We start from the raw sequence: 55,578 nt of genomic DNA, 5'->3' as shown, positions 1-55,578 counted from the left end.
GTGCGGGTTGCACAGCAGGATCGCGGTCGCACCGTCGTCGAACGCCCCGCGGATCCCGTCGAGGTCGAGCTCCCACCCCGTGCCCGTGTCGCGCAGCGGCACCCGCAGCACCTCCGCACCGGCCTCCTCCACGAGGTCGTAGAACGGCGGGTACACGGGCGGGGTGACGACGACCCGCTCCCCCGGCTGCGTCACGCGGCGCAGGATCTCCACGATGCCCATGCTCACGTCGGCCGTGCTGCGAGTGCGAGCGGGATCCACCGCCCAGTCGTAACGGCGGCGCGCGAAGCCCGCGAACGCCTCGGCCAGCGGCGTCTTCGAGGCGATGTACCCCGTGTCGCCACGCTCGACCGCACGGTGCAGGGCCGCGGTGATCGCGGGGGCGAGGGGGAAGTCGGTCTCGGCGACGAAGAGCGGAAGCACATCGGCGGGGTACTCGCGCCACTTCTCGCTGCTGCGCTCACGGAGCTCCGCCAGGGACAGGGCCTGAACATGCAACATTCGATCTCCCGAGTTCTCGTCCCCGCCTCACCGCGGAGTCAGCGAAGCGGGCGCGTCTCCGCGCCCGCTCCGTCGTGCATCACTGTGTCTTCAGCGTCAGATCGCGAATCCCAGCGCGCGCATCATGTCGCGCCCGTCGTCCGTGATCCGCTCCGGACCCCACGGCGGCATCCACACCCAGTTGATGCGGAACCGGTCCACGACGTTGTCGAGAGCCTGCGCGGTCTGGTCTTCGAGGACGTCGGTCAGCGGGCAGCCCGCGCTGGTCAACGTCATGTGGATGACGAGAGCATCGTTCTCGTCATCCCAGGCGAGGTCGTAGATGAGGCCGAGGTCGACGACGTTGATCCCGAGCTCCGGGTCCATGACGTCCTTGAGCGCCTCGGTGACCGCGTCGTACTTCTCATCCGTGAGGGTCGCTGTCATACGGCTCAGCCTACGCCTCGATCGGGGCGGAAGGGTCGAGGAACCGGTCGTAGCCCTCGTTCTCCAGCCGGTCGGCGAGCTCGGGCCCGCCCTCTTCGACGATCTTGCCCGCGACGACGACGTGCACGAAGTCGGGGCGGATGTACCGCAGGATCCGGGTGTAGTGCGTGATCAGGAGCACGCCGAGTCCCGTGGACTCCTTGGCACGGTTCACGCCCTCGGACACGATCTTCAGCGCGTCGACGTCGAGACCCGAGTCGGTCTCGTCGAGCACGGCGAACTTCGGCTTGAGCACCTCGAGCTGCAGGATCTCGTGGCGCTTCTTCTCGCCGCCGGAGAAGCCCTCGTTGACGTTGCGCTGCGCGAACTTCGGGTCCATGCGCAGGTTCGCCATGGACTCCTTGACGTCCTTGGTCCACTGGCGGATCGAGGGCGCCTCGCCGTCGAGCGCGGTCTTCGCCGTGCGCAGGAAGTTCGTCACGGTGACGCCGGGGATCTCCACCGGGTACTGCATCGCGAGGAAGAGCCCGGCGCGGGCGCGCTCGTCGACGCTCATCGCCAGCACGTCCTCACCGTCGAACGTGATCGAGCCGGAGGTCACCGTGTACTTCGGGTGACCGGCGATCGTGTAGGCCAGGGTCGACTTGCCCGAGCCGTTGGGGCCCATGATGGCGTGGGTCTCACCGGTGTTCATGGTGAGGGTGATTCCATTGAGGATCGGGGTGGTCCCCGCCTCGGTCTCGACCGTCACGTGCAGGTCGCGGATCTCGAGAACAGACATTCTTCAGACTTCCTTCGTCACAGCAGGATCGATGAGCACGTCGTCGCCGTCGATCTCGACGACATAGACCGGGACGGGCTCGTAAGCGGGGAGGTTCTGGGGCTTGCCGGTGATCAGGGAGAAGGCCGAGCCGTGAGCCCAGCACTCCACCGTGTCGCCTTCCACGAAGCCCTCGGACAGCGAGATGTCGCCGTGCGTGCAGGTGTCGCCGATGGCGTGGATCACGCCATCGCCGTCCTTGATCACCGTGATGGGCACGCCGCCCGGCTCGACGCGGAGCGGGGTGTCCTGCTCCAGGTCGGAGACCGCGCAGACGCGCTCGGCGGTCACGCGTCCACCTCGGCGAGCTCGGCCTCGATGGCGGCGAGCAGCTCCGCCTCGAGCGTCGGGATACCGAGGCGCAGCACGATGTCGGTGAGGAAGCCGAGCACGACGAGACGCCGCGCCTCCTCCTCCGGGATGCCGCGGGCCTGCAGGTAGAAGAGCTGCTCGTCGTCGAAGCGACCGGTCGCACTCGCGTGGCCCGCGCCGACGATGTCGCCCGTCTCGATCTCGAGGTTCGGGATCGAGTCGGCGCGCGCCCCCTCGGTGAGCACCAGGTTGCGGTTCGCCTCGTACGAGTCGGTGCCCGTGGCGTCGGCGCCGATCAGCACGTCGCCGATCCACACACTGTGCGCGCTCGCGCCCTGGAGGGCACCCTTGTAGAGCACGTCGCCCGTGGTGTGCGGACCCTTGTGGTGCAGGTAGACCTGGCTCTCCAGGTGCTGCCCGGCGTCCGCGTACGACAGCCCGTAGAGGTAGCCCTCGGAACCCGCGCCCGCGAGCTCCACGCTCGGGTTCACGCGCACGAGGCCGCCGCCGAAGCTCACCACGAAATGCTTGAGCGTGGCGTCGGAGCCGACGCGGGCCTGGTGCGCGGCCGCGTGCACCGCGTCGTCCTCCCATTGCTGCACCGTGACCACGGTGAGCTTCGCGCCATCGCGGACGATGATCTCCACGTTCTGCGCGTACTGCGCGGAACCCTTGTGCTGCAGCACCACGGTCGCGACGCTGTGCTCCAGCGCCTCGATCACGATGTGGGCGTCGGCGCGGCGGTCGGCACCCGTACCCGTGACGGAGATGAAGATCGGCTCGGCGACCTCCTCCTCACGCGGGATGCGCACGTGCACCGCCTCGCTCGCACCCTGCCAGGCGACGGCGGCCGTGATGTCCTCGGGGAGGAAGACCTCGCCGCGCGGAGCGGCGCCGATGGCGAGCGGTCCTGCCACGTACTGCCCGCCGGAGCTGAAGGCGTACGCGACGCCGTCGTTCGCCTCTGCCGTCTGGAACAGCGGCGTCAGCTGCGCGACCGGCGTGTGCTTCCAGTTGACCTCACGGCCGCTGGGGGCGCCGAAGTCGTCCGGGTCGTACGAGTGCGGGCGCTCGGAGCGCGTCTGCACCGGGACGAATCCGGCGTCGGCGACCTGGGCGGCCGGGTCGATGTGCGCGTTCGTGTGCTGCGCCTCCGTGGGCGCTGTCGTCGAGGCCGCCATTTAGCCGACCGATCCTTCCATGCCCATCTCGATGAGCTTGTTCAGTTCCATCGCGTACTCCATCGGCAGCTCGCGCGCGATCGGCTCGATGAAGCCGCGCACGATCATCGCCATCGCCTCGTCCTCGGGCATGCCGCGGGACTGGAGGTAGAAGAGCTGCTCCTCGCTGACCTTCGAGACCGTGGCCTCGTGGCCGAGCTGCACGTCGTCGACGCGGATGTCGATCGCCGGGTAGGTGTCGGAGCGCGACTTCGTGTCCACGAGCAGCGCGTCGCAACGGACGGTGTTCGCCGAGTGGTGGGCGTTGGCGTCGACGCGGACCTCACCGCGGTAGCCGGCGCGACCGCCGCCGCGGGCGATCGACTTCGAGACGATCGACGACTGCGTGTACGGCGCCATGTGGATCATCTTGGCCCCCGCGTCCTGGTGCTGACCGGGACCGGCGAAGGCGACCGAGAGGGTCTCGCCCTTGGCGTGCTCGCCCATCAGGTAGATCGACGGGTACTTCATCGTCACCTTGGAGCCGATGTTGCCGTCGACCCACTCCATGGTCGCACCCTCGTGTGCCACGGCGCGCTTGGTGACCAGGTTGTAGACGTTGTTCGACCAGTTCTGGATCGTCGTGTAGCGCACGCGGGCGTTCTTCTTCACGATGATCTCGACCACGGCCGAGTGCAGCGAGTCGGACTTGTAGATCGGAGCCGTGCAGCCCTCGATGTAGTGGACGTAGCTGTCCTCGTCGGCGATGATCAGGGTCCGCTCGAACTGACCCATGTTCTCGGTGTTGATGCGGAAGTACGCCTGCAGCGGGATCTCTACGTGCACGCCCTTCGGGACGTAGACGAACGAGCCGCCCGACCACACGGCGGTGTTGAGTGCGGCGAACTTGTTGTCGCCCGCCGGGATGACCGTGCCGAAGTACTCCTCGAAGAACTCGGGGTGCTCACGCAGCGCCGTGTCGGTGTCCATGAAGATGACGCCCTGGGCCTCGAGGTCCTCGCGGATCTGGTGGTACACGACCTCGGATTCGTACTGCGCGGCGACGCCGGCCACGAGGCGCTGGCGCTCTGCCTCGGGGATGCCCAGGCGCTCGTACGTCTCGCGGATCTCCTCGGGGAGGTCCTCCCAGCTCTGCGCCTGCTTCTCGGTGGAGCGGACGAAGTACTTGATGTTGTCGAAGTCGATGTCGCTGAGGTCGGCGCCCCACGTCGGCATCGGCTTGCGACCGAAGAGCTGATACCCCTTCAGACGGGTCTTCAGCATCCACTCGGGCTCGTTCTTGAGGGCAGAGATCCCGCGGACCACCTCTTCGGAGATGCCGCGTTTCGCCACGGCACCCGCGGCGTCCTCATCGTGCCAGCCGAACTCGTACACCCCCAGACCGTCAAGCTCCGGGCGGTCGATCAGCACATCCGACATGCAACACTCTCCTCACAGGTCCCAAACGGTGTCATCCGCCCCGACACACCTGATCCCCGTCGAGTCTGCGGGAGCGGGTGCCGTTGGTGGGCCCTCATCATCGGCGCTTCCATCGCGCCTAAACTGTTGACGATGCTTCAGCGCGGTCAGCGCTCATCGCAACAATCCGATTCTACAGGTTCCGCCTGGCGGACGGGCCGCGCGCCACGTCGCCGACGAGCCGGAGGACTCATGCCCGAGACGACCATCACCACCCCTCCGACGACTCGGACGACCCCCGTTCCGCGATCCCGCGGGTGGGCGAAGGCGCTGACCGTCTTCGCGTGGCTCTCGTTCGTCAGCGAGACGATCATCATCGGCACCGGCGGCGCGGTGCGTCTGACCGGCTCCGGCCTCGGCTGTTCCGACTGGCCGCTGTGCACGCCCGAGTCGCTCGTGCCCATCCTCGAAGTGCAGGGGGTGCACGGCATCATCGAGTTCGGCAACCGCCTGATGACGGGCGTCGTCGGCATCATCGCGCTCACCGTCGTGCTGCTCGTCCTGTACACGGTGAACGGGCGTCGCGCGGTCACGAAGGCGCTGTGGTTCGCGCTCGGCGGCATCGTCGCGGCCGGCATCGCCTTCGCGATCGCCTTCCCCTTCCACTTCCCCGCCTCGCCGATCGCTTCCGGCGTGCTGCTGCTCGCCGTCATCGCGGCCGCCGTCCACTCCGTCCGCACCACGGCCACGCGTCGCGACCTCGTGCTCCTGGCGTGGCTCGTGCTGATCGGTGTGGTGGCTCAGGCCCTCGTCGGAGGCATCACGGTCCTGACCGGGCTGAACCCCTTCATCGTGGGCTTCCACTACACCTCGTCGTTGCTTCTCGTATGCGTCACGGCCGCGTTCCTCGTGCGCCTCAAGACCGCACCGGGGCCCCGCGAACGCGCCGTGCCGAGCTGGTTCGCGATCGTCACGCATGTGACAGGACTCGCGCTCGCGGTGACGATCCTGTTCGGCGTCCTCACCACCGGCTCCGGGCCGCACTCGGGTGATGCGGACGTGCTGCGCCACGGCTTCGACGCGACCATCCTCGCGCACGTGCACTCCTGGCCCGGCTACGTGCTGGCCGCCCTGGTGCTGTTCCTCACGATCACCGCCTGGGCACTCCGCCTGGAGCCCCGCCGCTGGCTGCTCGTGCTCGTGCTCGCGATCCTGGTGCAGGTCGGCGTCGGGGTGTGGCAGGCGCGCGAGGGGCTGCCGCCGATCCTGGTCGGCATCCACATGGTGCTCGCCTCGCTGTCGGCCGCGACGTACACCGTGGTCGTGCTGCACCTGAAGCGCCCGGTGCGGACGGACGTCGCGGCCGAGGAACCCGCCCCGGCGCTCACCGGGCGCTGAGCCGCACAGACGATCCATAGCGTGCGCACCGGGGCCTCATCAGGGCATCGGTCAGCCTGGTCGGCATGCACAGAACACTGACCAGAAGCATCGGATTCTGGATTCTCCTCATCGTGTCCCTCGCCGCGATCGGCGTCGGCGGATGGCTCATCGCCGGCCAGATCGGCACCATGACGAGCACCCTGCTCGATGGCACGGCCACGGGGGTGGAGGTCTACGTCGGCCAGTCGCTCGTGGTGGTCGGAGCCGCGGTGCTCGGCGCCGGCCTGATCGGCCTGCTCCTCGCCCTCGGCCTCGTGGCGGCGCGGGCACTCGTCCCGGCCGTGCCCGTCGCGCTCGACGCCGGAATGGATGAGCCGTCCCCCAACGAGGTCATCGCCGCGACCGGGTCCGCGACCGATCAGGATGCGACGGCGACCACGGACGCCGCCAACACGCCGGCGGACGACGCGTCAGCGTCCGCGGCGTCGGAGGACGCTGCGGATCAGAACGGCAGCAGCGGGTCGACCGCGACGGCCACGAAGATCAGCGTCAAGTAGGTGATCGAGGCGTGGAAGACTCGCATCGGCCGCGCCTCGGTCCCCCGCACCGCCTGGTTGTACAGGCGGTGCGACTCGTAGATGAACCAGCCGCCGAAGACCAGCGCGGACACCGTGTAGACGAGACCCATGTTCGCGATCGGCACCAGCAGCAGCGAGCACGCGACGGTCGCCCACGCGTAGAGGATCACCTGGAGGCCGACCTGCGAGGCGTTGCGCGTGACGCCGAGCATCGGGACGTCGACGTCCTCGTAGTCGTCCTTGTACTTCATCGACAGCGGCCAGTAGTGCGGCGGCGTCCACAGGAAGACCAGCAGGAACAGGATGAACGCCGGCCAGTCGAGAGAGCCCGTGACGGCCGACCAGCCGATGAGCACGGGGAAGCAGCCCGCGATGCCGCCCCAGATGATGTTCTGCTCGGTGCGGCGCTTGAGGATCATCGTGTAGATCACGACGTAGAAGAAGATGGCCGAGGCCGAGAGCACTGCGGTGAGCCAGTTGGTGGTGAACCAGAGCCAGACGGTGGACACGATCGCGAGAGTCCAGGAGAAGATCAGCGCGCCGCGCGGGCTCACCTCGCCCGTGACCAGCGGACGGTTCTCCGTGCGGTGCATGTGCGCGTCGATGTCGCGGTCGAGATACATGTTGAAGGCCCCGGCCGAGCCGGCGCTCATGGATCCGCCGATGACGGTCGCGAGGACCAGCCAGAGGTTCGGGAGACCGCCCTGGGCGAGGAACATCACCGGGACGGTCGAGACGAGGAGGAGTTCGAGGACTCGGGGCTTCGTCAGCGTCACGTAAGCGCTCACCGTGCGACCGATGGACGACTTCCGTACGGTCTGATCAGACATCGTCGAGATCTCGATCGCCTCCTCCGCGCGCGTTACGGGACAACCTCTCCAGTGTATGACACGCGATGACGCCTTCCGTGCCCCCCGGCCACCGATCGGATCCACCGTCACCGCTATGCTGAAGGCACTCGCGCGCCCGATGCTGCGCACACCCCCACCCGTCCTCGAGGCGGTGCGGAATGCGCCAGGGAAGTTGCGGATGCGCCAAGGAATACGGGCGCCCTCGAAACTGTCGGAAAGGGCATGAACGTGTCGGAATTGCAGTGGGACGAGATCGATCGACGCGCGGTGGACACCGCCCGGATCCTGGCGGCCGATGCGGTCGAGAAGGTCGGCAACGGCCACCCCGGCACGGCGATGAGCCTGGCTCCCGCGGCGTATCTGCTGTACCAGCGCGTCCTGCGGCACGACCCCGCCGACACCGACTGGCTCGGCCGCGACCGGTTCATCCTCTCCGTCGGACACTCGTCCCTCACGCAGTACGTGCAGCTCTACCTCGGCGGCTTCGGCCTGGAGCTCGATGACCTCAAGGCGCTGCGCACGTGGGGATCGAAGACCCCCGGCCACCCCGAGTACGGACACACGAAGGGCGTGGAGATCACGACGGGTCCGCTCGGGCAGGGCCTCGCCTCCGCCGTGGGCTTCGCGTACGCCGCCCGCTACGAGCGTGGGCTGTTCGATCCGGAGGCCGCGGCGGGCACGAGCCCGTTCGACCACTTCGTCTACGTGATCGCCGGTGACGGCGACCTGCAGGAGGGCGTGACCAGCGAGGCCTCGTCGCTCGCGGGCCACCAGCAGCTGGGCAACCTCATCGCGATCTACGACTCCAACCAGATCTCCATCGAGGACGACACCAACGTCGCGTTCACGGAGGATGTCGCCGCCCGCTACGCCTCCTACGGCTGGCACGTGCAGACGGTCGACTGGAAGAAGACGGGCGAGTACGTCGAAGACGTCGCCGAGCTCTACGCCGCCATCGAGGCCGCGAAGGGCGAGTCCGACAAGCCCTCGCTCATCATCCTCAAGACCATCATCGGCTGGCCCTCGCCCGGCAAGCAGAACACCGGCAAGATCCACGGCTCCGCCCTGGGTGCGGACGAGCTCGCCGCGACCAAGAAGGTCCTCGGGTTCGACCCGGAGCAGACGTTCGTGGTGGCCGACGACGTGATCGCCCACACGCGCGGCCTGGCCGAGCGCGCGGCCGAGGAGCGCGCCGCCTGGCAGAAGTCGTTCGACGCCTGGGCCGAGGCGAACCCGGAGCGCAAGGCGCTGCTCGACCGCGTCGAGGCCCGCGAGCTCCCCGCCGACATCGCCGACGCGCTGCCCGTGTTCGAGGCCGGCAAGGACGTCTCGACCCGCGCCGCGTCCGGCCAGGTCATCAACGCCCTCGCCGCACAGCTGCCCGAGCTCTGGGGCGGGTCCGCCGACCTCGCCGAGTCCAACCTCACCACGATCAAGGACGCGGCGTCGTTCATCCCCGAGGAGTGGTCGACGCACGAGTGGTCGGGCACCCCCTACGGCCGCGTGCTGCACTTCGGCATCCGCGAGCACGCGATGGGCGCGATCGTGAACGGCATCGTGCTGCACGGGCCGACGCGCGCGTTCGGCGGCACCTTCCTCATCTTCAGCGACTACATGCGACCCTCGGTGCGTCTGGCCGCTCTGATGAACGTGCCGAGCATCTTCGTCTGGACGCACGACTCCGTCGCCCTCGGTGAGGACGGACCCACCCACCAGCCCATCGAGCAGCTCGCCACGCTGCGCGCGATCCCGAACCTCGCCGTCGTGCGCCCCGCCGACGCGAACGAGACCGCCGCCGTCTGGCTGGAGATCCTCCGCCGCCACGAGGGCCCCGCCGGCATCGCCCTGACGCGACAGAACATCCCGGTGTTCGAGCGCGGCGAGGGCGAGGCCTCCGGCGACACGTTCGCCTCCGCCGCTCAGGCCGTCAAGGGTGCGTACGTGCTCGCCGAGGCCCCGAACGGCACGCCCGACGTCATCATCGTCGCCACCGGATCCGAGGTGCAGCTCGCGGTGAACGCCCGCGCGGCCCTCGCCGAGGAGGGCGTGAACGTGCGCGTCGTCTCGGCCCCGTCGCTCGAGTGGTTCGCGGAGCAGGACGAGGCGTACCGCGAGAGCGTGCTGCCGTCGTCGGTCACGGCGCGGGTGTCGGTCGAGGCCGGCTCCGTGCTCACGTGGCGCGGCATCGTCGGCGACCGCGGTCGTTCGGTCGGCATCGACCACTTCGGCGCCTCCGCCGACTACAAGACCCTCTTCGAGAAGTTCGGCATCACCACCGAGGCCGTCGTCGCGGCCGCCCGCGAGACCATCAAGGAGAACGCATGAGCACCCCCACCGCACAGCTCGCCGAGGCCGGCGTCAGCATCTGGCTCGACGACCTCTCGCGCACCCGCATCTCCTCCGGCAACCTCGCGGAGCTGATCTCGTCGCGCAACGTCGTCGGCGTCACCACGAACCCGACGATCTTCGCCAACGCGATCACCGACAAGAACGACACGTCGTACGACGCGCAGGTCACCGAGCTCGCCGCGTCCGGCGCCTCGGCGGAGGAGGCCGTGTTCGCGGCCACCACGCAGGATGTGGGTGCCGCGCTCGACATCTTCCGCCCGGTGTGGGAGCAGTCCGGTCACGTGGACGGCCGCGTGTCCATCGAGGTCTCCCCCGACCTCGCGCATGACACCGACGGCACCGTCGCGCAGGCGAAGGAGCTGTGGGCGAAGATCGACCGCCCGAACCTGCTCGTGAAGATCCCGGCGACCAAGGCCGGCCTCCCGGCGATCACCGAGGCGATCGCGCACGGCATCAGCGTCAACGTGACCCTGATCTTCAGCCTGGAGCGGTACGCCGAGGTCATCGACGCCTACCTGACGGGCCTGGAGCGCGCGAAGGACGCCGGTGTCGACCTGTCGACCGTCCACTCCGTCGCGTCGTTCTTCGTCTCCCGCGTGGACACCGAGACCGACAAGCGCCTCACCGCGATCGGGACCGACGCCGCCGAGGCCCTCAAGAGCAAGGCCGGCCTGGCCAACGCCCGCCTGGCCTACGAGCTGTTCGAGCAGAGCTTCGAGACCGACCGGGCGAAGGCCCTCCTCGCGGCGGGGGCGAACGCCCAGCGTCCGCTGTGGGCGTCGACCGGCGTGAAGGACCCTGCGCTGCCCGACACCCTCTACGTCACCGAGCTCGTCGCCCCCGGCGTCGTCAACACCATGCCGGAGAAGACCCTCGAGGCCACCTTCGACCACGGCGTCGTCACCGGCGACACCATCACCGGCGGCTACGACGAGGCCCGTCAGGTCTTCGCCGGGCTGGAAGAGGTCGGCATCGACTTCACCGACGTCACCCAGGTGCTCGAGGACGAGGGCGTCGCCAAGTTCATCGATTCGTGGCACGACCTGCTCACCCAGGTCGCCGAGGCACTGGAGGCACAGCGATGACCTTCGCGATCCACGCCTCGGGCGCCGCGCGCGCCGCGATCGAGGAGACCGTCCCGAGCCTCGTCCACGACCTGGTCGCCTCGCGCATCACGAGCGGCGACACCACGCTGTGGGGTCCGGCGGCCGAGGCCGAGGCCTCGATCCGGCTCGGGTGGGTCGAGGCGGTCTCCGTCTCCCGGCCGCTCGTCGCCGAGATCGTCGCCCTGCGCGAGGAGCTCGCCGCGAAGGGAGTCACGCGCGTCGTGCTCGCCGGCATGGGCGGGTCGTCGCTCGCGCCCGAGGTGATCGCACAGACCTCGGGGGTCCCCCTCACGATCCTCGACTCCACGGCGCCCGGCCAGGTGCTGGCCGCGCTCGACGAGGGCCTCGCCGAGACCGTGCTCGTGGTGTCGTCGAAGTCCGGGTCCACGGTCGAGACCGACTCGCAGCGTCGCACGTTCGAGGCGGCGTTCCGCGACCTCGGCATCGACCCGACCGAGCGCATCGTCGTCGTCACCGACCCGGGCTCGCCGCTCGACGCCTCCGCGCGCGAAGCCGGGTACCGCGTGTTCAACGCCGACCCGAACGTGGGCGGCCGCTACTCCGCGCTGACCGCGTTCGGCCTGGTGCCGTCCGGCCTCGCGGGCGTCGATATCGACGAGCTGCTGAACGAGGCCGAGGCCTCGCTGCTCGAGGTCGCCGTCGACTCCGCCGAGAACCCGGCCCTGCGCCTGGGCGCGGCCATCGCCGCGACCACCCCGCGCCGCGACAAGCTGGGTCTGATCACGGACGGCACCCACATCAAGGGCCTGCCCGACTGGATCGAGCAGCTCATCGCCGAGTCCACGGGCAAGGAGGGAACCGGCATCCTCCCGGTCGTGCTGCTCCCCGTCTCCCCCGAGCTCGACCCCGTGCCCGCCGACCTGCAGATCGTGCGACTGGTCGACGACGCGAACGAGTTCCACCTGCACGAGCGCCACGAAGGTGAGATCCTCGTCAGCGGCACGCTCGGCGCGCAGTTCATCGTCTGGGAGTACGCCACCGCCATCGCCGGGCACCTGCTCGGCATCAACCCGTTCGACCAGCCCGACGTCGAGTCGGCGAAGGTGGCCGCGCGCGGCCTCCTCGACGCCCGGCCCGAGCCCACCGCCCCCGCGTTCGTGGAGAACGGCGTCGAGGTGCGCGTGTCGGACCCGGCTCTCGCGGCCTCCGGCACGGTCGAGGGCGTGCTCGACGCGCTGTGGGCGCAGCTGCCCGCCGACGGCTACGTGTCGATCCAGGCGTACGTCAACCGTCTCGAGGTGCCGCAGCTGCAGGGCCTGCGCGAGCTGGTCGCCGCCGACTCCGGTCGTCCGACCACGTTCGGCTGGGGCCCGCGCTTCCTGCACTCGACCGGCCAGTACCACAAGGGCGGCCCGGCGCAGGGGGTGTTCCTGCAGATCCTGGAGCGCACCGACGTCGACCTCGAGATCCCCGATCGGCCGTTCACGTTCGGTCAGCTCATCCAGGCGCAGGCCGCCGGCGACGCGGGCGTGCTCGCGGAGCACGGGCGTCCCGTCGTCTCGCTGACGATCACGGAGTCGTCCGACGACGTGCTCACCCTCTTCGAAGCCGCACAGAAGTAACAGCAGGAGAAGCCCCCACCGATGACTGTTCCCCTCTCGCGCGGGCACAACCCGCTGCGCGACCCCGACGATCGCCGGCTCAACCGGATCGCGGGGCCCAGCGCCCTCGTGATCTTCGGCGTCACGGGAGACCTGTCGCGCAAGAAACTCATGCCCGCGGTGTACGACCTCGCCAACCGCGGCCTGCTGCCCCCCGGGTTCGCTCTGGTCGGGTTCGCCCGACGCGACTGGGAGGACCAGGACTTCGCGCAGGTCGTGTACGACGCGGTGAAGGAGCACGCCAGGACGCCGTTCCGCGAGGAGACCTGGGCGCAGCTGTTGCAGGGCATCCGCTTCGTGTCCGGCGAGTTCGACAACCCGGACTCCTTCCGCAAGCTCAGGGAGACCGTCGAGCGTCTCGACGTGGAACGCGGCACGATGGGCAACCACGCGTTCTACCTGTCGATCCCGCCGAAGGACTTCCCGCTGGTGGCGAAGCAGCTCAAGGACTCCGGGCTCGTCGGGCAGGACGCCGACGACGATGAGCGGTGGCGGCGTGTGGTCATCGAGAAGCCGTTCGGGCACGACCTCGAGTCGGCCCGCGCGCTGAACGCGGCGCTGGAGGTCGCGTTCCCCGCCGACTCGATCTTCCGCATCGACCACTACCTCGGCAAGGAGACGGTCCAGAACATCCTGGCGCTGCGCTTCGCCAATGAGCTGTACGAGCCGATCTGGAACCGCAACTACGTGGACCACGTGCAGATCACGATGGCCGAGGACATCGGCGTCGGGGGACGCGCGGGGTACTACGACGGCATCGGGGCGGCCCGTGACGTGATCCAGAACCACCTCCTGCAGTTGCTGGCGCTCACCGCGATGGAGGAGCCGATCAGCCTGTCGGCGGAGCATCTGCGCGCCGAGAAGGAGAAGGTGCTCGCCGCCGTGCACGTGCCGGAGGACCTGTCGCTCGCGACGGCCCGCGGGCAGTACGCCGGTGGCTGGCAGGGCGGCGAGAAGGTGACCGGCTTCCTCGACGAGGAGGGCATGAACCCCGAGTCCACGACCGAGACCTACGCGGCCATCAAGCTGGAGATCGACACGCGACGCTGGGCGGGCGTGCCGTTCTACCTGCGCACCGGCAAGCGCCTCGGCCGTCGCGTGACCGAGATCGCCGTCGTGTTCAACCGGGCACCGCAGCACCTCTTCGGCCGGGGCAACGCCTCCGAGCTCGGACAGAACGCGCTCGTCATCCGCGTGCAGCCCGATGAGGGTGTCACGATCCGGTTCGGCTCGAAGGTCCCCGGCACAGGCTCGAACGTGCGCGACGTCACGATGGACTTCGGCTACGGCCACGCCTTCACGGAGGCGAGCCCGGAGGCGTACGAGCGGCTCATCCTGGACGTGCTGCTCGGAGACCCGCCGCTCTTCCCGCGGCACGAGGAGGTCGAGCTCTCCTGGAAGATCCTCGACCCGGTGGAGAAGTACTGGGCGGCCCAAGGCGGCCCGGTGGAGCAGTACGCTCCGGGATCGTGGGGCCCGGCGTCCGCCGACGACCTGCTGGCCCGCGACGGACGAGTCTGGAGACGCCCGTGATCATCGACCTTCCCGACACGACCGTCAGCCAGGTCGCGAAGCAGCTCGTCAAGGTGCGCGAGGAGGGCGGCGCGGTCGCCCTCGGACGCGTGCTGACGCTCGTCATCTCCGCGCGCAACGGAGTCGCGGAGGCCGCGATCGACGCGGCCAACGACGCCTCGCGTGAGCACCCGATGCGCGTGATCGTGCTCACGACCGGAGACGGCGAGTCCCGCCTGGACGCACAGATCCGTGTGGGCGGAGACGCCGGAGCCAGCGAGGTCGTGGTGCTGCACGCCTACGGCGACGCCGCCAGCAACGAGGAGAGCCTGATCACCGGGCTCCTGCTCCCCGACGCCCCCGTCGTGGCGTGGTGGCCGGAGGAGGCTCCGGCGTCGCCGTCGTCCTCCCCGCTCGGCCGCATCGCGCAGCGCCGGATCACCGACGCCGCGACCTCGCCCGATGTGCGCGACCGGCTCGCGCTGCTCGGCCGCACGCACGCGCCCGGCGACACCGACCTCGCGTGGACGCGGCTCACGCACTGGCGCGAGCAGCTGGCCGCCGTGCTGGATCAGCCGCCGTACGAGACCATCACCGCCGTCAAGGTGCGCGGGGCCGCCGCCTCCCCCTCCACGGCTCTGCTCGCCGCGTGGCTGCAGATGGCGCTGGACGTGCCGGTGCGGTGGTCGTACGAGAGCCCGGAGGAGTGGCAGGAGGGCATCAAGTCCGTGCGTCTGACGCGTGAGTCCGGTGACATCCTGCTGGAGCGTCCCTCGCCCGGCATCGCCGTGCTCACGCAGCCGGACCAGCCCAACCACGACCTCCACCTGCCGCGGCGTACGCTGCGCGAGTGCCTCGCCGAGGAGCTGCGCAGATTGGATCCAGATCTCCTGTACGGTCGAGTCATCACGGATGGCTGGGAGAAGCTCGGTCCGCCCGAGACGGGAGAGTGACACCGATGTCGGAATCGTCCGCAGAGAAGCGGGTCGTGGTCGAGGCCACCCCGACAGCCCTCGCCCTCCGGGTCGCCGATCGTTTCCTCACCCGCGTCAAGGCGCGCACCAGGAACGGTCGCGTCGCCCACATCGCCCTCACCGGCGGTTCCATGGGCGGGGCCGTGCTCCGTGCGGTCGCCGACAACCCGCGCGCGGCGGACATCGACTGGTCGCTCGTGCACTTCTGGTGGGGCGACGAGCGCTTCGTTCCCCGCGACGACTCGGACCGCAACGCGCTCCAGTCCCGCAACGCCCTGCTCGACCACATCCCGGTGCCCGAGGAGAACATCCACGAGGCCGCGGCGTCCGACAGCGGTCTGAACCTCGACGAGGCCGCTGCCGCGTACGCGGCGGAACTCGCCCGGTTCGGCACGGACGACCACCCCTGGCCGTCCTTCGCGGTGTGCTTCCTGGGCGTCGGTCCCGACGGCCACATCGCCTCGCTGTTCCCGGATCGCGAGGAAGTGACGGTCACGGACGCCGCCGCGCTGCCGGTGCGCGATTCCCCCAAACCCCCGCCGGAGCGGATCACGCTCACGCGTCCGGTCCTGAACTCGTCCAAGCGGGTCTGGCTCGTGCTGACGGGAGCGGACAAGGCCTCCGCGCTGGGCCTCGCACTGGCGGGCGCGAGCTACACGAGCGTGCCGGCGGCCGGTGCCAAGGGGCGCAAGCGCACGGTGTACTTCGTCGACGAGGCCGCAGCGTCCGAGGTGTCGCCCGACCTCATCGATCAGACCTACTGAGCCGGTCCTCCGGCCGCGGTCGCGCGCCCGCTCGTCCTCGGGGACGGGCGGGCGTCTGCGTGCGTCGCGTCGAACCGAGAACGAGGCTACGGGGCGTCGGGGCGCGTGCGCGCCTCGGGGTCGTCGCCAGAGCGCGGCGCTTCAGCGGCGGACGTCTCCTCGACGGCAGACGCCGCGTCGCGCATCGGTGACGGCGGTGCGGCGGCTGCGGCATCGTCCGCGTGCGTCGGAGCCGAGCTGCCCCGGGTGATGCCGAGCTCCTGGCTGTCGCTGAGCACCTGCGGGTGGTAGCGCGCGAGGCCCACGACACCCCACACGGCGATGCCCCCGGCGATCGCGAAGATGATGAGCACCCACCACGGCGCGGCGGCCGCCTCGCCCAGCACGACCATGCCGATGAGCACCGCCACGAGCGGGTCGACGACCGTGAGTCCGGCGATCACGAGGTCGGGGGGTCCCGAGCTGTAGGCGGTCTGCACGAAGTACGCGCCCACGGCCGCGGCCGACACCAGGGCAAGCACGCAGACGGCGGTGATCCATTCGAACTGGCCCGCCTCGATGCGCTTGATGACGACCTTCGCGAGCGTCGCCACGAAGCCGTACAGGATGCCGGCCCCGATCACGTAGAACAGCGCGCGCATGCGGTGACGCAGGATCAGCCAGCACGCACCGAGCACGATGATGACGACGAGCAGGAGGGCGAGGATCACGAACAGTTCGCGGTCGGTGACGTCCTGCTCCGTCGCGAAGATCGCCGCGAAGAACACGAACAGGAAGATGCCGCCGACGCACGCCACGATCGCCGTGAGCGACTGCCTGGTCGGGGAATGCCCGGAGATCCGCGCGTTGAGGAGCGTCGTGATGACCAGGGCGATCGCGCCGAGCGGCTGCACGACGATCAGTGGCGCCTGCACGAGGGCTGCGAGCTGGCAGACGATCGCGAGGCCGAGCATCAGCGTGCCGATGATCCAGGACGGGCGCGTGAGCAGACCCTTGATCTGGGCGAACGTGAGCCCGGAGGTGCCGGTGGAGCCGCTCAGCCGCTCGACCTTCTCCACCCCGCGGTGCTGGTACTGCGCGCCGAGCGACATGAAGACGGCACCGGCCAGGGCGAGAGGGATGCCGAGAAGGATCCCCGGGTTCTGGAAGGCACCGACGAGCTGGTCGCCGACGTCTTCGGCCATCCCCATCCACACCCCTGCGCTCACACTACGACCCTACCCGGAGAGTCTCGCGGACTAGGGTTGTGACGTGGCCGTACTTCCGATTCGCATCATGGGCGATCCCGTCCTCCACTCCCCCGCATCCCCCGTCGAGCAGATCACCGAGGAGGTGCGCACGCTCGTCTCCGACATGTTCGAGACGATGGACGCCGCTCCCGGCGTCGGGCTGGCCGCCCCGCAGGTCGGGGTGCCGTTGCGCATCTACACGTACAACTACGTCGACGACGAGGACCGCCCCTGGCGAGGCGTGCTGATCAATCCCGTGCTGTGGATGACGCCCCCCGAGCCGGGCGCACCCGACCCCGATCTCGAGGCGGAGGGATGCCTGTCGTTCCCCGGCGAGCGGTTCCCGCTCCGCCGGTCCGATCGCGTGCGCGTGACGGCGATCGACCTCGACGGCGCGCCGGTGACGCTCGAAGTGGATGGGTGGCGTGCTCGCATCATGCAGCACGAGTTCGACCACCTCGACGGAGTGCTCTACATCGATCGACTGTCGGACGCCGACTGGAAGACCACGCAGAAGATCGCCCGCAAGCGCGGATGGGGTCGCCCCGGTGCGAGCTGGCTGCCCGGGGTGGACGACCTCGAGGGCTGAGCGCTTTCAGCCCACGCACAGCATCCGTCGAGTTGCGTCACAGACTTCGGGCACTATAGCGTGTTCGCGGCGGGGATATATCAGCATGCCCCGCACCACGCTTTGGAGGGGAAACATGATGAAGATGCGCACTCGTCGCGCGCTCGTGCTCGCAGGATCGATCGCGGCGGCCTCGCTCGCCCTGAGCGGCTGCAGCGCGATCAACAGCATCCTGGGCAGTGGCTCCGGTGACGCGAACCGCGACGAGGAGACCGGCCAGGTGACGGAGAGCGCCAACATCGACGTCTTCTCCGTGAAGCTCGGCGACTGCATGCTCGAGACCGGCTCGGGGATGCTCACCGACGCGAACGTCGTGCCGTGCACCGAGCCGCACGACGAAGAGGTCTTCCACGAGATCACGATGGACGACGGCGACTACTCGGAGGACGCCATCGGCGCCGCGTCCGAGGGGTGCATCGGCGACGCGTTCACCTCGTTCGTCGGCATCGGCTACCAGGAGTCGGCCCTCGACGTGACCACGCTCACGCCGAGCCAGGACTCGTGGGAGCAGGCGAACGACCGCGTGATCCAGTGCCTGATCGTCGACCCCGCCGGGCAGGTCGAGGGCTCCCTGGCCGGCGCCGCGCGCTGACGATCAGTCCACCACCGCATCGGCGGCCGGGAGCGATCCGCTCCCGGCCGCCTTCTGCGTCGAGCCGCCTCCGGGGCGGTGACGGAGCATGCCGACGACACTGACGAGCACCGCGATCGCGAGCGAGATCGTGATCTGCCAGAGGGTGTCCGGCTGGAGGAACATCGCCAGGCACAGAGCGACGATCACCGCCACGACGACGTAGCTGAGCACCGGAAAGCCCCACATGCGCAGGGGCACCTGCACACCTCGGCGCATCGCCGCCCGCCGCAGCCGGATCTGCGACACGGCGATCACGAGCCAGACGAAGAGGGCGATCGCCCCCGACGAGTTCAGCAGGAACAGGAAGACCGTGTCGGGATACAGGTAGTTCAGCCCGACGGTGATGAACCCCACGACCGTCGCGGCCAGCACGGCGTACCGGGGCGAGCCGTTCCGCGCCGTGCGGCCGAGCAGCGCGGGGGCGTCCCCCCGCCGAGCCAGCGAGTAGAGCATGCGGCTCGCCGTGTAGAGGCCCGAGTTCAGGCACGACAGCACCGCCACCAGCACCACGACGTCCATGATCACCGCCGCCACCGGGATGCCGATCGCATCGAGAACCGCGACGAACGGGCTCTTCGCGATCGAGGCGTCGTTCCAGGGCAGCAACAGCACGATCAGGGAGATCGACCCGACGTAGAAGACGATGATCCGCCACACCACGGAATTGACCGCCTTGCGGACGGCCACGGTGGGGTTGGTCGATTCCCCGGCGGCGATCGTCGCGATCTCCGAGCCGAAGTACGAGAACACCACGACGAGGATGCTCGAGAACGCGGCGAGCACGCCGTTCGGGAAGAACCCGCCGTGGGCCACGAGATTGTCGAGCCCCGGTGGGGGGAACCCGGGGAACGCGCCGAGCGCCGCCAGCACCCCGATCACGAGGAACGCGGCGATCGCGACGACCTTGACCCCGGCGAACCAGAACTCGAACTCGCCGTACGACGCGACGGACGCCAGGTTCGTGAGGGTGAGCACCACCATGAGCGCCAGAGCGAATCCCCACTGCGGGACTCCGGGCATCCACCGGTGGAGGATCAACGCGCCGGCGGTCGCCTCGACGCCGAGGACCACGATCCAGAACCACGCGTAGAGCCAGCCGATGCTGAAGCCCGCCCATCGACCGATCGCGCGGTCCGCGTACGTGGAGAAGGAGCCGCTGTCGGGGTTCATCACCGACATCTCCCCCAGCATGCGCATCACCAGCACGACGATCACCCCGGCGGTCGCATAGGCGATGATCGCGGCGGGTCCTGCGGCGTGGATCACCGCCCCCGAACCCACGAACAGCCCGGCGCCGATGACGCCCGCGATCGCGATCATGGACATGTGGCGCGACTTGAGCCCTGAGCGCAGTTCGCGGGGGTCGGATGTCGTCATCGATCTCTCCTTCGACCGCGAACGAGGTCAGCGGTGCGACGAGAGTAACATTTTACTGTGGACAGACCGATACTCTGCAGAGTGGTCTCGTCCGCAAGGACGCGCGTCTCGGGAGACCAGAAGAGCCCCCTCCGCAGAGGGGGCTCTTCTCGTTGGCTCCCCGGCTTGGACTCGAACCAAGAACCTGCCGGTTAACAGCCGGCTGCTCTGCCAATTGAGCTACCGAGGAATGTGCTCCGCTGTGCGGGCAACTCGACAAGCTTAGCAAACTCCGAAGGCCGTTCGTGACACCGACGGCCCTTCGGCGGACGCCGGGCGTGTCGCCATCAGCCGCGGGAATCGGTCTCCGCGTTGGGCACCCAGAGCAGGTCCTTCCCCACCCCTCTCGCCACCACGTGGCCGCCGCGCAGCATGAGCGTCTCGGCGTTGAGCTCGCGGATGAAATCGGCGTCGTTCGTCACCAGCAGCGCCGCCATGCCCTCCTCGGTGCGTCGCCGCGTGATCGCGTCGAACACCACCGGGCGCACCTCGAGGTCGAGGTTGGCCAGCACCTCGTCCGCGATCAGGACCCGCGGCTCGAGCACGAACGACCGGGCGATCGCGACGCGCTGCCGCATGCCCGCGCTCAACTCGTACGGGAACTTCGACGCCGTCCCCAGGGGCAGGTGCAGCTCGTCCAACAGCGTCGCGACACGGATCGACAGCGCCTTGGTGTTGACGCGGCGCTCGCGGATCAGGATCGGCTCGGCGATGACCTCGTTGACCGTGAGCCGCGGCGGCAGATCCGCGCCCGCACCCTGCGGCACGAATCCCGTGCGGTATGTGAGGATGCGGTGCTTGCGACCGGGACGGCGGATGTCGATGCCGCAGACCTGGGCGCTGCCGCCCACCACGCGCACGGAGGGGTCGGTGGACCCGGCGAGAGCGGCGACGAGCGTCGACTTCCCCGACCCCGTGGGTCCGGCGACGCAGATGAGCCCGCCGGGCGCCAGGGTGAACGTGACCCCGTCCACCGCGCGGTTCGGTGTGCCGTGACCGATGCGGTCGATCACCAGATCGGAGCACTCGATCGCGGACGTGGAGACGGGCCTGCGGGACATGTCTTCCATCCTGCCCGCTGCACCGCGCCCCGCCCCGTTACGACTCGGCCGAGAAGCGCTGACGCTCCACATCGATGTCACGGAGACGGACCCGCAGAGCCCGCCCGCCGTCGGAGTCCGCCGGGACGCGCTGCACCGCACCCAGGAGCTCCTGCTTCTCCCGCTCGAGCTGCCGCACCACCAGCCGCCGCGCGAGATCCGTCGCGGAGGCGACCGCCCCCGCCTCGTCGCGCGCCGGGAACGGCGTCATCAGCAGCTCGCCGCCGAGCGACCGGTACGGCTCCCGCACCGCATTGACCGCATCGGTCACCCACCCCGGTCTGCTGCGGTCCGGAGCTGCCGCGATCGCCTCGCGCACCGCGTCGAGCCCCGGCGTGCGGAACGGCTGCGACAGGGCACGGTCGAGCAGCACCGCGTCGATCTGGTGCCCGTACTGCAGCGCACCCATGAGGGCGTCGCGCTCCACGGCCACATCGGCGGTGCGGGGCAGGCTCGCCAGCGTGACCGCGGCCACCGCAGGGGCACCCGAGGTGGCGTCGGGGGTCGAGGTCTCGCGCCTCGGCGCACCGGTCGCCGCGCCCCGAGCCGCCCGCTCGACCTCGCCGTGCACCTCGGTCGGGTCCATGCCCAGACGGCGTGCCAGTACACGCTCGTACCCCGGGCGCAGCAGACGGTCCCGGATCTCCGCCACGATCGGCGCCGCGGCCCGGAGCGCACCCACGCGGCCCTCCACGGTCGAGAGGTCGAAGCCGGCGAGCTTGCGGTCGATCGCGAACTCGAACATCGGCTGCTTGGCGTCCATGAGCCCGCGCACGGCCGCATCGCCGCGCTGCAGGCGGAGGTCGCACGGGTCGAGCCCGTCCGGAGCCACGGCCACGAAGGTCTGCGCGTTGAAGCGGTCGTCCTCCGTGAACGCCCGCAGCGCGGCCTTCTGCCCCGCCTCGTCGCCGTCGAACGTGAACACGACCTCGCCGGAGGCGTTGTCGTCGCCCATGACACGGCGCAGGACCTTGATGTGCTCGGTGCCGAATGCGGTTCCACACGTCGCGATCGCGGTCGTGAGACCGGCGAGGTGGCACGCCATCACGTCGGTGTAGCCCTCGACGACAACGACGCGCCGGGGGTCGCCGCGGGCGATGTCGCGCTTGGCGAGGTCGAGCCCGTACAGCACCTGCGCCTTCTTGTAGATCGGGGTCTCGGGGGTGTTCAGGTACTTGGGGCCCTGGTCGTCGTCGAAGAGCTTGCGCGCGCCGAACCCGATCGTCTGTCCCGACACGTCGCGGATCGGCCACACCAGTCGCCCGCGGAACCGGTCGTACACACCGCGCTGCCCGGTCGACACGAGTCCCGCGGCGCTGAGCTCGTCGCGCGTGAAGCCCTGCGCCGACAGCGCTTTGAGCATCCCGTCCCACCCGCGCGGCGCGAAGCCCACCCCGAAGTGCGCGGCTGCTCCGGCGTCGAAGCCCCGCTCGCCGAGGAACCGACGCGCGGCTTCGGCGTCGGGGGTCAGCAGCTGGGCGCGGAAGAACTCCGCCGCCGCCGTGTTCGCCGCGTACAGGCGGCTGCGGCCACTGGTCTCCGGGGCCGCTCCCCCGTCTTCGTAGTGCAGAATGTAGCCGATGCGGCCCGCCAAGCGCTCGACCGCCTCCGTGAAGCTCACGTGGTCCATCGCCCGGAGGAACGAGTACACGTCGCCCGACTCCCCGCAGCCGAAGCAGTGGTAGTAGCCGACCTGCTGGCGGACGTGAAAGCTGGGGCTCTTCTCGTCGTGGAACGGGCACAGCCCCTTGAGGGATCCGACCCCCGCCGACTTCAGCGCCACGCGCTCGCCCACGATGTCGGCGATGTTCGTGCGGGCCTTCACCTCGTCGACGTCGGCCTGCCGGATCCGCGGCATCAGTGCGCCCCTTCGGCGACGGGACGCCGCGTGACGGGGGTGCGCGTGCCGGGTCGCGCGTGACGCGGGGTCCAGATGCCGACCTCCGCCGGGTCGATCTCCCCGACGAGCCGGTTGTGCCAGTCCACCGCGCTCTGGTCGGTCAGGCTCGCGATCTGATCCACCACGACCCTCGCCCGCTCCGCGTCGCTCTCGGCGGCGACGAAGTCGGCGGCGAACGCGGGCTCCAGCACGTCGGCCCCGGCCGACCACAGCGCATCGGTCGACCACAGGGCATCGGCGAGGCGCTTGAGCACCCGCCGCTGCTCCTTATACACGCCCTTTCGTGCGTCGATCGTGACGATGGCCTGACCCATGATGCCCTTGAGCACGGCGATCTCGACCTCGATCACGCGCGGCACGATGACGTGCGCGTTGTAGCGGACCAGCGGTGCCGTGCCGTAGGCCTCGCGCGTCGCGGACACGGCCGCACGGGCGAAGCGCCCGATCAGGTCGCTGGTGAGGTTCTTCAGCCGTGCGAGCGACTGCCGCGAGCGGTCGAACGACGCGAGCCACATCGGCTGCGATGCCAGACGGTAGAGGGCGTCGGCGAGCTCGTCGCGCGTGAAGTCGTAGCCCACCCACTGCTGGATGCGGCTGAGCAGCGCCTCATGGGCCGCAGGGTCGGCGAGCTGCGCCACGTCGACGTAGCCGTTGACGATCGCATCCTCGAAGTCGTGCACCGAGTAGGCGATGTCGTCGGAGAGATCCATGATCTCGGCTTCGATGCACCGCAGGCGGCCGGGCGCCCCCTCGCGCATCCAGCGGAACACCGCCTCGTCCTCCGGGTACACACCGAACTTGAGCCGGCCGCCCGGGTCGGGCACGGGGCTGTCCACCGTCCAGGGGTACTTGCAGGTCGCGTCGAGGCTGGCCCTGGTCAGGTTCAAGCCGACCGAGTGCTCGTCCGCGTCGAGCACCTTGGCCTCGAGGCGCGTGAGGATGCGCAGCGACTGCGCATTGCCCTCGAAGCCGCCGATCGGCTCCGCCCACTCGTTCAGCGCCCGCTCGCCGTTGTGACCGAACGGCGGGTGGCCGAGGTCGTGGCTCAGGCAGGCGGTGTCCACCACGTCGGCGGAGACGCCGAGCGCCGCGGCGAGCTCGCGACCCACCTGCGCCACCTCGAGCGAATGCGTCAGGCGGTTGCGCGCGAAGTCGGCCGTGCTCGCCGGGCTGAGCACCTGCGTCTTGGCGGCGAGACGGCGCAGCGCGGCCGAGTGGAGCACGCGGGCCCTGTCGCGCGCGAAGTCGTCGCGCTCGGAGCGGTGCGTCTCGGCGAAGAAGCGCTCGGCGTCGCGCGGGTGGTAGCCGTCGGCGCGACCGCCGACCGAGGGGTCATCCGCCACTGTTCTCGATCTCCGCTCCACGCATCATCTCCGAGGCGCTGGAGGCCAGCTCGCGCGACTCCAGCCACTTCTCCGGCAGCGCCGTCTTCTTCGGGTGACCGGCGCGCCCGCGCTGCCCCTCGGCGTCGGCTCCAGGGTACGGTGCCGACCGGTCGAGGCGACCCAGCAGCTCGTCGATCTCGGCGAGGCTCGACGCCGTCGCCAGGCCCGTGCGGATGTCGCCGCCGACGGGGTAGCCCTTGAAGTACCACGACACGTGCTTGCGCACGTCGCGGCACCCGCGGTCCTCGTCCTCGAAGAACTCCACCAGCAGTTCGGCGTGACGGCGGAACGCATCCGACACGAAGCCGAGAGTGGCATCGACCGTCTTGCCCTCGCCGCCGAACGCGTTGGCCAGCTCGCCGAACAGCCACGGCCGCCCGAGGCAGCCGCGACCGACCACCACACCGTCGCAGTCGGTCTCGGCCATCATGCGCACGGCATCGTCGGCCGACCAGATGTCACCGTTGCCGAGCACCGGGATGCTCGTGACGGCCAGCTTGAGCTCGCCGATCGCGTTCCAGTCCGCGTGGCCGGAGTAGAACTCGCTCGCGGTGCGGGCGTGCAGCGCCACCGCGGCCGCCCCGGCGTCCTCCGCCGCGCGCCCGGCGTCGAGGAACGTGAGGTGATCGCGGTCGATGCCCTTGCGCATCTTGACCGTGAGCGGGATGTCGCCGGCGGCCTTCACGGCCTGATCCACGATGTCGGCGAACAGCTTCGACTTCCAGGGCAGAGCCGCCCCGCCGCCCTTGCGCGTGACCTTGGGCACCGGGCAGCCGAAGTTCAGGTCGATGTGGTCGGCGTGGTCCTCCGCCACGATGATGCGCACGGCTTCCGCGATCGTCTTCGGATCGACGCCGTAGAGCTGGATGGACCGCGGCGTCTCGGACTCGTGATGACGGATCAGCCGCATCGTGGTCTCGTTGCGCTCGACCAGCGCGCGCGACGTGATCATCTCGCTCACGTACAGCCCCGCGCCGTACTCCCGGCACAGTCGCCGGAAGGCCGTGTTGGTGATGCCCGCCATGGGTGCGAGCACGACCGGCACGTCGAGGTCGATCGGGCCGATGCGGAGGGGGCGGGCGGGGGCGGTGGCGACAGTCATGGCACGTCCATTCTCCCAGACCCGGAGCCCCTGCGGATGCGGCGACCTAAGCTGTGCATATGACCGATTCCGCGCTCCGTTCGATCCCGTTCACCGACGCTCAGGGTCAGGAGAAGACCCTCGACGATCTCGGTGCCGACGTGGTGATGGTGGTGAACGTGGCGTCCAAGTGCGGGCTCACCCCGCAGTACGAGCAGCTGGAGGAGCTGCAGCGCCGTTTCGGCGACCGCGGCTTCACGGTCGTCGGCTTCCCGTGCAATCAGTTCTTCGGTCAGGAGCCGGGCTCGGTCGACGAGATCCTCGAGTTCTGCTCCACCACGTACGGCGTGACCTTCCCGGTCAACGACAAGGTCAAGGTCAACGGCCGGAACGCGTCCGAGCTGTACAAGGCGCTCAAGGAGACCCCTGACGCGGGCGGCAAGGCCGGACGGGTGGAGTGGAACTTCGAGAAGTTCCTGGTGCTGCCCGACGGAGAGGTGCTGCGCTTCCGCCCGAAGCAGAAGCCGGACTCCCCCGAGATCGTCGAGGCGATCGAGGCCGCACTCCCCCGCTGACCCGGGGCCGCGCTCGTTCACCCCCGCGTCACCCGGAACGGGCGGCTCGCGGCCCTCGAACGGCCGCGGTGTTCACGCGCTCGTCAGACCCTCGCCATCCGGCGCCCCTAGTCTCCCCTGCGGCCACACCCGCCGCAGATGAAGGAGACACCGCATGCCCGACCGACTGCCGATCAGCCGGCGAACCGTCCTCACCGCCGGAGCGCTCGGCGCCCTCGGCTCCGCCCTGCCCATCGGCACCACCGCCGCCGCCGCCGCCGACACGACCGTGGCCGCCTCGACAGCGAAGGCCGCGCGTGGACTGCGGTTCCGCGCCGACGGGACCTTCACTGTCGTGCAGTTCAACGACACGCAGGACGACGAGCAGACCGACCGCCGCACCGTCGAGCTGATCGAGAAGGTGCTCGACCAGGAGCAGCCCGACCTCGTGGTGATCAACGGCGACGTGATCACGGGCGGATGCGAGACCCGTCTCGCCGTGAAGCAGGCGATCAACAACGTCGTGTGGCCGATGGAGTCCCGCGGCATCCCGTGGGCGGTGACCTACGGCAACCACGACGAGGACTCGCTCCCGCAGTCGGGCGTGGACGAGGCGGGGATGCTGAAGATCTACCGCTCGTACGAGTACAACGTGAACGCGGAGAACACGCGCGGCGTGACCGGCACCAGCAACACGCTGCTGACCATCGGCTCGTCGGCGAAGAAGAACCGGGAGGCGTTCGCGCTCTGGCTGCTGGACTCCGGCCGCTACGCCCCGGACGCCCTCGCCGGACAGGACTTCGCCGGCTACCCGACCTGGGACTGGGTGCGCATGGACCAGGTCGCCTGGTATCGCGAGCAGTCGCAGCGGCTCGAGCAGCGCGCCGGACGCAAGGTCCCCGCCCTCATGTTCCTCCACATCGCGCTCTGGGAGCACCGGTTCATGTGGTGGGGCGGCGTGGACACCCGCACGGAGGCCGACGCCGCCCGCGGCCGCGCGCGCCACGGCATCGTCGGAGAGCGCAACGAGGACGAGTGCCCCGGGCCCTTCAACTCGGGCATGTTCAACGCGATCGTCGAGCGCGGCGACGTGAAGGGCGTGTTCGTCGGCCACGACCACGTCAACGACTACATGGGCGACTACTACGGCGTGCTGCTCGGCTACGCGCCGGGAACCGGCTTCGGTGCGTACGGCCTCGACGGAGCGGAGCGCAACCGCCTCCGCGGCGGGCGTGTGTTCGAGCTGACCGAGAGCGGCGATCAGGTGAGCATCGCCTCGCGAGTCGTCTATGCGAAGGACCTCGGCATCGATCTCACCGCCGACGACCAGCCTATGGAACCCCTGCCGCTGGCACCTCGCCAGCAGCGCGTCTGACGCGAACGAGAGAACGGCGGGGGCCCGCGATCGGGTCCCCGCCGTTCTGATGCTCTCGGCCGGCGGCGGTCAGGCCTCGACGGCCTCGCCGCGCTGCGCCCACAGGTCGCGGAGCACGTTCTCGAACGCTGCCGGCGGCTGCGCACCGCTGATGCCGTACTGGCCGTCGACCACGAAGAACGGCACGCCCTGGATGCCGTACGCCCGGGCCTGCGCCTGATCCTGACGCACGTCGGGCAGATACTGCTCGCTCTCGAGCGCGGCACGGGCCTTGTCGGCGTCGAGGCCGACCTCGGCCGCCAGCGCCACCAGGTCGTCGATGCGACCCACGTGCTTGCCCTCGGTGAAGTACGCGGACATCAGCCGCTCCTCCATCTCGTGCTGAAGCCCCTCGGCCTTCGCGAAGTGCAGCAGCTCGTGCGCCTTCACGGTGTTGGTGTGCTGCAGCAGGTCGAAGCGGTACTCGAGCCCCGCGTCCGCGGCCACCCCGGTGACGTGCGACAGCATCTGCTCGACCTGCTCGCGCGGCATGCCCTTGTGTCCGGCGAGGAAGTCGACCTCGTCGCCGTGGAAGTCGACGGGCGTGTCGGGCGAGAGCTCGAACGAGTGGAACGTGACGGTGACCCGGGGGGCGTCCTCGTCGGCGGAGACCGCCTCCAGACCCTTCTCGAGATTGCGCTTGCCGATGTAGCACCACGGGCAGGCGATGTCGGACCAGATGTCGATGGAGATGGGTTCAGTCACACCTTCATCCAACCGCATGCACTCCCGGGGTATTCCGTGCTCGGTAGGATGCTCGGATGCTCTCCGCCGACGACCCGCTCCCTCATCGGCCGGAGCGCGTGCTCGTGGCGGGCGTCACGGGCTCGGGCAAGACCACACTCGCGCGTCGCCTCGGCGAGCTGTGGGGGCTCCGCCACGTCGAGATCGACGCGCTGTTCCACGGGCCGGGCTGGACTCCGCGCCCGGAGTTCCTCGACGACGTGCGCGCCTTCGCGGCGGAGGACCGCTGGGTGACCGAGTGGCAGTACACGAGCAAGGGCACCGACGCGTTCCTGACGCCGCGCGCCCAGCTCGCGGTCTGGCTCGACTACCCGTACCCGGTGGTGCGGGGACGGCTGCTGCGGCGGACGCTGGCCCGCGGCATTCTGCGGAAGGAACTCTGGAACGGAAACCGCGAGAAGGGGCCGTGGAACCTGCTCAACCGCGACCCCGAGCAGAACATCCTCGCGTGGCAGACGAAGACGCTGCACACCTGGAGCGAGCGGATGCCGGGCTACGTCGAGCGCTTCCCGCACCTCATCGTCGTGCGGCTGACGCGCCCGCGCGAGACGGAGCGCTGGCTGCGTGCTCAGGCCGAGGCGTCGGGGGTGTCGATCGCGCCGCCGAAGCGCCGGTCGCGCGACAGGTAGACGCCGATCGCGCGCCACAGCTCCTCGCGCGAGAAGTCGGGCCACAGCGTGTCGAGGAACACCATCTCGGCGTAGGCCGACTCCCACAGCAGGAAGTTCGACGTGCGCTGCTCGCCCGAGCTGCGCAGGAACAGGTCGACGTCGGGCATGTCGGGCACGTAGAGGTGACGCCGGACGGTCTTCTCGGTGATCGCGTTCGGCTTGAGGCGCCCCGCCGCGACATCGGCGGCGATCGCCCGCATCGCGTCGACCAGCTCCACGCGGCCGCCGTAGTTCACGCACATCGTGAGCGTGAGCACGTCGTTGCCGCGGGTGAGCTGCTCGGCGTACTGCAGCTCCTTGATGACACTGCCCCACAGGCGCGGCTTGCGCCCGGCCCACCGCACCCGTACGCCCCACTCGTTGAGCTGGTCGCGGCGGCGGTGCAGCACGTCGCGGTTGTAGCCCATCAGGAAGCGCACCTCCTCGGGCGACCGGGCCCAGTTCTCGGTGGAGAAGGCGTAGACCGAGAGGTGTTTCACCCCGGCCTGGATCGCGCCGGCGACCACGTCGAGCAGCACCTCCTCCCCCGCCTTGTGCCCCTCGATGCGGCTGAGGCCACGGCGGTTCGCCCAGCGGCCGTTGCCGTCCATCACGATCGCGACGTGCTCGGGCACCGCGGGAAACGGCGGCGGATACACCCCGGTCCAGTCGAGCGGCCGGTAGGCGACGGCGTCTTTGTGCGTGTAGGGCTTCGGGCTCACCGTGCTCCTTCTCCCGGGGTGGTGGTGACGTGCGCGAGAGAGCGGATGCCGCGCTCCAGGTGCCACTGGGCATAGGCCGCCACCAGGCCGGAGGCGGCAGCGGTGTCGGCGTGCGGGGCGGCGTCGATGAGCTCCCAGTCGCCGCGGATGAGCGCGCGCAGCAGTGCCAGGGTCTTCTCGGCGATGCGCGGACTGCCCGCGGGGGCGTCGGCGTGGCACACGAGCCCGCCCAGCTGTGCGACGAACACGGTGTGCGGACCCGGGGCACCACAGCGGGCGCAGTCGTCGAGCGACGGCGCCCACCCCGACAGCGACATCACGCGCAGGAGGTAGGAGTCGAGGATGCTGCGCGGCACGTGCTCTCCGCGCGAGAGCGCACGCAGTCCGCCGACCAGCAGCAGGTACTGCTCCGGTGTGGCCTCCGCGTCGCTCAGCCGGTCGGCAGTCTCGACCATCGCGTTGGCCGCGGTGAAGCGGTCGTAGTGCGCCGCGATGTCGGTGCCGTACGCGCCGAGCGACTCCGCCTGCTGCACGATGTCGAGCGAGCGCCCCTCGTACAGCTGCACGTCGGCGACCATGAACGGTTCGAGCCGCGAGCCGAACTTCGACGACGTGCGCCGCACGCCCTTCGCGACCGCCCGCACCTTGCCGTGCCGGCGCGACAGCATCGTGACGATGCGATCCGCCTCGCCCAGCTTGTGGGTGCGCAGGATCACCGCTTCGTCTCGGTAGGTGGGCACCTTCCGATTATCCTCCGTGCGGGACAATGGACGGGTGACCGAACCGCTCTTCACCATTCCGCTGTGGGCGGACCTCCTCGGCGTCGGGCTCGGCGGGGTGCAGGGTGCCATGTTCGCCGCCGGATTCCAGGGGCAGCGGCGGCTCGACTGGCTCGGCGTCGCGATCATCGGGATCATGATCGGCATGGGCGGCGGTCTCATCCGCGACATCCTGCTCGGGCAGACGCCCGCGACCCTACAGAACCAGTGGTACCTGGTGACCGCCGCGGGTGCCGCGCTCCTCGGCATGCTGCTCGCGGGGCTGTTCACCCGCCTCAACACCGCGATCGTGGTGCTCGACGCCGTGGTGATCGGCATGTTCGGTGCCTTCGGCACGAGCAAGGCCCTCGCGTTCGGCATCCCCGAGGTGCCCGCCGTGTTCATCGGCGTCTGCGCCGCGGTCGGCGGGAGCGTGCTGCGCGACATGCTGATGGGCCTGCCGACGGCGATCATGCACGTCGGCTCGCTGTACGCGGTCGCGGCTGCGGCAGGATGCACGTTCATCGTGATCGCGAACGCGGTCGGCATGCCGATCACGCTGGCCGCGATCGTCGGCATCGTCGTGACGGCGGTCATCCGGATCCTGGCGGTCACGTTCGACGTGTCCCTGCCGGAGCAGCGCCGCCTCTACCGCCGCAAGGTCGCCGCGGAGACCGGGGCCATCGCGATCGTCAAGCCGAAGGACTGATCAGGGCGCCGCGTCTCGGGTCTCGATCAGACCGGCGAGCCCGTCGATGACGCGCGCGAGCCCAAATTCCCAGGCCGCGTCCGCATCGGATGGGCCGCCCATGGCCTCGCCAGCGGCCCGGCCCACGGCCTGCGCCAGGGGGTAGTCGTCGCCGAGGTAGCCCGCGAGCCGCGGAGCGGCGTCCGCCCAGATCGGCGCGAAGTCCTCCGCTTCCGCGGCGTCACGCAGGCGCGCGGCGGCGGACCGCGTGAACTCCCGCACGAACGTGAGGGCCGCGTCGCGCTCCACGTCGTCGAGGCCGAGCCCGTCGAAGGCGCGGAGCTCGCGATCGTACGTCGCGATGGTCCCGGGGCCGAGAGCGGTGCGCGGGTCGTGCACGTCGAGCAGCCAGGGGTGCGCGCGGTAGAGGGCGAGGTTGTGCGCGGCGACGAGGCGGACGCGGGCTCGCCACCCGTCGGCGTCGCCCGACGGTGCGCGCTGTCCGTGGACCGCGTCGGCCATCAGCACGAGCAGATCCGCCCGGCTGTTGACGTGCGTGTAGATCGACATCGGGGTGAGGCCCAATGCCTGGGCCAGAGCGCGGATGGTGACCGCGGCGAGGCCGTCGGCATCGGCCAGGTCGATCGCGCGCGTCACGACGTCGTCGGTGGAGTGGCGGGCTCGCGGTCCACGGCGCGACGAGGTCTCAGCGGCACTGTCACGCCACAGCAGATCGACCAGATTCTTCGCCATCGGGAATAGCCTAGCCGTCGGCGCACTTAACCCTGTACGTTGTACGTTGTTTAGAACAGGAGACCCATGAACATCACCCAGACCGCCCTCTCGCTCAACGTGCCCGACATCGCCGCCTCCGCGGCCTTCGCCACCACCCACTTCGGATTCACGGAGGCCATGTCCGCCGAGGGCTTCGTGTCGCTCGAGCACCCCGGTTCCCCGCCGAACCTGATCTTCCTGCAGACCGGGCTTCCCACGTTCCGCCCGGAGGAGATCGCTGGATCGGCAGGCCAGGGCACGCTGCTGGTGTTCGTCGTGGACGACATCGACGCCGCCTTCGCCCGCATCGCCGCCGCCGGCGCCCGCGTCGTCACACCGCCGGAGACCGAGCCGTGGGGCGAGCGCTACTGCCAGTTCGCCGACCCCAACGGCCTCATCTGGCAGCTGGTGCAGTGGGTCTGACCACCCGCCGGAGCACGCGGAAGCGGCCGGGCCCTCGGGACCCGGCCGCTTCCGTGGTGCGACCTCAGACCGCCGCGAGCTCCTGCTGGCGCGTGCGGATCGACCGGTTCACACCCGACACGATCGCCTTGAGCGACGCGGTCGAGATGTCGCCGTCGATGCCGACACCCCACAGACGCTGGTCCCCCACCTGCAGCTCGACGTAGGCCGCAGCCTGCGCGTCGCCGCCCGCACTGAGAGCGTGCTCGACGTAGTCGTACACCGTGATGTCGAAGCCCTGTCCGCGCAGCACCTCGACGAAGGCGGCCACCGGACCGTTGCCGTTGCCGGAGACCGCGACCTCCTGGTCGTCGTCGCGCAGCACCACGTCGAGCACCACGTCACCCGACATGTCGCTGCGGGTCTGCGTGGCCAGCAGCTCGAAGCGGCCCCACTTCGCCTCGGTGTCGGTCGCCGGCAGGTACTCGTCGGTGAAGATCGACCAGATCTGCTCGCTCGTCACCTCGCCGCCCTCGGCATCGGTCTTGGCCTGCACGACGCCGGAGAACTCGATCTGGAGCTTGCGGGGCAGATCGATCGCGTGGTCGGACTTCAGCAGGTAGGCGACGCCACCCTTGCCCGACTGGGAGTTCACGCGGATGACGGCCTCGTACGAGCGGCCCAGGTCCTTCGGGTCGACCGGCAGGTAGGGCACGGCCCACTCGATCTCGTCGACCGTGACGCCCTGCGCCTCGGCCTTCGCCGCCATCGCCTCGAAGCCCTTCTTGATCGCGTCCTGGTGCGAGCCGCTGAACGCCGTGAACACGAGGTCGCCGGCCCACGGGCTGCGCTCCGGCACGGGCAGCTGGTTGCAGTACTCGACCGTGCGCTTGACCTGGTCGATGTCGCTGAAGTCGATCTGCGGGTCGATGCCCTGCGTGAACATGTTGATGCCCAGTGCCACCAGGTCGACGTTGCCCGTGCGCTCGCCGTTGCCGAACAGGCAGCCCTCGATGCGGTCGGCGCCGGCCATGTAGCCCAGCTCGGCGGCGGCGATCGCGGTGCCCCGGTCGTTGTGCGGGTGCAGCGACAGGATCACGTTCTCGCGGTGGGCCAGGTGGCGGCTCATCCACTCGATCGAGTCGGCGTAGATGTTCGGCGTGGCCATCTCGACCGTGGCAGGCAGGTTGATGATCACCTTGCGGTCGGGCGTCGGCTCGAAGATCTCGATGACCTGGTTGCACACGTCGACCGCGAACTCGAGCTCGGTGCCCGTGTAGCTCTCCGGCGAGTACTCGTAGTAGACCTGCGTGTCGGGGATCGTCTTCTCGAACTTCCGGCACAGGCGGGCGCCCTCGAGGGCGATGTCGATGATGCCCTGCTTGTCGGTGCGGAAGACCACCTCGCGCTGCAGAACGCTCGTGGAGTTGTAGAGGTGGACGATGGCCTGCTTCGCGCCGGCGATGGCCTCGTAGGTGCGGGCGATCAGGTGCTCGCGCGCCTGAGTCAGCACCTGGATCGTGACGTCGTCGGGGATCAGGTTCTCTTCGATGAGCTGGCGCACGAAGTCGAAGTCGGTCTGGCTGGCCGAGGGGAAGCCGACCTCGATCTCCTTGTACCCCATGCTCACGAGCAGCTCGAACATGACGCGCTTGCGCTCGGGGGACATCGGATCGATGAGGGCCTGGTTGCCGTCGCGGAGGTCGACCGCGCACCAGCGCGGGGCTTCGGTGATGCGGGCGTCGGGCCACGTGCGGTCGGGCAGGTGGACGGTGATCTGCTCGTGGAAGGGCCGGTACTTGTGGATCGGCATCGCGGACGGGCGCTGAGTGTTCTGCATGATGGGCTACTTCTCTTCGTCGGAATGGACGGGCCAACACAAGCGCCGCGACGAGGAAGGCCCTAGTGTCAGGACTCGTCGCGGCAGCTAAGAAGAAGCAGACCGCCGAAAGGCATGGCGCCATGCTAGCAGGGTCGGTGCGGCCGTTTCGACCGCGCTGAGACGATGAGCCGACGCGGGACACTGATGGACATGAGCCCTTCCTCGCGTCGCCTGCTCCTCGTCGCCGCCACCGTGACCGCAGCGGTCACCCTGAGCGGGTGCGCGGTCGGACCCCGTGCGACCCTCCCGCCGACCAGCACCACCGTGCCCTCCGACCAGCGGCTGGAAGACGCGCACCCCACGCCCCCGGAAGGCCGCGTGCTCGGAACGGGCACCGTGATCGACGGAACGGACGGCCCCACGCTCTGCCTCGGCGCGGTCATGGATTCGTCCCCTCCGCAGTGCGCCGGCGTGCCGCTCGACGACTGGACGTGGGACGGCGTCGACGGCAGTGTGAGCGCGCGTGACACGCGGTGGGGGTCGTACGCGGTGTACGGCACCTTCGACGGTGAGCGTCTGACCGTCTCGGATCCGCCGATCCTCCTCGCCCTGTTCGACCCGGTGGCGCCGGAGGATCCGACGGGCGGGAAGACGGGCATCACCCCGGAGGGCGAGCTGACCAGGGTGCAGGAGGACATCGCGGCGCGGCTCGGACCCGGGGCGGTCTTCGTCGTCACCGACCGTGGGTACGTGTGGCTGCAGGTTTCATGGGACGACGGCACGCTCCAGCGCGCGGCCGACGCCGAGTACGGAGACGGCGTGGTGATCGTCGAGTCGCTGCTGCGCGAGGTCGACTAGTCCTCGGGGATCAGCGGTCCTCGGGGATCAGCGCGAGCTTGCCGCCGGGGTGACCGGTGGAGAGCAGCCGGTGCGCGGCCGGTGCCTCGGCGAGCGGGAACGTGCGGGCGACCGGGACCACGAGGTCGCGGTTCTGCGCGAGCGCGAGGAGTTCGCTGCGCACCTCATCGCGGAAGCGGGCGCTATCGGGCATCGACCCTGCGATCGCCAGAAGCCCGTCGGCGGAGGCCCGCGCAAAGTTCGCGATCGTGACGATGCGGCGGCGATCGGCCACCAGGGCGAGGGACACGTCGATCGCCTCGTCGGTGCCCACGGCGTCGAGCGCCGCAGCGATCGGGCCGTCCGTCAGTGCGGTCACCCGGTCGGCGAGACCCGGGCCGTACGCGACCGGGATCCCCCCGAAGCGTCGTACCTCATCGAAGCGGTCCGGCGCGGCGGTGCCGATCACTCGTACCTCGCGCAGCCGCGCCTGCTGCAGCACGCTGACCCCCACCGCTCCCGACGCCCCGTGCAGCAGGACCGTCTCGCCCGGCGCCGTACCGGTTACCGCGAGCATCTCGGCCGCCGTCGTGCCGACGAGCAGGAGGTTCGCGGCCTCGGGATGCGTGAGCGTCGTCGGCTTCGCGAACACCTTCGCGGCGGGCACGGTCACCTCGGACGCATAACCGCCCTGCACGCGGAAGGCCACGACCTCGTCGCCGACCTCGGCCGCACCGGAGCCGATGCGAGTCGCGGGGCCGATGGCCGTGAGCTCGCCCGACACCTCGTACCCGATCGGCACCGGGAACTCGACCCCCGGACGAGCTGCCGCGACATGCTTCGCATCGGCCGGATTCACCCCGGCCGCGCGGACGCGGATCGTGACCTCGCCCTCGCGCGGCGCCGCGGGGTCGTACTCCTCGAACTCCCACGACTCCGGAGACCCCGCCGCCGTCGCCACCCAGTGCTTCGCCATGACCCCGCCCTTCGTCGATGCCTCCATCATGCTCCCGCGCGGGACGGTGCGGCGCTGAGACGACGCGTTCCGATTCACGGATTACTCGTGAGAACTCGGCATGCCGCACGGATCGGTCGACACGGTCCCGTTCGCCCAGATCCACCCGTTGTCCGGCCAAGAATCCAGATCGGACGCGCCCTCGTTCTCGAAGTCTGCACCGAAGCTCCCTTCGACCAGCTCCCCCTCGGCGTCCCGCGCCTCGTAGTCCACCGTCACGCCGATCTCCGAAAGCTCCGCCCCGGCGTACTCGTGACGCTCCACGACCCACTGCTCGGGGAGCCCGTCAGGTGTTACTTCCGCCCCAGGAGTAACAGGGAGGCGCCCCCTCGCATCGATCACCAGCTCCGCGTCGTCGGCAGACACCGTCCCGTAGTACACACGCACGCGGACGACCTCGGCGCTGGGCGCACACCAGCTCAAGATCGGAGTTCCGCCACGCACCGCAAGCGAGAGTGGTTGGTCCTCTGGCACCCCGGGAAGAAACGCGCAGGCCGAGAGGACAAGCGAACTCGCGAGCACCACGGCTCCTACCGCCAGGGGTCGACAGAGGAATCGCCTCAGCGTGAGTGGTTCCCCCTTCACCTCGGCCGCGCGGACGCGGATCGTGACCTCGCCCTCGCGCGGCGCCGCGGGGTCGTACTCCTCGAACTCCCACGACTCCGGAGACCCCGCTGCCGTCGCCATCCAGTGCTTCGCCATGACCCCGCCCTTCGTCGACGCCTCCGTAATGTCGTGCCCTCGCTCCGCCGTCACGGCGACTCCTTCGCGACGTCTCGGGCCAGGACGATGACGAGGAAGTCCACCGCGAAGAGCCCGGCGAGGAGAAGCAGCGTCAGACCCGGATAGGGCGGGAGCGGCCGCCAGAACAACAGAAGTGAATACAGAAGGGCCTGGATCACGGTGAAGATCGCAGAAACAGTCACGGCCGTTCTCGCCCCACTTCGCGAGCGAGCGATGAAGACCATCGGAATGCAGGTTGCAGAAGACAGCACGATGATCACCGCCAGTCCGAAACCGATGCGGTTCAGGATGTCCTCCGGGGAGGACAGCAACGGCCCGCCGCCGAACCACCCCAGCCACGTCACGAAGATCGACGCCATCTGGACCGCGGTCGTCCCTGCAATGGCGAGCAGAAACGGCATGGCACGTCTCATGCTCATTCCTCCTCTCCCCGCAGAACCGACTGATGGTCGGCGCTGGCGGACATCAAGCCTGACCTCCTGAACACGATCTCGCGGTCAGCGACCAAGAGCACGAAGAACCCGAGCGAGGCGATCACTCCCGCAGCTATCGGGAAACCGTTGGCCTGCGCGAGCAAGAACCAGGTGCACAGAGCCACCAGGAACCCCGAGATCACGGCGGCGAGAACTCTTCCCCACCATCGCGCACTCGTCCTGCGCGCAATGACTGCCGGTAGAGCTGCGATGAGAAGCACCACGAAGAACGCGACGCTCGATCTGAGCGCATCCGCCATTGCCTCAGCCCCTCCTCGCTCACGAAGCAATGGCGCGAGAAAGACGAGCCGGTAGAGGAACCCCAGAAAGAGCGCTAGACCCGCGCAGACGAGCACCACCGCGACCGGGTACCGAAGACGCCGGACGCCACACTCGTCCTTCACTCTGCACCGTCCTCCCCGATCACCGGCTCGAACCTCCCACGGTTCCCCGCGCCGCACTCAGAATCCGCGCATTCCGACATCAACGGTCTCCCTCTTTTCTCTGCACACCATGCACAAGCGTGACCGCCACGATGCTGAGCGCACTTCCGGCTATCGATGCCACAGCGACGAAGGCAAGGACGACCGGGAAGGACCAGACGAACACGAAGCTGAGGAGGGAAAAGGCCGTTGGTCCCACGGCGACCGATACCGGCCACAGGTGGGAGCGAGCACGTCGCGGAATCATCGCGAGAAGGCTCAACGCTGTCGGAAAGATGAGTCCGAAAACCGCGCTCACGATGATCGAGCTCAGAACGTGTCCCGCGTTCCCATCAGCATGGATGGAACCCCCGGTGAAGGGGAACGAGTACAGGCCGTACATCAACCCCAAGACCGCTCCCACGATCGTGTTCGACGTCCCGACCGCAACGGCGCATGCGCGCCACCGCGCCGAGTAGCTGGTGCCCAACGTGGTCATCGCGCCCTTCGTCCTCGCCTCGCCCATGCTCGCGAAGTCTTCATTCGCGAGCACTCGCCTTGCCGCACGGATCCTCCGAAACGGTCCCGTCCGAGGTAGGGCTCGACGCCATGCCCCAGACGCCCTGAGACTTCGGTGGCGTCGCGAAGACGGACATCATCCTGACCTCTTGAACACCGTTTCGGGGTCGGGATTCGAGTCGCGGTCAACGCCCGGTGCGAAGTACCACAGCTCGACCGAGCCCTGTGCGTCCTCGAAAGCGAACAGGGCAGGCATCGCGTTGCAGGGCGGATTCAGGCTGAACGCGATAGCGCTGTCCCCGTATCCCGCGGACCAGTGGCCGGTCAGGGAAGGGAACGATGGACCGGTGTCTGGCGCGGCGTCACACCACATCGATGCCGGCCAGTCCTCCGCGCTCACCCCTCCGCCCTCATGCAGCTCGAACTCCGCCGTTCCGGACGTCGCCGTCCACACGCCGATCAGGTCGTCCTCGGACACCTCCACATCAGGCACGGCGCCACCTGAGCATCCGGCACACGCGACGACGGCGAGTCCCAGTACCGCAGCCGCGTGAAGCGGCCTCACCGCGCGAGCTGAGCGCCACGAACGGGGCAGACGAAGGTTGAGCGGGGAGGCCACAGCGGCACGCTAGGGGCAGTCAAGCCGATGGGTCTACATCCCCGGAGTGGAAATACCCGGCTGTAAGGTATTGCCGCCTCGTGCAATGCAGGGGTCCGACCGGCCTGTCTTCGCGTCGAGAACACCGCCGCTCACTCGGTGTCCATGCCGCAGGGCTCGTCGCTCACCTCCCCGGAGTGATACACGTACGCACCCTCCACGAGTGAATCGATCGCGACGTTCTTGAACGACATCTCCGCGCGGTGGTCCGGCCCGGAAAGGATGACGTACACGGTGACAGGTCCGTCCAGACTCGACACCGGGTACTCGCGGCTGCTGGTCACAGAGAAGTCAGGGAAGGTGTCGGGAAGGATCGGCTCACCGGAGGGCACAGCGACGGCCCGCCCCTCGTCGGCGGTCGCGGAGAAGAGCACCACCTCGTCCTCTGATCCCCACTCTTCGCGCACGGCCGTGGAGATGTAATCGATGACCCACGCCTCATCGAGGCACTGCACCCACGCGAACCGGTCGTCGACGACTGTGAGGGCGACCGGCCCCAGGAAGACGGGTCGCGACGGCACGCATCCCGACAGGGCCGCGGCACCCATCAACCCCAGTGCGACCGCGGCGACCCGGATCACCGCCCTCTTCAGCATGACGAGTACCGTCCTTCGCGGGCGAGCCCGAGCGGGGGGGGGGAAGTCACAGCGGCACGCTAGGGGCAGTGAAGCCGGTGGGTCTACACCCCCGGAGCGGAAATACTCGGCCGTAAGGTATTGCCGGCTCGTGCAATGGACAGGGCCTCGACCCGCGGAGCACTCGCGATCGGCGACAGGCCGAGCTCGCTCTGCAGCTTCCGTCGCGCCCGGCTGAGGGTCGTCCAGACGGTTCCCTGGCTGCACCGCAGAAGCTCAGCGATCTCGCCGGCGGCCAACCGGTCCCAGTACGCGAGAATCACGATCCGACGCTCTCGCGGCGTCAGCACCGTGTCGATCGCTCGACGCACCGCGAGCGCGTCGAGCAGGTCGCCCTGCGGCGCCCGGTGCCCGGTGCGGACGGCGTCGATCGCTCTCGCATGGGCTCGCTCACTCCGGTCGCGATCCTTGAGCTTGTTGTCGCATGCCCGCAGCAACCACACCAATCCGAGCGGGCACGCCGGATCCAGCTTGCGCCAGGCGAGGAGGAACACGTCGGCGACCACCTCGGCCACCTCCGCGTCATCGTCGAGCGTGCACTCCACATGTCGTTGCACGGCGGCCCAGTGCTGGGCGTAGATCGCGGTGAACACGCGCTCGCGCTCGGCGGCACGCTCCTCCGCGCGACGACTCACGGGGCACCCCCGCCGGCACCGGACACCGGGCGCTCAACGCCCTCCTCCCCCGACACCAGCGCTCAGAGGTAGCAGCGGATGTTGTTCGCCGAGCCGTAGACGTTGGCGGAGCCGTTCGCGTACACCGTCGCGAGCACGGTGCTGCCGTTGCGGGCCTGGGCGTAGCCGGAGGTGCGCGCGTTGGCGATCGACCGGGTCACGAAGGTCGAGGGGATCGCGATGCTGCCGCAGCTCCCCCAGCTGAGGATGCTGCCGGAGAGGTTGTACGCGGTGTACGCGCAGATGCGACCTGTGGAGCAGCTGCCCACGGACCGGGCGCTCAGCCCGGACGAGCCGGAAGCCGCCACGAACTCCATGTCGAGCTCGGGCCAGACGATGTGACCCGGCGCAACCAGCTCGCCGCCCGGAACCTCCTCGAGCAGCTGCGCCGCCTGCGGATCGACCGCATCCGGGTTCGCCGCCGCTGATGCCGCAGTGGGCACCCCGGTCAGCACCAGCACCAGGCCCACCAGGGCCGCCATCGTCGCGCGCGTACGCCTCATTCGATCATCTCCTCGTCGAGATCCCACATGCGGTAGTCCGTGATCGAGCCAGGGGCCACGATCCCGTCGTCCACGAGCACCGTGCGCTCCACGCCCACGATGCGCCCGCTGTCGAGCGACACCAGCACGTCGTCGCTGACGGCACCGTCCGCGGCGATCACCCGGATGCCCGCGACCGGACGACCCAGCCGGTCCGTCGTCGCGCCCAGCGCCTGCGCACCGCCCGAGTCCTCGATGAGCGCGAGCAGCTCGGCGTGCTGCGCGTTCGTCAGCGTCCACTGCCCGAAGACGGAGGTGACCGCCGTGACCACGTCGAACGCACTCGGCTCCTTCGGAAGCCCGAACGCCTCCAGCAGCGCCCGCACGTCGGCGGGCGTCTCTCCCGGCACCGCGACGACGGGCGTCACGAACTCGCCGGGTGCGTACGTGACGCGCGACGCCACCTCACCCGTGCTCACGACCTCGGCCTCCTGGTTGGCGACCGCGTCGCCCGGGTCGTAGGCGACACCATTGATCGCGATCGCCTCTCCCGAGAGTTCGTCGCTCCACTGGAACGTCGACAGCTGCGGCACGATCTCGGCCCGCCCGGCGTCGACGTCGACGGAGAACGACCACGATGCGGCGCGCACGGAGCGCTCAGGCGTCTCCGGCTCGTGGAACACGCCGAGGTCGGTGTCGGCCGCCGCCACGGTTTCGGCGAGTGAAGCGGATCCGTCGAACGCGAGCGGGGTGGGTGTGCCCGCAACGGCCGCGCCCTGCGGCAGCAGCACCCCGAACGCGAGAGCAGCCGACGCCGCGACGGCGGTGAGTCCCGCCGCCCACCCGACTCGGCGCGCCCGGCGACGCTGCGGCTCCCGGGAGCTGCGCAGGATGCGGTCGCGCGTCGCGATCGCCCGTGCGTCCGGTTCCGCATCGCGCGGAGTCCGCGCCGGATCCGCAGCGGTGAGCGCTCGCTCGAGCAGGGCGTTGTCAGGCATCACGCGTATCCGTCCCCTCCAGGCCCAGCGCCGCGCGAAGCCGATCCTCCGCCAGACGCAACGTCTTCCGTACCCGTGACTCCGATGCGCGCACCAGCTCCGCGATCTCCCCCACCGTGAGTCCATCCCAATACGTGAGCATGATGATACGCCGTTGGGCCGGGCTGAGGGTACCCACCGCGTGCAGCACCTCACTGCGGCCGACGAGCCCCAGCGGCGCCGGGTCGCCGGACAGCCCGTTGTGCAGCGCATCGAGTGCCCTGAGCCGGGTCGCCCCCCGTCGACCACGGGTGCGCAGACGACGGTCGGCCTCGCGCAGCAGCCACACCCGACCGGGCGGACGACTCGGTCGCGGACGCGACCACGCGGCCAGGAACACCTCCGACACGATCTCGGTGACCTCGTCGTCGTCACCGACCACGCCCTCGATGTGGTGGCGCACCGCCGCCCAGTGCTCGTCGAACACTCGTGTGAAGACCTCGTGCCGCAGCGTGTTCGGGTCCTCGCTGCGGCCGCTCATGACCGCGGGGTCGGCGGTCTGCCCGCCGCCTTCGACGTCGTGCCCCGTCTCATGTCAGAACCCGAGTCGGCCGAGCTGCTTGGGGTCGCGCTGCCACTCCTTCGCGACCTTGACGTGCAGTCCGAGGAACACCCGCGTGCCCAGCAGCTCCTCGATGCCCGTCCTTGCGCGAGCGCCCACGTCGCGCAACCGCGAGCCCTTATGGCCGATGATGATCGCCTTCTGGCTGTCGCGCTCCACCACGATCGACGCGTGCACGTCCGTCAGGTCGCTGTCCTCGCGGGGGGCGATGTCGTCCACGACCACGGCGATCGAGTGCGGGAGCTCATCGCGCACGCCGTCGAGCGCCGCCTCGCGGATGATCTCGGCGATGCGGTCCTCGTTCGACTCGTCCGTCGTGATCCCGGCCGGATACAGCGCGGGTCCCTCGGGCATGAGCTGCAGGATCTCGTCGGCGAGCACATCGAGCTGATCGCGCGTCAGTGCCGAGAGCGGGATGACGGCCGCCCAGTCCTCGCGCAACGAGTCGACCTCCATGAGGCGCTCCGTGATCTCGTCGCGCCCCGCCGCATCGGTCTTCGTGACGATCGCGATCTTCTGCGCACGCGGGTAGCCGTCGAGCGAGGCGGCGATGCGACGATCGCCCGGTCCGACCTTCTCGGTCGCCGGCACGCAGAACCCGATCACGTCGACGTCGCCCAGCACCTGCTCCACCAGGTCGTTCAAACGCTCGCCCAGGAGGGTGCGCGGCTTGTGGATGCCGGGAGTGTCCACGATCACGAGCTGCCCGTCCGGGCGGTTCAGGATGCCGCGGATCGCGCGCCGCGTCGTCTGCGGCTTCTCGCTCGTGATCGCGATCTTGTCGCCCACCAGCGCGTTCGTCAGGGTGGACTTGCCGACGTTCGGTCGACCGACGAAGGTCACGAATCCGCTCCGGGTGTCCTCAGTCATCGCGTCGCTCTCCTTCTTCCTGCACCTCGTCCGCCACCGCGGCCCTCTCGACGAACACCGTCGCGATCCCGCGGCCGCGCCCCCGAGAGGCCCCGCCGGTGAGGACCAGACCGTCCACGACCGCCGTCGCCCCGGGCTGCGGCACCTGTCCGAGCGCCTTGCCGAGCAGACCGCCGATCGAGTCGACGTCCTCATCCTCGAGCTCGAGGCCGAACAGGTCGCCGACGTCTTCCAGCGACAGCCGGGAGCTGACGCGGTAGCGTCCGGCACCGAGATCCACGAACTCCGCGGATACCTGATCGTACTCGTCGGAGATCTCGCCGACGAGCTCCTCGATCAGGTCCTCCAGGGTCACAAGCCCGGAGATCCCGCCGTGCTCGTCGATCACCAGGCACACGTGCACCGCGTCGCGCTTCATCTGCTGCAGCAGCGTCTCGGCGCGCATCGACTCCGGCACGAACGTCGCGGGGCGGGCGATCGGGCGGATCGACGCCGCGCGCCAGGCCAGGTCGTCGCGGTAGGCGAACTGCACCAGATCCTTCAGATACAGCACCCCGACCACGTCGTCGGCCTCGTCGTCCACGACCGGCATGCGCGACACCCCGCGCTGCAGGAACAGCGACATGGCCTCGTCGGTGGTGGCCTCCGCGTCCACGGTGACCATCTCGGTGCGCGGCACCATCACCGCCCGCACGAACTGGTCGGTGAAGTCGAACACCGAGTGGATGAGATCGCGGTCGTCCTCCTCGATGAGGTCGTTCGACGCGGCCTCGTCGACCATGCTCAGCAGCTGGTCCTCGCTCGAGAACGAGCTGCGACCCGTGCCGGGCGTGACCCGGTTGCCGAGCACGACCAGCCCCTGGGCGAGCGGGCCGAGGATGATGCGCAGACCGCGCACGATGCCCGCGCTCCCGCGGATCATGGCCTCAGCGTGCTGGTGGCCGAACGTGCGCGGACTGGCGCCGACGAGCACGAACGTGATGCCCGTCATCAGGATGGCCGCGGCGAGCATCGCCCACCAGATGCTCTCGAACATGATCGTGAACGCCACCGTGACGAGCACGGCCGCGGTGACCTCCGCGAGCACACGGATGAACGCGACCGCGTTGACGTGCGCGTCGAGGTCGGCGGCGATCCGCTCGAGCGCCTTCGCCCGTCGCCCCTCGGTCGCCAGATCTGCGAGGCCGGCCCGGGACGTGACGCCGTAGGCCGCGTCGATCGCAGCCATGAGGCCGCCGAAGGCCACCAGCAGCACGGCGGCGATCAGCAGCAGGATCTCCGTCATCGGCGGCGGCGCTCGGACACGGCGAAGCCCTGGATCAGCTGCTTCTGGAGTCCGAACATCTCCCGCTCCTCCTCCGGCTCCGCGTGATCGAAGCCGAGCAGGTGCAGCAGACCGTGCGTGGTGAGCAGGATCAGCTCGTCCATCAGGGTGTGGCCGGCCGCCTGCGCCTGGGTCTCCGCCACCTGCGGGCACAGCACGATATCGCCCAGCAGGCCGGGAGGCGTCGGGCGGTCCTCGGTGCCGGGGCGCAGCTCGTCCATCGGGAAGCTGAGCACGTCGGTCGGGCCCGGCTCGTCCATCCACTGCACATGCAGCGCCTCCATGGCGCCCTCGTCGACGAGCACGATCGCCACCTCGGCGTCCGGGCTGACGTGCAGCTGCTCCAGGTTGAAGTCGGTGAGCCGCTGCAGCACCGTCTCGTCGACGTCGATCGCCGACTCGTTGTTGATCTCGATCATGAGAGCCCCCGTTTCGGCATCCGGTCGCGTGGTCCTGGTCGCTGCGCCCCGCGGCGCTCGGCCCTGTTGGCGAACTCCGCGGCCTGCTCGCGCTCGAACCGCTGCGCCGTGCGCTTCTCGTCGTACTCGCTGTACGCGTCGACGATGCGCCCCACGAGCGAGTGCCGCACCACGTCGTCGCTGGTCAGCCGGGTGAAGTGGATGTCGTCGATCCCGTCGAGCACCCGCGTCACGAGCCGCAGTCCCGAAGACCCCTGCGGCAGGTCGACCTGGGTGATGTCGCCCGTGACGACCATCTTGGTGCCGAAGCCCAGCCGCGTCAGGAACATCTTCATCTGCTCCGGCGTGGTGTTCTGCGCCTCGTCGAGCACCACGAACGAGTCGTTGAGCGTGCGACCGCGCATGTACGCGAGCGGCGCCACCTCGATCGTCCCCGTGGCCATCAGGCGCGGCACGATCTCCGGGTCCATCATCTCGTTCAGCGCGTCGTACAGCGGGCGCAGGTACGGGTCGATCTTGTCGGTGAGCGTGCCGGGCAGGAACCCCAGCCGCTCCCCCGCCTCCACCGCCGGACGGGTGAGGATGATGCGCGTGACCTCCTTGCGCTGCAGCGCCTGCACGGCCTTCGCCATCGCCAGGTAGGTCTTTCCGGTACCGGCCGGGCCGATGCCGAACACGATCGTGTTCTCCTCGATCGCGTCGACGTACTCCTTCTGTCCGAGCGTCTTCGGGCGGATCACCTTGCCACGGGTCGACAGGATCGCCTCGCCGAGCACCTCGCTCGGGCGCGGACCGCCCTCGGTGCGGAGCATGCGCGCCGAGCTGGACACGTCGCTGGGCGCCAGGTCGTGCCCGGCCTTCGTCATCGCCAGCAGCTCGTCGACGAGGTTCTTCGCCTTCGCGACGGCGTCGCGCTCGCCCGTCAGGGTGATCTCGTTGCCGCGGACGAGCACCTGCACATCGCGGTGCTCGCGTTCCAGCATCCGCAGCAGGCGGTCCTGCGGACCGAGCAGCTGCACCATCGCGACACCGTCCGCGTAGATGCGTTCGGTGACGGTTTCCTGATCGTCAGAAGCCAACGAGCTTGTTCTCCTCGAGATTGCCGAGCACATGGGCGTGCACGTGGAAGACGGACTGGGCGGCGCTCGCGCCGTTGTTGAAGATGAGGCGGTACTCGCCGTTGGCGTGCTCGTCGGCGATGCGCTTCGCTGCCGCGACCATCTCGGCCAGCAGACCCGGGTCACCCGCCGCGAGCTCCGTCACGTCGCGGTACTCCTCGGTCTTCGGGATCACGAGCGCGTGCAGCGGAGCCTGCGGGTTGATGTCGCGGATCACGAACACCCGACCCGCATCGAGCAGGATCTCACCGGGGATGTCCCCGTTCAGGATGCGCGTGAAGATCGAGGGTTCGCTCATGCGTTCAGCTTACCGGGGCCCCTGCACGCGGCGGCGGTCACCAGCGGCCGAGAGCGACCGACAGCACCGCGATCGCCGCCGGTCCGGCCGTGGACGTGCGCAGCACCGTGTCGCCGAGGAGCACGCGCTCCGCGCCCGCCGCCGTGAGCCGCTCCAGCTCCTCGGCGGAGATGCCGCCCTCGGGCCCCACCACCAGCACGAGGTCGCGGCCGTCGGGCTCCAGGTCGGACAGCCGCCCTGGCGCGGTCGGGTCGAGCAGCAGCACCCGCTGCTGCGCCGCGCGCGCCGCCAGCTGCGCGGTCGACTCGACCGGCGCGACCTCCGGCACCCATGCGCGATGGGCCTGCTTGGCCGCCTCGCGCACGATCGTCGCCCAGCGCTCGCGACCCTTCGCGGCCTTGGGCCCCTCCCAGCGCGAGATGCTGCGACCCGCCTGCCACGGCACGATCTCGTCCACGCCGAGCTCGCACGCCGCCTGCACCGCGAGCTCGTCACGGTCGCCCTTCGCGAGCGCCTGCACCAGCACGACCCTCGGCGACGGCGCCGGCGACTCCGCGCGCTCCTGCACCCGCACCTCGACGCGCGACGGCGAGACCTCCTCCGCGACGCCGGTCAGCCACACGCCGCGGCCGTCCCCCACCGTCACGGCCTCGCCGACGCGCAGCCGACGCACCACGGCGGCGTGCTTCGCCTCGGCGCCGGTCAGTGTGACCAGGTCGCCGACGGCCGCGCCTCCCGCCGTCTCGACCAGGAAGTGGAGCGCCACGATCAGTGTCCGCGGAACCGGTCGCGCAGCTTCGAGAACAGCCCCTGCTGGAACTGGGCGAGCTGCGGGGCCGGAGCCTTCGCCTTCTTCGCGAAGTCCTCGATGAGCTTGCGCTGCGACGCGTCGAGCTTCGTGGGTGTCACGACCTGCACGCCCACCCGCAGGTCGCCGCGCTGGGTGCCGCGCAGCGGCGTGATGCCGCGGCCCTTGATCGTCAGCACGTCGCCGGACTGCACACCGGGGCGGATCTCCAGGTCGACCTCGCCGTCCAGGCCCTCGATCGACGTGTCGGTGCCGAGGATCGCATCGGTCATCGACACCTCGAGCGTCGCGAGGAGGTCGTCGCCCTCCCGGCTGAACGCGGGGTGCGGGGTGACCGTGACCTCCACGTACAGGTCGCCGTTGGGGCCACCGGCGCGACCGACCTCACCGGAGCCCGGCAGCTGCAGGCGCAGTCCGGTCTCCACGCCGGCGGGGATGTCGAGCGACACGGTGCGCCGCGAGCGCACGCGCCCCTGTCCGCCGCACGTGCCGCACGGATACGGGATGGTGGTGCCGTAGCCCTCGCACGTGCCGCACGGCTGCGAGGTGACGACGTTGCCGAGCAGGCTGCGCACCTGACGCTGCACGTGGCCGGTGCCGCCGCAGATGTCGCACGTGACGGGCGACGTGCCCTCCTGGCAGCACGAGCCCTGACACGTCTCGCACAGCACCGCGGTGTCGACCTCGATGTCGCGGTGTGCGCCGAACACGACGTCGCCCAGCTCGAGCGTCACGCGCACCAGGGCGTCTTGACCGCGCTCGCGCCGCGACCGGGGTCGGGCTCCGCGGCCACCGCCCTGCGCGGCGCCGAAGAACGTCTCGAAGATGTCGCCGAACCCGCCGAAGCCGCCGAAGTTGCCCGCGGCGCCGTCCCCGCCGCCCATGTCGTAGCGGCGTCGCGACTCCTCGTCGCTGAGCACGTCGTACGCGTGGGTGACGAGCTTGAACCGCTCGGCCGCGTCCTCGCCCGGATTCACGTCCGGGTGGAGCTGCCGCGCCAGTCGGCGGTACGCCTTCTTGATCTCATCCGTGGAAGCGTCCCGGGACACCCCGAGAACCTCATAGTGGTCCGCCACAATCGCCCTTCTGCGTGTTCCGTGGGGCCGCGTCAGCGGCCGGCCTCGTCGTCGTCGAGCATCCGCGACAGGTAGCGGGCCACCGCCCGCGCCGCCGCCAGGTTGCTCGGATAGTCCATGCGCGTCGGCCCCATCACGCCGACGCGCGCCGTTCCGGTCGGTGCCGCGTAGTCGCTCGCGACGATCGACGCCTCGCCGAGACCGAACGGCGCGTTCTCGGTGCCGATGCTGGCCGCCAGGCCGTGCTCGTCGGCCACCATCTCGCTCATCAGCCGCAGCAGCGTCACCTGCTCCTCGATCGCCTCGAGGAGGGGGTGGATGCTGCCGCGGAAGTCGTGCTCGCGGCGGGCGAGGGTCGCCGCGCCCGCCATCACCAGTCGCTCCTGACGGAACCCGCCCAGCTCGTCGACGAGGACGCCGGCGAGAGTGCGCAGCACGCGGTCGCGCGGCGTCTCCTCCGCGGCCAGCAGGGTCTGCAGCCGCTCGGACGCCTCCGCGATCGCCTGCCCCGTGATGAGCGCGGAGAGCCGGGCGCGGAGCACACCGAGATCGGCCTCGTCGATCGCATCCGGCAGCACCGTCATCCGCTGCGAGACGCCGCCGGCATCGGTCACCAGCACGGTCAGGAGACGGTTGGGGGCCAGCGCGACGAGCTCCACGTGCGTGACCCGCGCGCGGGCGAACGACGGATACTGCGCCAGCGCGACCTGACCCGTGAGCTGCGTCAGTACCCGCACCGTGCGCGCCATGAGGTCGTCGAGGTCGGCGGGGTCGGCGAGGAACGACTCGATCGCCGAGCGCTGCGCCGAGGAGAGGGGACGGAGCTGGGCGAGGTGGTTGACGAAGACGCGGTAGCCCTTGTCGGTGGGCACGCGACCGGACGACGTGTGGGGGGCGGTGATGAGCTCCTCGTCTTCGAGCTGCGCCATGTCGTTGCGGATCGTCGCCGCGGACACCCCGAACGAGTGCCGGTCGACGATCGATCGGCTGCCCACCGGCTCGTGCGTCTCGACGTAGTCCTGCACGATCGCGCGGAGAACCTGGAGTCCTCGCTCTGTGACCATGGCCCACCCCTTCCCGCTGACGACCGGACGCTGGCACTCTGACACCCTGAGTGCCAATCCTACCGCGTACGACCGGGAGTTCTCCGAACCCGCGCGCCGATCACTCAGTCGGTGAGCTCGCGCACCACCGCGTCGGCGAGGAGGCGTCCGCGCAGGGTGAGCTGCACGCGCCCGCGGAGCGCCGCCGCCGCGTCGATCAGGCCGTCCGCGATGAGCCCGGCCACGCGGGGGCGGTTCGCCGCGGGCAGGTCGTCCACCGCGATGCCCTCGCGGATGCGGCTGAGCAGCAGGATGCGCTCGAGCGTCTGGGCCTCCACGTCGGGGCGCTCCCGTCCCGCCGCCGGAGACGCGGACGCCGCGAGCCGCTGCGCGTAGGCGGCCGGATGCTTCACGTTCCACCAGCGCAGTCCCGCCACGTGGCTGTGCGCGCCGGGACCGAAGCCCCACCAGTCGCTCCCCCGCCAGTACGCCAGGTTGTGCCGCGACCGCTGCTCCGGCGTGCGCGCCCAGTTGCTGACCTCGTACCACTCGAAACCCGCCGCGGCCAGCCGCTCGTCGGCCAGCTCGTACATGTCCGCCTGCAGGTCGTCGTCGGGGGTAGGCACCTCGCCGCGACGGATCTGCCGCGCGAGCTTCGTCCCGTCCTCGATGATCAACGCGTACGCGGAGATGTGGTCCGACTCGAGCTGGAGGGCCGCATCGAGCGACGCCTCCCAGTCGGCGAGCGACTCCCCCGGCGCGCCGTAGATGAGATCGACGCTGACGTCCAGTCCCGCACCCTTGGCCGCGGCCACCGCCGTCCGCACGTTCTCCGGCTGATGCGTGCGATCGAGAGCGGCGAGCACGTGCGGCACCGCCGACTGCATGCCGATCGACAACCGCGTGACGCCGGCCTGCGCGAGGGTGCGCGCCACCTCGGGTGTCACCGTGTCGGGGTTCGCCTCCACCGTCACCTCGGCACCCGGCGCGAGCCCGAACGCCGCGGTCGCCGCGCCGAGCATGCGCGCGAGGTCGCCCGGGGGCAGCAGCGTCGGCGTGCCGCCCCCGAAGAACACCGTGTCCATCGGTCGCAGCGCCCCCGCGGCGTCCAGCACGCCGCGAGCGAGGGCGATCTCGCCGATCAGGGTCGACGCATAGTCCTCCTGCTTCGCGCCGCGCAGCTCGCTCGACGTATAGGTGTTGAAGTCGCAGTAGCCGCAGCGCACGCGGCAGAACGGCACGTGCAGGTACGCCGAGAACGGGGTGTCGGCAGAGATCGGCAGGTCGTCGGGCAGGCGGCCGTCGGCGGGAGCCGGATCGCCGAGGGGAAGCGGTCCCGCCATCAGACGGGGGTCGCGTACAGCGGGGAGATCGCGCGCAGGTACCGCGCGAACAGCTCGCGGCGGCGCCGCTTCATGAGTGCCGGGATCAGGCGGTAGACGAGCGCGTTGGGCGCGTCGAACGCGCGCACCGTGAACCACACCTCGTCGTTGTCCTCGCGCCAGTCGACGTCGAACGACTCCTCGCCGCTGACGACCGAGCCCCCGATCGTCCCGAGCACGAAGCCGATGCGCCGTGTCTCCTCGGTGACCGAGATCACGCGCAGCTCGGAGTCGGCGCGCATGCCGCCCACCCGACCGCGCAGGTGCAGCGTCATCCCGGCGCCGACGAACGGCATGCCCTCCGCGTCATAGCGCGGCTCGACATCGCGCTTGCTCGGCGCGATCGGGTTGCCCTCGGCGTCGAAGCTGACCCCGGCGTACGCGGGGCCCGGGGCAGGACGCACGTCTTCCACCGAGAGTCCGGCTGCGCGCTGCGCCGTCCACGACAGCAGGGCCTCGCCCGCCGTCTGGAACCGCTCCTCGCCGCTGCCGATCCGCCAGGACTCCTCCGCCGGGATGCTGCGCTCCGGCGGGTACTGCATCAGGTCGGGGGCGTGGGTCGCACCCACGGCCGCATAGTCCACCGTGTCGTCTCGGAAAGTCCCGCGCCGCATGAGATCCAGCCTACTTCGGGTTCCCTGGGCGAACACCCCCCGCACCACGGGAGCGCCCAGGATCGCCCGGGTTACTTCTTGTCCTTGCCCTCGACGTCGCCGGAGAGCGCCGCGATGAACGCCTCCTGGGGGACCTCGACGCGGCCGACCATCTTCATGCGCTTCTTGCCCTCCTTCTGCTTCTCGAGGAGCTTGCGCTTGCGGGTGATGTCACCGCCGTAGCACTTGGCGAGCACGTCCTTGCGGATCGCGCGGATGGTCTCGCGGGCGATGATGCGCGCACCGATCGCCGCCTGGATCGGCACCTCGAACTGCTGGCGAGGGATGAGCTTGCGCAGGCGCTCGGCCATCATCGTGCCGTACGCGTAGGCCTTGTCGCGGTGCACGATCGAGCTGAAGGCGTCGACCTTCTCGCCCTGGAGGAGGATGTCGACCTTCACCAGGTCGGCTTCCTGCTGACCGGAGGGCTCGTAGTCGAGCGAGGCGTACCCCTGCGTCTTGGACTTGAGCTGGTCGAAGAAGTCGAACACGATCTCGCCGAGCGGCATGTTGTAGCGCAGCTCGACGCGCTCCTCCGAGAAGTACTCCATGCCCAGCAGCGTGCCGCGCCGCGACTGGCACAGCTCCATCACGGTGCCGACGTAGTCCTTGGGCAGCAGGATCGCCGCCTTCACCATCGGCTCCGACACCGAGCCGATGCGCCCATCGGGGTACTCGCTCGGGTTCGTGACCGTGACCGTCTCGCCGGTGTCGCTGGTGACGACCTCGTAGATCACGCTCGGCGCCGTGGTGATGAGGTCGAGGCCGAACTCGCGCGCGAGCCGCTCCGTCACGATCTCCAGGTGCAGCAGGCCGAGGAAGCCGCAGCGGAAGCCGAAGCCGAGCGCGACCGAGGTCTCCGGCTCGTACTGCAGCGACGCGTCGGAGAGCTTGAGCTTGTCGAGGGCCTCGCGCAGTTCCGCGTAGTCGCTGCCGTCGATCGGGTAGATGCCCGAGAACACCATCGGCTTCGGGTCGGTGTAGCCGGGAAGCGCGTCGGCGGCGGGCTTGCGCGCGTTCGTGATGGTGTCGCCGACCTTCGACTGGCGCACGTCCTTCACGCCGGTGATGAGGTAGCCCACCTCGCCGACGCCGAGGCCCTTCGTGGGCGTCGGCTCAGGGCTGGACACCCCGACCTCGAGAGCCTCGTGGTTGGCGCCGGTCGACATCATCTGGATGCGCTCGCGCGGGGAGAGGCTGCCGTCGACCATGCGCACATAGGTGACGACGCCGCGGTACGCGTCGTACACGGAGTCGAAGATCATGGCGCGGGCGGGAGCTTCGGCGTCTCCGACCGGCGCGGGGATCTCCCGCACGAGGCGGTCGAGCAGATCCTCGACGCCGACGCCGGTCTTGCCCGAGACGCGCAGCACGTCTTCCGGCTTGCCCCCGATGAGGGAGGCGAGCTCCTTCGCGTACTTCTCCGGGTCGGCCGCCGGGAGGTCGATCTTGTTGAGGACCGGGATGATGTGCAGGTCGTTCTCGAGCGCCAGGTAGAGGTTGGCGAGCGTCTGCGCCTCGATCCCCTGTGCGGCGTCGACCAGGAGGATCGCCCCCTCGCACGCGGCGAGGGAGCGCGACACCTCGTAGGTGAAGTCCACGTGGCCGGGGGTGTCGATCATGTTCAGCGCGAACGGCTCGCCGTCGATCTCCCAGGGCATGCGCACGGCCTGGCTCTTGATGGTGATGCCGCGCTCGCGCTCGATGTCCATGCGGTCGAGGTACTGCGCCCGCATGTCCCGGTCCGACACCACTCCGGTGATCTGGAGCATGCGGTCGGCGAGCGTCGACTTGCCGTGATCGATGTGGGCGATGATGCAGAAATTGCGGATCTGCGCAGCCGGCGTCGCGGCAGGCTGAAGCGGGGTGAGAGCGCGTGGGGACATGTCCCGTCGATTCTACGGTGAGGGGCAGGGGAATCCCCATTCGGGGACATCGGTGATAGTCTCCCGAAGTTGCCCGGGATCAATCCGTGACACCGGATCCCGTAAGCGATACGACTCCGTCACAGACTCCGTGAGGGCTGTCGCGTCGCGCAGAACGGCGGATGGCGCCCGATTCATCCGCCCGGCTCAGCGTTGCGTCGGCGGATCCCGAGCGCGTCTGGAGAAGAGAAAGACAATCCCCCTTGATCAAGTACCTCGCACGCCGCGCCCTCGGCTGGCTGCTCATGATCGTGGTCGCGACGAACCTCACCTACTTCCTCGCGTGGGGGTTCCTCGATCCGCGCAGCAACTACGTGGGCCGTCGTCCTCCGCTCAGTGAAGAGCAGATCAACAACCTCCTCGTGCCCCGCAACCTCAGCGACACCGTGCCGCTCATCGAGCGCTGGTGGAACTGGTTCACCAGCATCCTCCTCCGGTGGGACTGGGGGGTGAGCCCGACCGGCGGCTCCGTCAACGAGCAGGTCGCGTACCGCATGTGGGTCAGCGCGGAGCTCGTGCTCGGCGCGACGATCATCACCACGATCCTCGGCATCGCGCTCGGCGTGTACACGGCCTCCCGCCAGTACAAGCTCGCCGACCGCATCGGCCAGGCCACCAGCATCATCACGCTGAACATCCCGATCGTGGTCGCGGCCTTCGCGATCGTGCTGCTCGCGATCGGCCTCAACAACGCCACCGGCACGCGCATCTTCTATGTGACAGGGAACGCCAGTCAGGGGGTCGAGGGCTTCTTCCCCACCCTGATAGATGTGCTGCAGCATCTGACGCTGCCGACCATAGCCCTGGTGCTCACGGGCTACGCGAGCATCCACTTCCTGCAGCGCTCGCTGCTGCTGGACAACATCAACGCCGACTACGTGCGCACCGCTCGCGCCAAGGGCCTCACCAAGCAGCAGGCCATCCGCAAGCACGCGCTGCGCACCTCGCTGATCCCCGTCGCCACGCAGGTCGCCTTCACGATCCCCGCCATCTTCACCGGTGCGGTCCTGACCGAGACGATCTTCGCGTGGAACGGCATGGGCAAGTACTTCATCGAGACCATCTCGAAGAACGACATCCACGGAACCGTCGCGATCGCGGCCTTCGGCGCGGTCCTCACGGCGATCGGCGCGATCCTCGCCGACATCGCCGTCGTGGTCCTCGACCCGCGTGTGAGAGTGAGCTGACATGAGCACCGACATGCTCGACCCGACCATCCACCCGGACCCCGCGGCCGCCGGCCCCGAGACCACCCGCGTCGCGACGAAGCGCCTGTCGAAGTGGAGCCTGTACTGGCGGCGCTTCTCCCGCAACCGCGGTGCGCTCATCGGCCTGGTGATCTTCGCGCTGCTCGTGCTGTTCGCGATCTTCGGCCCGCTGATCGCGCGCTACGACCACGTGGAGCTCGACTTCCTGAACCTGAGCACCCCGCCGTCCACGGAGCACTGGTTCGGCACCAACAACGCCGGGAACGACCTGTTCGCGCAGGTGGCAGTCGGCCTGCAGCGCTCTCTCATGATCGCGCTCACGGTCTCGATCGGCGTCACGATCGTGTCGGCCCTGGTCGGCACGGCCGCGGCCTACTTCGGCGGCTGGACCGAGCGCATCTCGCTCCTGATCATCCACTTCATGATGGTGATCCCGAGCTTCCTGATCCTCGCGATGATCTCGAACAAGGCCGGCGGAGACTGGCGCGTGATCGCGCTCATCATGATCTTCGTGATCGGGTGGTACTTCCCCGCCCGCGTCATCTGGACCATGGCCCTGTCGCTGCGCGAGCGCGAGTACGTCAGCGCGGCCCGCTACATGGGCGTGGGCGGCATGAAGATCGTGCTGCGCCACCTGCTGCCGAACATCGGCTCGCTCCTCGTGATCAACTTCACCCTCGGCGTCGTCTCGGCCGTCGTGACCGAGACCGGTCTGTCGTTCCTGGGCTTCGGCGTCAAGATCCCCGACGTGTCGCTCGGCGCGCTGATCGGTGCCGGCTCGAGCTCGCTCACCACGGCCCCGTGGCTGTTCTACTTCCCGGCGGCGGCGCTGACCCTGCTCACGGTGTCGATGGCGTTGATCGCCGACGGCCTGCGCGACGCCCTCGACCCGACCTCGGCTGCAGGAGGCCGCGCATGACCAACGTCCTCTCCGTCCGCGACCTCAAGGTCAGCTTCGCCTCCGAGGCCGGCCGCGTCGACGCCGTGCGCGGCGTCTCGTTCGACCTCGAAGCCGGCAAGACCCTCGGCATCGTCGGCGAGTCCGGCTCCGGCAAGTCCGTCACCTCGCTCGCGATCATGGGACTCCTCGACGAGAACGCCAAGGTCACCGGCTCGATCATGTACGACGGCAAAGAGCTGATCGGCATGAGCGACAAGCAGCTGTCGGTGATCCGCGGCAACGGCATGTCGATGGTCTTCCAGGACCCGCTGACCTCGCTCACCCCCGTCTACACCGTGGGCGACCAGCTCATCGAGGCCCTCACGGTGCACCGCAGCCTGTCGAAGAAGGATGCGTGGGACCGCTCGGTCGAGCTGCTGAAGCTCGTCGGCATCACCGAGCCGGAGCGGCGCATGAAGTCGTTCCCGCACGAGTTCTCCGGCGGCATGCGCCAGCGCGTGGTGATCGCCATCGCGATGGCGAACAACCCCAAGCTCATCATCTGCGACGAGCCGACCACGGCCCTCGACGTCACGATCCAGGCGCAGATCCTCGATCTGATCGAGAAGGCGCAGGACGAGACCGGCGCCGCGGTGATCATGATCACGCACGACATGGGCGTGGTGGCCCGCACGGCCGACGACGTGCTGGTGATGTACGCGGGCAAGCCCGTGGAGCAGGCGCCCGTGCACGAGCTGTTCCACAAGACGCGCATGCCGTACTCGATCGGCCTGCTGGGCGCGATCCCGCGCGTGGACAAGGGCGACAAGCAGCCGCTCAC

At 69.6% G+C, this 55,578-nt stretch carries 59 protein-coding genes and 1 tRNA gene (2 of these 60 cut by a window edge); 20 read left to right on the top strand and 40 right to left on the bottom strand.

The features are described 5' to 3' along the window. From KZC56_RS15940 to sufB, 6 genes are all read right to left on the bottom strand, one after another. Nucleotides 1-501: the beginning of a MalY/PatB family protein gene (locus tag KZC56_RS15940; protein ID WP_136030167.1), read on the bottom strand. 654 nt of this gene lie to the left of the window's left edge; 501 of the gene's 1,155 nt are visible here — the first part of the coding sequence; the start codon lies at nucleotides 499-501; its stop codon lies beyond the left edge, outside the window. A 96-nt stretch (nucleotides 502-597) separates the two neighbouring features. After that, entirely contained in the window at nucleotides 598-927 is a 330-nt protein-coding gene (locus KZC56_RS15935; protein ID WP_017202280.1) for a metal-sulfur cluster assembly factor, read from the bottom strand. Between the two features lie 10 nt (nucleotides 928-937). Continuing rightward, on the bottom strand, nucleotides 938-1,708 hold the full coding sequence (gene sufC / locus KZC56_RS15930; RefSeq protein ID WP_101845421.1) for a Fe-S cluster assembly ATPase SufC: 771 nt from the start codon (nucleotides 1,706-1,708) through the stop codon (nucleotides 938-940). A gap of 3 nt (nucleotides 1,709-1,711) precedes the next feature. Beyond that, nucleotides 1,712-2,038 (bottom strand): non-heme iron oxygenase ferredoxin subunit, encoded by a 327-nt coding sequence (locus tag KZC56_RS15925; protein WP_136030165.1) that lies wholly within the window; start codon nucleotides 2,036-2,038, stop codon nucleotides 1,712-1,714. Next, entirely contained in the window at nucleotides 2,035-3,240 is a 1,206-nt protein-coding gene (sufD, locus tag KZC56_RS15920; RefSeq protein WP_136030163.1) for a Fe-S cluster assembly protein SufD, read from the bottom strand. The genes KZC56_RS15925 and sufD overlap by 4 nt, the downstream gene beginning before the upstream one ends. Next, nucleotides 3,241-4,659, bottom strand: a complete 1,419-nt coding sequence (gene sufB / locus KZC56_RS15915) for a Fe-S cluster assembly protein SufB (protein ID WP_136030161.1) — start codon at nucleotides 4,657-4,659, stop codon at nucleotides 3,241-3,243. Nucleotides 4,660-4,890: 231 nt separating this feature from the next. On the opposite strand from sufB, the gene KZC56_RS15910 reads away from it, so the two are divergent. Together KZC56_RS15910 and KZC56_RS15905 are read left to right on the top strand one after the other, a co-directional pair. Further along, nucleotides 4,891-6,036, top strand: coding sequence for a COX15/CtaA family protein (locus tag KZC56_RS15910; protein WP_206251156.1), 1,146 nt, complete (start codon nucleotides 4,891-4,893; stop codon nucleotides 6,034-6,036). Nucleotides 6,037-6,101: 65 nt separating this feature from the next. Next, nucleotides 6,102-6,575, top strand: a complete 474-nt coding sequence (locus tag KZC56_RS15905; protein ID WP_206251155.1) for a hypothetical protein — start codon at nucleotides 6,102-6,104, stop codon at nucleotides 6,573-6,575. Here KZC56_RS15905 and KZC56_RS15900 read toward each other — a convergent pair. Beyond that, a complete protein-coding gene (locus tag KZC56_RS15900; RefSeq protein WP_136030155.1) occupies nucleotides 6,521-7,426 on the bottom strand; it encodes a heme o synthase in 906 nt (301 codons plus the stop codon). The genes KZC56_RS15905 and KZC56_RS15900 overlap by 55 nt on opposite strands. Nucleotides 7,427-7,675: 249 nt before the next feature. On the opposite strand from KZC56_RS15900, the gene tkt reads away from it, so the two are divergent. The 6 genes from tkt to pgl are packed head-to-tail and all read left to right on the top strand — an operon-like array spanning nucleotide 7,676 to nucleotide 15,774. Beyond that, nucleotides 7,676-9,772 (top strand): transketolase, encoded by a 2,097-nt coding sequence (tkt, locus tag KZC56_RS15895; RefSeq protein WP_247639004.1) that lies wholly within the window; start codon nucleotides 7,676-7,678, stop codon nucleotides 9,770-9,772. Further along, nucleotides 9,769-10,881 (top strand): transaldolase, encoded by a 1,113-nt coding sequence (gene tal / locus KZC56_RS15890; RefSeq protein ID WP_136030153.1) that lies wholly within the window; start codon nucleotides 9,769-9,771, stop codon nucleotides 10,879-10,881. The genes tkt and tal overlap by 4 nt, the downstream gene beginning before the upstream one ends. Further along, nucleotides 10,878-12,485 (top strand): phosphoglucose isomerase-related protein, encoded by a 1,608-nt coding sequence (locus KZC56_RS15885; RefSeq protein WP_247638989.1) that lies wholly within the window; start codon nucleotides 10,878-10,880, stop codon nucleotides 12,483-12,485. Before tal ends, KZC56_RS15885 begins: the two co-directional genes overlap by 4 nt. A 21-nt stretch (nucleotides 12,486-12,506) precedes the next feature. Beyond that, nucleotides 12,507-14,057: a glucose-6-phosphate dehydrogenase gene (gene zwf / locus KZC56_RS15880; RefSeq protein WP_136030150.1), complete on the top strand. Its 1,551-nt coding sequence runs from the start codon at nucleotides 12,507-12,509 to the stop codon at nucleotides 14,055-14,057. Then, nucleotides 14,054-14,989: a glucose-6-phosphate dehydrogenase assembly protein OpcA gene (locus tag KZC56_RS15875; protein ID WP_247638988.1), complete on the top strand. Its 936-nt coding sequence runs from the start codon at nucleotides 14,054-14,056 to the stop codon at nucleotides 14,987-14,989. Before zwf ends, KZC56_RS15875 begins: the two co-directional genes overlap by 4 nt. Nucleotides 14,990-14,994: 5 nt before the next feature. Further along, nucleotides 14,995-15,774, top strand: coding sequence for a 6-phosphogluconolactonase (gene pgl, locus KZC56_RS15870; protein WP_168387194.1), 780 nt, complete (start codon nucleotides 14,995-14,997; stop codon nucleotides 15,772-15,774). 86 nt (nucleotides 15,775-15,860) lie between these two features. Here the strand turns inward: pgl and KZC56_RS15865 are convergent, their stop codons facing one another. Then, nucleotides 15,861-16,964 carry a DMT family transporter gene (locus tag KZC56_RS15865; protein WP_308194377.1) on the bottom strand — a complete coding sequence of 368 codons (1,104 nt, stop codon included), beginning with the start codon at nucleotides 16,962-16,964 and terminating at the stop codon, nucleotides 15,861-15,863. Between the two features lie 61 nt (nucleotides 16,965-17,025). Here KZC56_RS15865 and def point away from each other — a divergent pair, with 61 nt between their 5' ends. Then, nucleotides 17,026-17,592, top strand: coding sequence for a peptide deformylase (gene def / locus KZC56_RS15860; RefSeq protein WP_247638987.1), 567 nt, complete (start codon nucleotides 17,026-17,028; stop codon nucleotides 17,590-17,592). A gap of 115 nt (nucleotides 17,593-17,707) precedes the next feature. Beyond that, nucleotides 17,708-18,223 carry a septum formation family protein gene (locus KZC56_RS15855; protein ID WP_136030142.1) on the top strand — a complete coding sequence of 172 codons (516 nt, stop codon included), beginning with the start codon at nucleotides 17,708-17,710 and terminating at the stop codon, nucleotides 18,221-18,223. 3 nt (nucleotides 18,224-18,226) lie between these two features. On the opposite strand, the gene KZC56_RS15850 is transcribed toward KZC56_RS15855, so the two are convergent. The 6 genes from KZC56_RS15850 to dusB form a co-directional block, all read right to left on the bottom strand. Continuing rightward, nucleotides 18,227-19,642, bottom strand: coding sequence for an amino acid permease (locus KZC56_RS15850; RefSeq protein WP_247638986.1), 1,416 nt, complete (start codon nucleotides 19,640-19,642; stop codon nucleotides 18,227-18,229). Between the two features lie 153 nt (nucleotides 19,643-19,795). After that, nucleotides 19,796-19,871 (bottom strand) — tRNA-Asn (locus KZC56_RS15845). A gap of 97 nt (nucleotides 19,872-19,968) precedes the next feature. After that, entirely contained in the window at nucleotides 19,969-20,742 is a 774-nt protein-coding gene (locus KZC56_RS15840) for an ATP-binding cassette domain-containing protein (protein WP_136030137.1), read from the bottom strand. 37 nt (nucleotides 20,743-20,779) lie between these two features. Further along, nucleotides 20,780-22,639, bottom strand: coding sequence for a DNA primase (gene dnaG, locus KZC56_RS15835; protein ID WP_247638985.1), 1,860 nt, complete (start codon nucleotides 22,637-22,639; stop codon nucleotides 20,780-20,782). Continuing rightward, nucleotides 22,639-24,024 carry a deoxyguanosinetriphosphate triphosphohydrolase gene (locus KZC56_RS15830; protein WP_136030133.1) on the bottom strand — a complete coding sequence of 462 codons (1,386 nt, stop codon included), beginning with the start codon at nucleotides 24,022-24,024 and terminating at the stop codon, nucleotides 22,639-22,641. The genes dnaG and KZC56_RS15830 overlap by 1 nt, the downstream gene beginning before the upstream one ends. Then, nucleotides 24,014-25,168, bottom strand: coding sequence for a tRNA dihydrouridine synthase DusB (gene dusB / locus KZC56_RS15825; RefSeq protein WP_247638984.1), 1,155 nt, complete (start codon nucleotides 25,166-25,168; stop codon nucleotides 24,014-24,016). Before dusB ends, KZC56_RS15830 begins: the two co-directional genes overlap by 11 nt. Before the next feature lie 59 nt (nucleotides 25,169-25,227). On the opposite strand from dusB, the gene KZC56_RS15820 reads away from it, so the two are divergent. Next, complete coding sequence (locus tag KZC56_RS15820; protein WP_136036920.1) at nucleotides 25,228-25,722, top strand: glutathione peroxidase; 495 nt, start codon at nucleotides 25,228-25,230, stop codon at nucleotides 25,720-25,722. A gap of 154 nt (nucleotides 25,723-25,876) precedes the next feature. After that, nucleotides 25,877-27,076: a metallophosphoesterase family protein gene (locus tag KZC56_RS15815; protein WP_247638983.1), complete on the top strand. Its 1,200-nt coding sequence runs from the start codon at nucleotides 25,877-25,879 to the stop codon at nucleotides 27,074-27,076. Nucleotides 27,077-27,145: 69 nt separating this feature from the next. Here the strand turns inward: KZC56_RS15815 and KZC56_RS15810 are convergent, their stop codons facing one another. After that, nucleotides 27,146-27,820, bottom strand: a complete 675-nt coding sequence (locus tag KZC56_RS15810; RefSeq protein WP_136036919.1) for a DsbA family oxidoreductase — start codon at nucleotides 27,818-27,820, stop codon at nucleotides 27,146-27,148. 56 nt (nucleotides 27,821-27,876) lie between these two features. Here KZC56_RS15810 and KZC56_RS15805 point away from each other — a divergent pair, with 56 nt between their 5' ends. Further along, nucleotides 27,877-28,488, top strand: a complete 612-nt coding sequence (locus KZC56_RS15805) for a P-loop NTPase family protein (protein ID WP_247638982.1) — start codon at nucleotides 27,877-27,879, stop codon at nucleotides 28,486-28,488. Here the strand turns inward: KZC56_RS15805 and KZC56_RS15800 are convergent. Then, the gene (locus KZC56_RS15800; RefSeq protein ID WP_136030123.1) at nucleotides 28,428-29,231 is read right to left on the bottom strand and encodes an isoprenyl transferase; all 804 of its coding nucleotides are present in this window, start codon (nucleotides 29,229-29,231) and stop codon (nucleotides 28,428-28,430) included. The genes KZC56_RS15805 and KZC56_RS15800 overlap by 61 nt on opposite strands. Continuing rightward, entirely contained in the window at nucleotides 29,228-29,971 is a 744-nt protein-coding gene (recO, locus tag KZC56_RS15795; protein ID WP_136030121.1) for a DNA repair protein RecO, read from the bottom strand. Before recO ends, KZC56_RS15800 begins: the two co-directional genes overlap by 4 nt. A 34-nt stretch (nucleotides 29,972-30,005) precedes the next feature. On the opposite strand from recO, the gene KZC56_RS15790 reads away from it, so the two are divergent. Continuing rightward, a complete protein-coding gene (locus KZC56_RS15790; RefSeq protein WP_136030119.1) occupies nucleotides 30,006-30,698 on the top strand; it encodes a trimeric intracellular cation channel family protein in 693 nt (230 codons plus the stop codon). On the opposite strand, the gene KZC56_RS15785 is transcribed toward KZC56_RS15790, so the two are convergent. After that, nucleotides 30,699-31,430 (bottom strand): TetR/AcrR family transcriptional regulator, encoded by a 732-nt coding sequence (locus tag KZC56_RS15785; protein WP_136044868.1) that lies wholly within the window; start codon nucleotides 31,428-31,430, stop codon nucleotides 30,699-30,701. 66 nt (nucleotides 31,431-31,496) lie between these two features. Between KZC56_RS15785 and KZC56_RS15780 the strand changes: the two genes are divergently transcribed. Next, nucleotides 31,497-31,874: a VOC family protein gene (locus KZC56_RS15780; RefSeq protein WP_206251144.1), complete on the top strand. Its 378-nt coding sequence runs from the start codon at nucleotides 31,497-31,499 to the stop codon at nucleotides 31,872-31,874. A gap of 64 nt (nucleotides 31,875-31,938) precedes the next feature. On the opposite strand, the gene leuA is transcribed toward KZC56_RS15780, so the two are convergent. Continuing rightward, nucleotides 31,939-33,693, bottom strand: a complete 1,755-nt coding sequence (gene leuA / locus KZC56_RS15775) for a 2-isopropylmalate synthase (RefSeq protein WP_136036915.1) — start codon at nucleotides 33,691-33,693, stop codon at nucleotides 31,939-31,941. Nucleotides 33,694-33,885: 192 nt separating this feature from the next. Here leuA and KZC56_RS15770 point away from each other — a divergent pair, with 192 nt between their 5' ends. Further along, nucleotides 33,886-34,533, top strand: a complete 648-nt coding sequence (locus KZC56_RS15770) for a hypothetical protein (RefSeq protein ID WP_240744527.1) — start codon at nucleotides 33,886-33,888, stop codon at nucleotides 34,531-34,533. A gap of 10 nt (nucleotides 34,534-34,543) precedes the next feature. Here KZC56_RS15770 and KZC56_RS15765 read toward each other — a convergent pair whose 3' ends face one another. From KZC56_RS15765 to KZC56_RS15750, 4 genes are all read right to left on the bottom strand, one after another. Next, nucleotides 34,544-35,488: a quinone oxidoreductase family protein gene (locus KZC56_RS15765; RefSeq protein WP_247638981.1), complete on the bottom strand. Its 945-nt coding sequence runs from the start codon at nucleotides 35,486-35,488 to the stop codon at nucleotides 34,544-34,546. An 81-nt stretch (nucleotides 35,489-35,569) separates the two neighbouring features. Then, nucleotides 35,570-36,283, bottom strand: a complete 714-nt coding sequence (locus KZC56_RS15760) for a hypothetical protein (RefSeq protein ID WP_247638980.1) — start codon at nucleotides 36,281-36,283, stop codon at nucleotides 35,570-35,572. Then, nucleotides 36,280-36,672, bottom strand: a complete 393-nt coding sequence (locus KZC56_RS15755) for a hypothetical protein (protein ID WP_136030581.1) — start codon at nucleotides 36,670-36,672, stop codon at nucleotides 36,280-36,282. Before KZC56_RS15755 ends, KZC56_RS15760 begins: the two co-directional genes overlap by 4 nt. Nucleotides 36,673-36,686: 14 nt before the next feature. Then, nucleotides 36,687-37,148 carry a hypothetical protein gene (locus KZC56_RS15750; RefSeq protein ID WP_247638979.1) on the bottom strand — a complete coding sequence of 154 codons (462 nt, stop codon included), beginning with the start codon at nucleotides 37,146-37,148 and terminating at the stop codon, nucleotides 36,687-36,689. A 119-nt stretch (nucleotides 37,149-37,267) separates the two neighbouring features. Between KZC56_RS15750 and KZC56_RS15745 the strand changes: the two genes are divergently transcribed. Then, nucleotides 37,268-37,645 (top strand): hypothetical protein, encoded by a 378-nt coding sequence (locus KZC56_RS15745; protein ID WP_247638978.1) that lies wholly within the window; start codon nucleotides 37,268-37,270, stop codon nucleotides 37,643-37,645. Between the two features lie 176 nt (nucleotides 37,646-37,821). Here the strand turns inward: KZC56_RS15745 and KZC56_RS15740 are convergent, their stop codons facing one another. The 17 genes from KZC56_RS15740 to lepA all read right to left on the bottom strand — a co-directional run bounded on the left by KZC56_RS15740 (nucleotide 37,822) and on the right by lepA (nucleotide 52,610). Beyond that, nucleotides 37,822-38,178 carry a hypothetical protein gene (locus KZC56_RS15740; protein ID WP_247638977.1) on the bottom strand — a complete coding sequence of 119 codons (357 nt, stop codon included), beginning with the start codon at nucleotides 38,176-38,178 and terminating at the stop codon, nucleotides 37,822-37,824. Between the two features lie 257 nt (nucleotides 38,179-38,435). After that, a complete protein-coding gene (locus KZC56_RS15735) occupies nucleotides 38,436-38,939 on the bottom strand; it encodes a hypothetical protein (protein WP_247638976.1) in 504 nt (167 codons plus the stop codon). 83 nt (nucleotides 38,940-39,022) lie between these two features. Then, nucleotides 39,023-39,571, bottom strand: a complete 549-nt coding sequence (locus KZC56_RS15730) for an RNA polymerase sigma factor (RefSeq protein WP_247638975.1) — start codon at nucleotides 39,569-39,571, stop codon at nucleotides 39,023-39,025. 104 nt (nucleotides 39,572-39,675) lie between these two features. Further along, nucleotides 39,676-40,155, bottom strand: coding sequence for a hypothetical protein (locus KZC56_RS15725; RefSeq protein ID WP_247638974.1), 480 nt, complete (start codon nucleotides 40,153-40,155; stop codon nucleotides 39,676-39,678). After that, nucleotides 40,152-41,132, bottom strand: coding sequence for a hypothetical protein (locus KZC56_RS15720; protein WP_247638973.1), 981 nt, complete (start codon nucleotides 41,130-41,132; stop codon nucleotides 40,152-40,154). Before KZC56_RS15720 ends, KZC56_RS15725 begins: the two co-directional genes overlap by 4 nt. Then, on the bottom strand, nucleotides 41,125-41,652 hold the full coding sequence (locus KZC56_RS15715; protein ID WP_247638972.1) for an RNA polymerase sigma factor: 528 nt from the start codon (nucleotides 41,650-41,652) through the stop codon (nucleotides 41,125-41,127). The genes KZC56_RS15720 and KZC56_RS15715 overlap by 8 nt, the downstream gene beginning before the upstream one ends. A gap of 54 nt (nucleotides 41,653-41,706) precedes the next feature. Next, on the bottom strand, nucleotides 41,707-42,603 hold the full coding sequence (gene era / locus KZC56_RS15710; protein WP_136030561.1) for a GTPase Era: 897 nt from the start codon (nucleotides 42,601-42,603) through the stop codon (nucleotides 41,707-41,709). Continuing rightward, nucleotides 42,596-43,888 carry a hemolysin family protein gene (locus KZC56_RS15705; protein ID WP_136030559.1) on the bottom strand — a complete coding sequence of 431 codons (1,293 nt, stop codon included), beginning with the start codon at nucleotides 43,886-43,888 and terminating at the stop codon, nucleotides 42,596-42,598. The genes era and KZC56_RS15705 overlap by 8 nt, the downstream gene beginning before the upstream one ends. Further along, complete coding sequence (gene ybeY, locus KZC56_RS15700; RefSeq protein ID WP_136030557.1) at nucleotides 43,885-44,346, bottom strand: rRNA maturation RNase YbeY; 462 nt, start codon at nucleotides 44,344-44,346, stop codon at nucleotides 43,885-43,887. The genes KZC56_RS15705 and ybeY overlap by 4 nt, the downstream gene beginning before the upstream one ends. Then, complete coding sequence (locus KZC56_RS15695) at nucleotides 44,343-45,368, bottom strand: PhoH family protein (RefSeq protein ID WP_206253364.1); 1,026 nt, start codon at nucleotides 45,366-45,368, stop codon at nucleotides 44,343-44,345. The genes ybeY and KZC56_RS15695 overlap by 4 nt, the downstream gene beginning before the upstream one ends. Before the next feature lie 46 nt (nucleotides 45,369-45,414). Next, complete coding sequence (locus KZC56_RS15690; protein WP_136030553.1) at nucleotides 45,415-45,762, bottom strand: HIT domain-containing protein; 348 nt, start codon at nucleotides 45,760-45,762, stop codon at nucleotides 45,415-45,417. Between the two features lie 37 nt (nucleotides 45,763-45,799). Continuing rightward, complete coding sequence (locus KZC56_RS15685; protein WP_136030551.1) at nucleotides 45,800-46,528, bottom strand: 16S rRNA (uracil(1498)-N(3))-methyltransferase; 729 nt, start codon at nucleotides 46,526-46,528, stop codon at nucleotides 45,800-45,802. A gap of 2 nt (nucleotides 46,529-46,530) precedes the next feature. After that, nucleotides 46,531-47,646: a molecular chaperone DnaJ gene (dnaJ, locus tag KZC56_RS15680; protein ID WP_136030548.1), complete on the bottom strand. Its 1,116-nt coding sequence runs from the start codon at nucleotides 47,644-47,646 to the stop codon at nucleotides 46,531-46,533. 32 nt (nucleotides 47,647-47,678) lie between these two features. Then, nucleotides 47,679-48,710 (bottom strand): heat-inducible transcriptional repressor HrcA, encoded by a 1,032-nt coding sequence (gene hrcA, locus KZC56_RS15675; RefSeq protein ID WP_136036372.1) that lies wholly within the window; start codon nucleotides 48,708-48,710, stop codon nucleotides 47,679-47,681. 104 nt (nucleotides 48,711-48,814) lie between these two features. Further along, nucleotides 48,815-50,032 carry a radical SAM family heme chaperone HemW gene (gene hemW, locus KZC56_RS15670; RefSeq protein WP_247638971.1) on the bottom strand — a complete coding sequence of 406 codons (1,218 nt, stop codon included), beginning with the start codon at nucleotides 50,030-50,032 and terminating at the stop codon, nucleotides 48,815-48,817. Continuing rightward, nucleotides 50,032-50,685 (bottom strand): DUF1990 domain-containing protein, encoded by a 654-nt coding sequence (locus KZC56_RS15665; RefSeq protein WP_136030542.1) that lies wholly within the window; start codon nucleotides 50,683-50,685, stop codon nucleotides 50,032-50,034. The genes hemW and KZC56_RS15665 overlap by 1 nt, the downstream gene beginning before the upstream one ends. Before the next feature lie 71 nt (nucleotides 50,686-50,756). Next, entirely contained in the window at nucleotides 50,757-52,610 is a 1,854-nt protein-coding gene (gene lepA, locus KZC56_RS15660; RefSeq protein ID WP_247638970.1) for a translation elongation factor 4, read from the bottom strand. Between the two features lie 242 nt (nucleotides 52,611-52,852). Between lepA and KZC56_RS15655 the strand changes: the two genes are divergently transcribed. The 3 genes in view from KZC56_RS15655 to KZC56_RS15645 are tightly spaced (at most 1 nt apart) and all read left to right on the top strand, a layout consistent with a single transcriptional unit that may run on beyond the window. Then, a complete protein-coding gene (locus KZC56_RS15655; RefSeq protein ID WP_136030537.1) occupies nucleotides 52,853-53,836 on the top strand; it encodes an ABC transporter permease in 984 nt (327 codons plus the stop codon). Between the two features lies 1 nt (nucleotide 53,837). After that, nucleotides 53,838-54,776, top strand: a complete 939-nt coding sequence (locus tag KZC56_RS15650; RefSeq protein ID WP_136030535.1) for an ABC transporter permease — start codon at nucleotides 53,838-53,840, stop codon at nucleotides 54,774-54,776. Beyond that, nucleotides 54,773-55,578: the 5' portion of an ABC transporter ATP-binding protein gene (locus KZC56_RS15645; RefSeq protein ID WP_136030533.1), read on the top strand. 1,123 nt of this gene lie beyond the right edge of the window; only the first 806 of its 1,929 coding nucleotides appear in the window; the start codon lies at nucleotides 54,773-54,775; the stop codon falls past the right edge of the window. The genes KZC56_RS15650 and KZC56_RS15645 overlap by 4 nt, the downstream gene beginning before the upstream one ends.

This window comes from Microbacterium sufflavum, from assembly GCF_023091155.1.
Taxonomy (GTDB): domain Bacteria; phylum Actinomycetota; class Actinomycetes; order Actinomycetales; family Microbacteriaceae; genus Microbacterium; species Microbacterium sufflavum.
The sequence above is the reverse complement of the archived record's forward strand: the minus strand, read 5'-3'. Positions and strand labels throughout refer to the sequence as shown.

Coding starts and splice junctions, on each gene's coding strand:
- KZC56_RS15910 (WP_206251156.1), top strand. CDS start 4,891: ATGCCCGAGACGACCATCACCACCCCTCCGACGACTCGGACGACCCCC.
- KZC56_RS15840 (WP_136030137.1), bottom strand. CDS start 20,742: ATGTCCCGCAGGCCCGTCTCCACGTCCGCGATCGAGTGCTCCGATCTG.
- KZC56_RS15900 (WP_136030155.1), bottom strand. CDS start 7,426: ATGTCTGATCAGACCGTACGGAAGTCGTCCATCGGTCGCACGGTGAGC.
- sufC (WP_101845421.1), bottom strand. CDS start 1,708: ATGTCTGTTCTCGAGATCCGCGACCTGCACGTGACGGTCGAGACCGAG.
- KZC56_RS15850 (WP_247638986.1), bottom strand. CDS start 19,642: ATGACGACATCCGACCCCCGCGAACTGCGCTCAGGGCTCAAGTCGCGC.
- KZC56_RS15785 (WP_136044868.1), bottom strand. CDS start 31,430: ATGGCGAAGAATCTGGTCGATCTGCTGTGGCGTGACAGTGCCGCTGAG.
- KZC56_RS15665 (WP_136030542.1), bottom strand. CDS start 50,685: ATGCGGCGCGGGACTTTCCGAGACGACACGGTGGACTATGCGGCCGTG.
- era (WP_136030561.1), bottom strand. CDS start 42,603: ATGACTGAGGACACCCGGAGCGGATTCGTGACCTTCGTCGGTCGACCG.
- KZC56_RS15865 (WP_308194377.1), bottom strand. CDS start 16,964: ATGGGGATGGCCGAAGACGTCGGCGACCAGCTCGTCGGTGCCTTCCAG.
- dusB (WP_247638984.1), bottom strand. CDS start 25,168: ATGACTGTCGCCACCGCCCCCGCCCGCCCCCTCCGCATCGGCCCGATC.
- KZC56_RS15690 (WP_136030553.1), bottom strand. CDS start 45,762: ATGAGCGAACCCTCGATCTTCACGCGCATCCTGAACGGGGACATCCCC.
- lepA (WP_247638970.1), bottom strand. CDS start 52,610: ATGTCCCCACGCGCTCTCACCCCGCTTCAGCCTGCCGCGACGCCGGCT.
- tal (WP_136030153.1), top strand. CDS start 9,769: ATGAGCACCCCCACCGCACAGCTCGCCGAGGCCGGCGTCAGCATCTGG.
- KZC56_RS15815 (WP_247638983.1), top strand. CDS start 25,877: ATGCCCGACCGACTGCCGATCAGCCGGCGAACCGTCCTCACCGCCGGA.
- KZC56_RS15905 (WP_206251155.1), top strand. CDS start 6,102: ATGCACAGAACACTGACCAGAAGCATCGGATTCTGGATTCTCCTCATC.
- KZC56_RS15820 (WP_136036920.1), top strand. CDS start 25,228: ATGACCGATTCCGCGCTCCGTTCGATCCCGTTCACCGACGCTCAGGGT.
- dnaG (WP_247638985.1), bottom strand. CDS start 22,639: ATGCCGCGGATCCGGCAGGCCGACGTCGACGAGGTGAAGGCCCGCACG.
- hemW (WP_247638971.1), bottom strand. CDS start 50,032: ATGGCGGGACCGCTTCCCCTCGGCGATCCGGCTCCCGCCGACGGCCGC.
- KZC56_RS15725 (WP_247638974.1), bottom strand. CDS start 40,155: ATGAGGCGTACGCGCGCGACGATGGCGGCCCTGGTGGGCCTGGTGCTG.
- pgl (WP_168387194.1), top strand. CDS start 14,995: ATGTCGGAATCGTCCGCAGAGAAGCGGGTCGTGGTCGAGGCCACCCCG.
- sufB (WP_136030161.1), bottom strand. CDS start 4,659: ATGTCGGATGTGCTGATCGACCGCCCGGAGCTTGACGGTCTGGGGGTG.
- KZC56_RS15935 (WP_017202280.1), bottom strand. CDS start 927: ATGACAGCGACCCTCACGGATGAGAAGTACGACGCGGTCACCGAGGCG.
- KZC56_RS15705 (WP_136030559.1), bottom strand. CDS start 43,888: ATGACGGAGATCCTGCTGCTGATCGCCGCCGTGCTGCTGGTGGCCTTC.
- KZC56_RS15715 (WP_247638972.1), bottom strand. CDS start 41,652: ATGAGCGGCCGCAGCGAGGACCCGAACACGCTGCGGCACGAGGTCTTC.
- KZC56_RS15885 (WP_247638989.1), top strand. CDS start 10,878: ATGACCTTCGCGATCCACGCCTCGGGCGCCGCGCGCGCCGCGATCGAG.
- KZC56_RS15855 (WP_136030142.1), top strand. CDS start 17,708: ATGATGAAGATGCGCACTCGTCGCGCGCTCGTGCTCGCAGGATCGATC.
- KZC56_RS15735 (WP_247638976.1), bottom strand. CDS start 38,939: ATGCTGAAGAGGGCGGTGATCCGGGTCGCCGCGGTCGCACTGGGGTTG.
- KZC56_RS15805 (WP_247638982.1), top strand. CDS start 27,877: ATGCTCTCCGCCGACGACCCGCTCCCTCATCGGCCGGAGCGCGTGCTC.
- KZC56_RS15695 (WP_206253364.1), bottom strand. CDS start 45,368: ATGGTGCAGCTGCTCGGTCCGCAGGACCGCCTGCTGCGGATGCTGGAA.
- KZC56_RS15720 (WP_247638973.1), bottom strand. CDS start 41,132: ATGCCTGACAACGCCCTGCTCGAGCGAGCGCTCACCGCTGCGGATCCG.
- ybeY (WP_136030557.1), bottom strand. CDS start 44,346: ATGATCGAGATCAACAACGAGTCGGCGATCGACGTCGACGAGACGGTG.
- zwf (WP_136030150.1), top strand. CDS start 12,507: ATGACTGTTCCCCTCTCGCGCGGGCACAACCCGCTGCGCGACCCCGAC.
- leuA (WP_136036915.1), bottom strand. CDS start 33,693: ATGCAGAACACTCAGCGCCCGTCCGCGATGCCGATCCACAAGTACCGG.
- KZC56_RS15755 (WP_136030581.1), bottom strand. CDS start 36,672: ATGCCGTTTCTGCTCGCCATTGCAGGGACGACCGCGGTCCAGATGGCG.
- sufD (WP_136030163.1), bottom strand. CDS start 3,240: ATGGCGGCCTCGACGACAGCGCCCACGGAGGCGCAGCACACGAACGCG.
- KZC56_RS15770 (WP_240744527.1), top strand. CDS start 33,886: ATGAGCCCTTCCTCGCGTCGCCTGCTCCTCGTCGCCGCCACCGTGACC.
- KZC56_RS15650 (WP_136030535.1), top strand. CDS start 53,838: ATGAGCACCGACATGCTCGACCCGACCATCCACCCGGACCCCGCGGCC.
- KZC56_RS15765 (WP_247638981.1), bottom strand. CDS start 35,488: ATGGCGAAGCACTGGGTGGCGACGGCGGCGGGGTCTCCGGAGTCGTGG.
- hrcA (WP_136036372.1), bottom strand. CDS start 48,710: ATGGTCACAGAGCGAGGACTCCAGGTTCTCCGCGCGATCGTGCAGGAC.
- KZC56_RS15780 (WP_206251144.1), top strand. CDS start 31,497: ATGAACATCACCCAGACCGCCCTCTCGCTCAACGTGCCCGACATCGCC.